The 57,259-nt window shown below is 56.4% G+C and carries 54 protein-coding genes and 1 riboswitch (2 of these 55 running past the window's edge); of the genes, 36 read left to right on the top strand and 18 right to left on the bottom strand.

Going from position 1 to position 57,259, the window contains the following annotated elements; translation table 11 throughout:
• A protein-coding gene (locus F3J38_RS22445) for a glutathione S-transferase family protein (protein WP_084938256.1) crosses the window boundary here: on the top strand, positions 1-612 show its 3' portion. 12 nt of this gene lie to the left of the window's left edge; 612 of the gene's 624 nt are visible here — the last part of the coding sequence; its start codon lies beyond the left edge, outside the window; its stop codon occupies positions 610-612.
• Here the strand turns inward: F3J38_RS22445 and F3J38_RS22440 are convergent.
• Positions 579-2,069 (bottom strand): aminotransferase-like domain-containing protein, encoded by a 1,491-nt coding sequence (locus F3J38_RS22440; protein ID WP_034819992.1) that lies wholly within the window; start codon positions 2,067-2,069, stop codon positions 579-581. The genes F3J38_RS22445 and F3J38_RS22440 overlap by 34 nt on opposite strands.
• Positions 2,070-2,204: 135 nt before the next feature.
• On the opposite strand from F3J38_RS22440, the gene F3J38_RS22435 reads away from it, so the two are divergent.
• Positions 2,205-2,792 (top strand): LysE family translocator, encoded by a 588-nt coding sequence (locus F3J38_RS22435; RefSeq protein WP_167142251.1) that lies wholly within the window; start codon positions 2,205-2,207, stop codon positions 2,790-2,792.
• A 95-nt stretch (positions 2,793-2,887) separates the two neighbouring features.
• Here the strand turns inward: F3J38_RS22435 and mqo are convergent, their stop codons facing one another.
• Entirely contained in the window at positions 2,888-4,498 is a 1,611-nt protein-coding gene (gene mqo / locus F3J38_RS22430) for a malate dehydrogenase (quinone) (protein WP_167142248.1), read from the bottom strand.
• A 533-nt stretch (positions 4,499-5,031) separates the two neighbouring features.
• Complete coding sequence (locus F3J38_RS22425) at positions 5,032-5,274, bottom strand: DUF1158 domain-containing protein (protein ID WP_167142245.1); 243 nt, start codon at positions 5,272-5,274, stop codon at positions 5,032-5,034.
• A 283-nt stretch (positions 5,275-5,557) separates the two neighbouring features.
• Here F3J38_RS22425 and mntP point away from each other — a divergent pair, with 283 nt between their 5' ends.
• The 11 genes from mntP to F3J38_RS22375 all read left to right on the top strand — a co-directional run bounded on the left by mntP (position 5,558) and on the right by F3J38_RS22375 (position 16,956).
• Entirely contained in the window at positions 5,558-6,130 is a 573-nt protein-coding gene (gene mntP / locus F3J38_RS22420) for a manganese efflux pump MntP (protein ID WP_167142242.1), read from the top strand.
• A gap of 61 nt (positions 6,131-6,191) precedes the next feature.
• Complete coding sequence (locus F3J38_RS28520) at positions 6,192-6,326, top strand: hypothetical protein (RefSeq protein WP_505538584.1); 135 nt, start codon at positions 6,192-6,194, stop codon at positions 6,324-6,326.
• 247 nt (positions 6,327-6,573) lie between these two features.
• Positions 6,574-7,581 carry an N-acetyltransferase DgcN gene (gene dgcN, locus F3J38_RS22415; protein ID WP_167142238.1) on the top strand — a complete coding sequence of 336 codons (1,008 nt, stop codon included), beginning with the start codon at positions 6,574-6,576 and terminating at the stop codon, positions 7,579-7,581.
• A gap of 1 nt (position 7,582) precedes the next feature.
• A complete protein-coding gene (dgcA, locus tag F3J38_RS22410) occupies positions 7,583-8,548 on the top strand; it encodes an N-acetyl-D-Glu racemase DgcA (protein WP_167142235.1) in 966 nt (321 codons plus the stop codon).
• 15 nt (positions 8,549-8,563) lie between these two features.
• Complete coding sequence (locus F3J38_RS22405) at positions 8,564-10,432, top strand: ABC transporter ATP-binding protein (protein ID WP_167142232.1); 1,869 nt, start codon at positions 8,564-8,566, stop codon at positions 10,430-10,432.
• 21 nt (positions 10,433-10,453) lie between these two features.
• Positions 10,454-11,995: a glutathione ABC transporter substrate-binding protein gene (locus F3J38_RS22400; protein ID WP_167142229.1), complete on the top strand. Its 1,542-nt coding sequence runs from the start codon at positions 10,454-10,456 to the stop codon at positions 11,993-11,995.
• A 106-nt stretch (positions 11,996-12,101) separates the two neighbouring features.
• Positions 12,102-13,031: an ABC transporter permease gene (locus F3J38_RS22395; RefSeq protein WP_084938246.1), complete on the top strand. Its 930-nt coding sequence runs from the start codon at positions 12,102-12,104 to the stop codon at positions 13,029-13,031.
• A complete protein-coding gene (locus tag F3J38_RS22390; protein ID WP_167142226.1) occupies positions 13,031-13,915 on the top strand; it encodes an ABC transporter permease subunit in 885 nt (294 codons plus the stop codon). The genes F3J38_RS22395 and F3J38_RS22390 overlap by 1 nt, the downstream gene beginning before the upstream one ends.
• Positions 13,916-13,917: 2 nt before the next feature.
• Positions 13,918-14,964 carry a DmpA family aminopeptidase gene (locus tag F3J38_RS22385; protein WP_167142223.1) on the top strand — a complete coding sequence of 349 codons (1,047 nt, stop codon included), beginning with the start codon at positions 13,918-13,920 and terminating at the stop codon, positions 14,962-14,964.
• Between the two features lie 160 nt (positions 14,965-15,124).
• Positions 15,125-15,946 (top strand): M55 family metallopeptidase, encoded by an 822-nt coding sequence (locus F3J38_RS22380; RefSeq protein WP_167142221.1) that lies wholly within the window; start codon positions 15,125-15,127, stop codon positions 15,944-15,946.
• Between the two features lie 173 nt (positions 15,947-16,119).
• Positions 16,120-16,956 carry a fumarylacetoacetate hydrolase family protein gene (locus F3J38_RS22375; RefSeq protein WP_167142218.1) on the top strand — a complete coding sequence of 279 codons (837 nt, stop codon included), beginning with the start codon at positions 16,120-16,122 and terminating at the stop codon, positions 16,954-16,956.
• A gap of 125 nt (positions 16,957-17,081) precedes the next feature.
• Here F3J38_RS22375 and F3J38_RS22370 read toward each other — a convergent pair whose 3' ends face one another.
• The 6 genes from F3J38_RS22370 to F3J38_RS22345 are packed head-to-tail and all read right to left on the bottom strand — an operon-like array spanning position 17,082 to position 23,663.
• A complete protein-coding gene (locus F3J38_RS22370) occupies positions 17,082-18,593 on the bottom strand; it encodes a serine hydrolase domain-containing protein (protein WP_167142215.1) in 1,512 nt (503 codons plus the stop codon).
• Positions 18,590-19,330 carry an ABC transporter ATP-binding protein gene (locus F3J38_RS22365; RefSeq protein ID WP_167142212.1) on the bottom strand — a complete coding sequence of 247 codons (741 nt, stop codon included), beginning with the start codon at positions 19,328-19,330 and terminating at the stop codon, positions 18,590-18,592. Before F3J38_RS22365 ends, F3J38_RS22370 begins: the two co-directional genes overlap by 4 nt.
• A 3-nt stretch (positions 19,331-19,333) precedes the next feature.
• A complete protein-coding gene (locus F3J38_RS22360; RefSeq protein WP_045814145.1) occupies positions 19,334-20,161 on the bottom strand; it encodes an ABC transporter ATP-binding protein in 828 nt (275 codons plus the stop codon).
• Positions 20,162-21,061: an ABC transporter permease gene (locus F3J38_RS22355; RefSeq protein WP_034819942.1), complete on the bottom strand. Its 900-nt coding sequence runs from the start codon at positions 21,059-21,061 to the stop codon at positions 20,162-20,164.
• The gene (locus F3J38_RS22350; RefSeq protein ID WP_167142308.1) at positions 21,058-22,068 is read right to left on the bottom strand and encodes an ABC transporter permease; all 1,011 of its coding nucleotides are present in this window, start codon (positions 22,066-22,068) and stop codon (positions 21,058-21,060) included. The genes F3J38_RS22355 and F3J38_RS22350 overlap by 4 nt, the downstream gene beginning before the upstream one ends.
• Positions 22,068-23,663 (bottom strand): ABC transporter substrate-binding protein, encoded by a 1,596-nt coding sequence (locus tag F3J38_RS22345; protein WP_167142209.1) that lies wholly within the window; start codon positions 23,661-23,663, stop codon positions 22,068-22,070. Before F3J38_RS22345 ends, F3J38_RS22350 begins: the two co-directional genes overlap by 1 nt.
• Before the next feature lie 199 nt (positions 23,664-23,862).
• Between F3J38_RS22345 and F3J38_RS22340 the strand changes: the two genes are divergently transcribed.
• Together F3J38_RS22340 and F3J38_RS22335 are read left to right on the top strand one after the other, a co-directional pair.
• Entirely contained in the window at positions 23,863-24,912 is a 1,050-nt protein-coding gene (locus F3J38_RS22340; protein ID WP_167142206.1) for a dipeptidase, read from the top strand.
• Positions 24,913-24,914: 2 nt separating this feature from the next.
• Positions 24,915-25,829 carry a LysR family transcriptional regulator gene (locus F3J38_RS22335; RefSeq protein ID WP_167142203.1) on the top strand — a complete coding sequence of 305 codons (915 nt, stop codon included), beginning with the start codon at positions 24,915-24,917 and terminating at the stop codon, positions 25,827-25,829.
• Between the two features lie 211 nt (positions 25,830-26,040).
• Here F3J38_RS22335 and F3J38_RS22330 read toward each other — a convergent pair whose 3' ends face one another.
• Complete coding sequence (locus F3J38_RS22330; protein WP_167142200.1) at positions 26,041-27,393, bottom strand: MFS transporter; 1,353 nt, start codon at positions 27,391-27,393, stop codon at positions 26,041-26,043.
• A 173-nt stretch (positions 27,394-27,566) separates the two neighbouring features.
• Complete coding sequence (locus F3J38_RS22325) at positions 27,567-28,469, bottom strand: GntR family transcriptional regulator (RefSeq protein ID WP_167142198.1); 903 nt, start codon at positions 28,467-28,469, stop codon at positions 27,567-27,569.
• Positions 28,470-28,604: 135 nt separating this feature from the next.
• Between F3J38_RS22325 and F3J38_RS22320 the strand changes: the two genes are divergently transcribed.
• The gene (locus F3J38_RS22320) at positions 28,605-29,633 is read left to right on the top strand and encodes a zinc-binding alcohol dehydrogenase family protein (protein ID WP_167142195.1); all 1,029 of its coding nucleotides are present in this window, start codon (positions 28,605-28,607) and stop codon (positions 29,631-29,633) included.
• Between the two features lie 460 nt (positions 29,634-30,093).
• On the opposite strand, the gene F3J38_RS22315 is transcribed toward F3J38_RS22320, so the two are convergent.
• Positions 30,094-31,011, bottom strand: a complete 918-nt coding sequence (locus tag F3J38_RS22315) for a nucleoside hydrolase (RefSeq protein WP_167142192.1) — start codon at positions 31,009-31,011, stop codon at positions 30,094-30,096.
• A 90-nt stretch (positions 31,012-31,101) separates the two neighbouring features.
• Here F3J38_RS22315 and F3J38_RS22310 point away from each other — a divergent pair, with 90 nt between their 5' ends.
• The 3 genes from F3J38_RS22310 to F3J38_RS22300 all read left to right on the top strand — a co-directional run bounded on the left by F3J38_RS22310 (position 31,102) and on the right by F3J38_RS22300 (position 32,773).
• On the top strand, positions 31,102-31,272 hold the full coding sequence (locus F3J38_RS22310) for a hypothetical protein (RefSeq protein WP_167142014.1): 171 nt from the start codon (positions 31,102-31,104) through the stop codon (positions 31,270-31,272).
• A 41-nt stretch (positions 31,273-31,313) separates the two neighbouring features.
• Positions 31,314-31,389, top strand: a riboswitch (Fluoride riboswitch).
• Positions 31,390-31,479: 90 nt separating this feature from the next.
• Positions 31,480-31,857 carry a fluoride efflux transporter CrcB gene (gene crcB / locus F3J38_RS22305; protein ID WP_034819910.1) on the top strand — a complete coding sequence of 126 codons (378 nt, stop codon included), beginning with the start codon at positions 31,480-31,482 and terminating at the stop codon, positions 31,855-31,857.
• Positions 31,858-31,975: 118 nt separating this feature from the next.
• Positions 31,976-32,773: a sugar phosphate isomerase/epimerase family protein gene (locus F3J38_RS22300; protein WP_167142189.1), complete on the top strand. Its 798-nt coding sequence runs from the start codon at positions 31,976-31,978 to the stop codon at positions 32,771-32,773.
• On the opposite strand, the gene F3J38_RS22295 is transcribed toward F3J38_RS22300, so the two are convergent.
• The 3 genes from F3J38_RS22295 to F3J38_RS22285 form a co-directional block, all read right to left on the bottom strand.
• Positions 32,770-33,375, bottom strand: a complete 606-nt coding sequence (locus tag F3J38_RS22295) for an alpha/beta hydrolase (protein WP_167142305.1) — start codon at positions 33,373-33,375, stop codon at positions 32,770-32,772. The genes F3J38_RS22300 and F3J38_RS22295 overlap by 4 nt on opposite strands.
• A gap of 11 nt (positions 33,376-33,386) precedes the next feature.
• Complete coding sequence (locus F3J38_RS22290; protein ID WP_167142187.1) at positions 33,387-34,328, bottom strand: glutathione S-transferase family protein; 942 nt, start codon at positions 34,326-34,328, stop codon at positions 33,387-33,389.
• Between the two features lie 98 nt (positions 34,329-34,426).
• On the bottom strand, positions 34,427-35,326 hold the full coding sequence (locus tag F3J38_RS22285; protein ID WP_167142184.1) for a LysR family transcriptional regulator: 900 nt from the start codon (positions 35,324-35,326) through the stop codon (positions 34,427-34,429).
• A 189-nt stretch (positions 35,327-35,515) separates the two neighbouring features.
• On the opposite strand from F3J38_RS22285, the gene F3J38_RS22280 reads away from it, so the two are divergent.
• The 3 genes from F3J38_RS22280 to F3J38_RS22270 all read left to right on the top strand — a co-directional run bounded on the left by F3J38_RS22280 (position 35,516) and on the right by F3J38_RS22270 (position 37,327).
• Positions 35,516-35,752, top strand: a complete 237-nt coding sequence (locus F3J38_RS22280; protein ID WP_084936699.1) for a ParD-like family protein — start codon at positions 35,516-35,518, stop codon at positions 35,750-35,752.
• On the top strand, positions 35,721-36,050 hold the full coding sequence (locus F3J38_RS22275; protein WP_167142181.1) for a type II toxin-antitoxin system RelE/ParE family toxin: 330 nt from the start codon (positions 35,721-35,723) through the stop codon (positions 36,048-36,050). The genes F3J38_RS22280 and F3J38_RS22275 overlap by 32 nt, the downstream gene beginning before the upstream one ends.
• 152 nt (positions 36,051-36,202) lie before the next feature.
• Positions 36,203-37,327 (top strand): GNAT family N-acetyltransferase, encoded by a 1,125-nt coding sequence (locus F3J38_RS22270; protein ID WP_167142178.1) that lies wholly within the window; start codon positions 36,203-36,205, stop codon positions 37,325-37,327.
• Here the strand turns inward: F3J38_RS22270 and F3J38_RS22265 are convergent.
• Positions 37,324-39,156, bottom strand: coding sequence for an ABC transporter ATP-binding protein (locus F3J38_RS22265; RefSeq protein ID WP_167142175.1), 1,833 nt, complete (start codon positions 39,154-39,156; stop codon positions 37,324-37,326). The two genes, F3J38_RS22270 and F3J38_RS22265, sit on opposite strands and share 4 nt — an antisense overlap.
• A 62-nt stretch (positions 39,157-39,218) precedes the next feature.
• On the opposite strand from F3J38_RS22265, the gene F3J38_RS22260 reads away from it, so the two are divergent.
• Positions 39,219-39,713, top strand: coding sequence for a GNAT family N-acetyltransferase (locus F3J38_RS22260; protein WP_167142172.1), 495 nt, complete (start codon positions 39,219-39,221; stop codon positions 39,711-39,713).
• Between the two features lie 55 nt (positions 39,714-39,768).
• Here F3J38_RS22260 and F3J38_RS22255 read toward each other — a convergent pair whose 3' ends face one another.
• A complete protein-coding gene (locus F3J38_RS22255) occupies positions 39,769-40,683 on the bottom strand; it encodes a sugar ABC transporter substrate-binding protein (protein WP_167142169.1) in 915 nt (304 codons plus the stop codon).
• Positions 40,684-41,117: 434 nt separating this feature from the next.
• Between F3J38_RS22255 and F3J38_RS22250 the strand changes: the two genes are divergently transcribed.
• The 10 genes from F3J38_RS22250 (at position 41,118) to F3J38_RS22205 (ending at position 53,132) form a co-directional block, all read left to right on the top strand.
• The gene (locus tag F3J38_RS22250) at positions 41,118-42,512 is read left to right on the top strand and encodes an MFS transporter (RefSeq protein WP_167142166.1); all 1,395 of its coding nucleotides are present in this window, start codon (positions 41,118-41,120) and stop codon (positions 42,510-42,512) included.
• On the top strand, positions 42,493-43,452 hold the full coding sequence (locus tag F3J38_RS22245) for a 2-hydroxyacid dehydrogenase (RefSeq protein ID WP_167142302.1): 960 nt from the start codon (positions 42,493-42,495) through the stop codon (positions 43,450-43,452). The genes F3J38_RS22250 and F3J38_RS22245 overlap by 20 nt, the downstream gene beginning before the upstream one ends.
• A gap of 130 nt (positions 43,453-43,582) precedes the next feature.
• Positions 43,583-43,915, top strand: a complete 333-nt coding sequence (locus F3J38_RS22240) for a HigA family addiction module antitoxin (protein ID WP_167142163.1) — start codon at positions 43,583-43,585, stop codon at positions 43,913-43,915.
• 187 nt (positions 43,916-44,102) lie between these two features.
• The gene (locus F3J38_RS22235; RefSeq protein WP_167142160.1) at positions 44,103-45,266 is read left to right on the top strand and encodes an HD-GYP domain-containing protein; all 1,164 of its coding nucleotides are present in this window, start codon (positions 44,103-44,105) and stop codon (positions 45,264-45,266) included.
• A gap of 108 nt (positions 45,267-45,374) precedes the next feature.
• On the top strand, positions 45,375-45,464 hold the full coding sequence (gene kdpF / locus F3J38_RS22230; protein ID WP_100701897.1) for a K(+)-transporting ATPase subunit F: 90 nt from the start codon (positions 45,375-45,377) through the stop codon (positions 45,462-45,464).
• Positions 45,464-47,143 (top strand): potassium-transporting ATPase subunit KdpA, encoded by a 1,680-nt coding sequence (gene kdpA, locus F3J38_RS22225; protein WP_167142157.1) that lies wholly within the window; start codon positions 45,464-45,466, stop codon positions 47,141-47,143. Before kdpF ends, kdpA begins: the two co-directional genes overlap by 1 nt.
• Positions 47,144-47,150: 7 nt before the next feature.
• Positions 47,151-49,199, top strand: a complete 2,049-nt coding sequence (gene kdpB, locus F3J38_RS22220) for a potassium-transporting ATPase subunit KdpB (protein ID WP_167142154.1) — start codon at positions 47,151-47,153, stop codon at positions 49,197-49,199.
• A gap of 11 nt (positions 49,200-49,210) precedes the next feature.
• Positions 49,211-49,783, top strand: coding sequence for a potassium-transporting ATPase subunit KdpC (gene kdpC / locus F3J38_RS22215; protein ID WP_167142151.1), 573 nt, complete (start codon positions 49,211-49,213; stop codon positions 49,781-49,783).
• Positions 49,784-49,904: 121 nt separating this feature from the next.
• Positions 49,905-52,580, top strand: coding sequence for a two-component system sensor histidine kinase KdpD (kdpD, locus tag F3J38_RS22210; RefSeq protein WP_167142147.1), 2,676 nt, complete (start codon positions 49,905-49,907; stop codon positions 52,578-52,580).
• Positions 52,581-52,634: 54 nt separating this feature from the next.
• Positions 52,635-53,132, top strand: a complete 498-nt coding sequence (locus F3J38_RS22205; protein ID WP_045832201.1) for a TIGR00645 family protein — start codon at positions 52,635-52,637, stop codon at positions 53,130-53,132.
• Positions 53,133-53,296: 164 nt separating this feature from the next.
• On the opposite strand, the gene F3J38_RS22200 is transcribed toward F3J38_RS22205, so the two are convergent.
• Positions 53,297-54,226: a LysR family transcriptional regulator gene (locus F3J38_RS22200; RefSeq protein ID WP_167142144.1), complete on the bottom strand. Its 930-nt coding sequence runs from the start codon at positions 54,224-54,226 to the stop codon at positions 53,297-53,299.
• A 92-nt stretch (positions 54,227-54,318) separates the two neighbouring features.
• On the opposite strand from F3J38_RS22200, the gene F3J38_RS22195 reads away from it, so the two are divergent.
• The 3 genes in view from F3J38_RS22195 to F3J38_RS22185 are tightly spaced (at most 53 nt apart) and all read left to right on the top strand, a layout consistent with a single transcriptional unit that may run on beyond the window.
• Positions 54,319-55,527: an MFS transporter gene (locus F3J38_RS22195; RefSeq protein WP_167142141.1), complete on the top strand. Its 1,209-nt coding sequence runs from the start codon at positions 54,319-54,321 to the stop codon at positions 55,525-55,527.
• Between the two features lie 53 nt (positions 55,528-55,580).
• Positions 55,581-56,930: a cation:proton antiporter gene (locus F3J38_RS22190; protein WP_167142138.1), complete on the top strand. Its 1,350-nt coding sequence runs from the start codon at positions 55,581-55,583 to the stop codon at positions 56,928-56,930.
• A gap of 26 nt (positions 56,931-56,956) precedes the next feature.
• Positions 56,957-57,259 carry the 5' portion of a YaeQ family protein gene (locus F3J38_RS22185; RefSeq protein WP_167142136.1) on the top strand. The gene runs 45 nt beyond the window's last position, so 303 of the gene's 348 nt are visible here — the first part of the coding sequence; it begins with the start codon at positions 56,957-56,959; its stop codon lies beyond the right edge, outside the window.

Here is a 57,259-nt window from a genome sequence, read left to right as displayed (position 1 = left end):
CTTGGCCGTACTTCTTCAATCAACGTGCGCAAAGTTCTGTGGTTGTGTTCAGAGCTGGATCTCGCGTATGAGCACGAACCCTGGGGTGAAGATCCGCAATCGCTACACTCGGCAGAATTTATGGCGCTTAACCCCAACGCCATGATTCCGGTCATCATCGAAGATGACTTTGTGATGTGGGAATCCAACGCCATTCTGCGCTATCTCGCCAACAGCAATGGCGGCGACTGGCTCTATCCTGAAAACCCACGTGCGCGTGCACCGGTAGATCAGTGGATGGACTGGCAGGCCACCGAACTCAATACTTCCTGGCGCTATGCCTTTATGTCACTGGTGCGCAACTCGCCCGCTCATCAGGATCCGCGCTTGCTGGCCGCTGCCATCAAAGGTTGGACGCATACGATGAACATTCTCGACCAGCATCTGCAAAAAACCGGGCGCTACGTCGCAGGCCGTAACTTCTCGTTGGCCGATATCCCGGTGGGGCTTGCGGTCAATCGCTGGTTTGAAACCCCGTTGGAACACCCTGACTTCCCGGCCGTGCAACTCTATTACGAGCGCCTGACCGAACGTGAGGGCTACACCACCTGGGGCCGCAACGGCAAGCCTTGATCCTGTCCCGGTGCCAGGCCTGTGATTTCGCAGGCCAGTGCCCCGGTGCGTTTTAAAGCCCACGTGTAACGCTCATCAAACGGATAGCAGCAGGAGAGGCGCAGCGCGTGCTTATAGCGATCGCTCAGCGTGTAGAGCGCGCCCGGCGTGACGCAGATCTGCTCCTGCAATAACCGATGGAACATCTCCACGGTGTCGACTTTACCCGGCAACTCCACCCAAAACACAAAACCACCTTTTGGCAGCGTCGCGCGGGTCCCCTGCGGAAAATGGCGCGCCATGATGCCGCGCGCTGCATCGAGATTGGCGGCATAGCGGCGGCGCAGCGAGCGCAGATGATGATCGTATCCGCCGCTGGCGAGGAATTCGGCGAGGGTTTCACATAGCAACCGCGATTCAGACATCGAAGAGACAGCTTTCAAACGGGCGATGGTCTGATGGAAACGACCGGCCGCGGTCCAGCCCACGCGGAAATCCGGCGCCACGGTTTTGGTAAAACTGGTGCAGTAAATCACCCAGCCATCGCTATCAAAGGCTTTCACCGGCGGCGAGAGTGGCCAGTCAAACTGCAACTCGTCGTACAGCCCGTCTTCGAGCATCGGAACGTGGTAAGTATTCACTAACTTTGCCAGCCGCTTCTTATTCTCCAGTGGCATCACATAGCCGAGAGGATTCTGCGCGCCGGGCATGGCAATCAGCGCCTGAATACGCTTCTCCTGTAACAACATCTCCAGCGCATCCAGCGACAATCCTTGCTGAGGATCAGTGGGTATCTCCAGTGCTTTCAGGCCCAGAGACGCCAGCAGGGGAAACAGGAAGAAGTAAGTGGGAGATTCCAGCCCAATGCAATCGCCAGGCTTGGTCACCGCCCGCAGCGCCAGCTGTAACGCTTCCATGCAGCCGTGGGTGAGGGTGATCTCTTGCGCGGTCAGATTGATACCGGTGTGCAGACTGCGACGTGCAATCTCCTCCCGTAAGCGCTCACTACCCGGCGGAAGCGCATAGCGCCCGATGATATCGGGGTTGTGCCGTAAAATGCCTGAGGTGATTCGACCTAAGCGCGCTGCCGGGTAAAAGGTGCCATCCTGCGGGCAGGCCAGAGAGATATTGGTGTAATCAGCGTTATTCTGCGCGGCAAACACCTGCTCAATCAGTTCCAGCTTCTGCGTGCTGGGGTCGTTGATTTTCGCGGGCAGCGGTTTGACCGGACGCGTCACGGCTGGCATCACGCCACGAACGTAATAGCCCGATTGCGGACGCGCTTCGATCAGGCCGCGATCTTCAAGGATTTGCCAGGCATTGAGCACAGTATTGACGCTAACCTGATGCGATTGTGCCACGCGGCGGATGGCGGGTAGTCGTTTTCCCGGCTTCAGCGTGCCTTGATGAATCGACTCGGCAAAGCTGTCTGCCAGCTGCTGATACAGCGTTTGACCGGATGAAAGGGGAAGGGACACAAAAGCCTCCGCGTGCGATGGGTACAATCTAAATTAATGTTAACTGTATCCATTACAATAGTGGTTTTGTGTCTCTGTTTCCATCCCCTTATACGCACTAGCATGATGTATCACTGATTCATCAAGGAATGCACCATGCTCGATCCCTCATTCTTCAGCTACGTCACCGTTATGTCGATCACGCCCGGCCCGAACAATCTATTACTGGCAACTTCTGGGGTGAATTTCGGCTTCAAGCGCACACTGCCCATGTTGTTCGGTATTCTGGTGGGGTGTGCGGTACAGATGTTGCTGGCAAGCATGGCGTTGGATGTGTTGCTGAATTGGATGGCATCCATTCGTTTACCGTTAACGGTTGTGGGGTGCAGTTACTTGTTGTGGCTGTCATGGAAAATCTTCAGGGCCGCTGCACCAGAAGCGCGTGAGCGCCCACGTCCGATGACGCTGGTGGGCGGTATCTGTTTTCAGGCTGTGAATCCGAAAGCGTGGTTGATGGTGACGAACGTGGCGCTGATGTACGCCAACAGCAACGGCGTCATCACTGTGTTGCTGGGGTTTGCTGCATTGAATCTGCCCTGCATCTTGATCTGGGCCGCAATGGGCGATCGTCTGCGCAGTCATCTGCAGGTGGCGTGGAAACGCCAGGCATTTAACAGCCTGATGGCGCTGTCGCTGGTGGCCACCACAGGTTGGATGTTGTATGACGCGGTACTGTTATCCTAAGAGCATTTAGCTGGCGGTGAATGCCCCGGTTTTCAAAATAAAAAAGGCCGCTTGCACGGCCTCATCATTATTGACGGGCAATCAGGATTGCCTGATTACTTCCCCACCACGTGCGCCGTCTCGCGGGCTTCGTCGTTCGCCGCGTCTGGCGTAACGATCGGTGCGTAATCGAGTTGCAGTACGCGGCTGGTTTCCGCCAGAATCTTCTCGGTCAGTGTCACATCACCGTTCATCTTACGGCCCCAGGTTGGGATCACCGCACGGATCTTGGTCTGCCATTCCGGTGAACGCATCTGCTCTGGGAAGGCTTTCGCCATCAGCTCCAGCATAATCGGCGCCGCAGTAGACGCACCCGGTGATGCGCCGAGCAGGGCAGAAATCGAACCATCTTCAGAGGTCACGACTTCCGTGCCTAAGCGCAGCACGCCGCCCTCTTTCTCATCGTTCTTGATGATCTGCACGCGCTGGCCAGCAGTGACTAAACGCCAATCTTCCTGTTTCGCCTGCGGCACATAAGCACGCAGCGCTTCCATGCGATCGTCATCGCTTTGCAGCACCTGATCGACCAGGTATTTCACCAGGTCAAAACTCTTCAGGCCAACCTGCATCATCGGCAACAGGTTGCTGCCGTTCATCGCGCCGAACATATCCAGCAGCGAACCCTGTTTCAGGAATTTGGTCGAGAAGGTGGCGAACGGGCCAAACAGCAGAACCTGCTTGCCATCCAGCACGCGAGTATCGACGTGCGGTACCGACATCGGCGGCGCGCCAACGCTGGCTTTACCGTACACCTTCGCCATGTGCTGCTGTACCACTTCTGGATTCTCGGTCACGAGGAAGGAACCGCCCACCGGGAAACCGGCGTAGCCTTTCACTTCCGGGATGCCGGATTTTTGCAGCAGTGGCAACGCCGCACCGCCCGCACCGATAAACAGATGGCGTGTCGTCAGCAGGCGATTTTCACCGCTGGCCAGATTGTGCAGCGTCACCTGCCAGCGGCCATCGCTCAGGCGCTTGATATCACGCACTTCCTGACGCAGACGCAGGCGAAAATTGGCTTTCTTCTGTAAAGAGGCAATCAGTTGACGCGTCACTTCACCGAAGTTGACGTCGGTGCCCATTTCGGTCCAGGTGGCCGCCACTTTCTGTTTGCTGTCACGGCCATTCATCACCAGCGGAATCCACTGGGTGATCTGGTCGCGATCTTCTGAATAGTTCATGCCACGGAACAGGGTACTTTTTTGCAGCGCCTGGAAACGTTTGCGCAGGAATTCAACGTTATCGTCGCCCCAGACGAAGCTCATGTGCGGCGTACTGTGGATAAAGCTTTTTGGATTGCGCAGGTTGCCTTTCTGAACGTGGTACGCCCAGAACTGACGAGAAATCTGGAACGATTCGTTGATCGCCACCGCTTTTGCAATGTCGATGCTGCCATCCGCCTTCTGCGGCGTATAGTTCAGCTCGGCCAACGCAGCGTGGCCGGTACCGGCATTGTTCCAGCCATTGGAGGATTCCACCGCGACATCGTCGAGGCGTTCCACCATCTCAATCGACCAGTCCGGCTCCAGATCCTGCAGCCATGCGCCAAGGGTGGCACTCATCACGCCTGCGCCGATCAGCAGTACGTCGACATCCTTTCGTTCCTGAAGGTTTGCGCTATCCATACCAGCGGCGGCGAGCGCCAGGTTTACCGCAGTAGTACTCATGAGGCGACATCTCCTCTCTCTGTTGACCTGAAGTTCAACAGGTTCGCAGGCGAAACAGCCACGCTTCTTTCGAGCGCGTCGCGCTATTTCTCAAAGGTTAAGACTCAGGTTTAAGTCATAGGGACGATAACGATTAACTGCACGTTATGCATATGCATTCGAATATAACATTCTCGTATCGGAATTAAACGTTTGTTTATTTTTTAAAGGCGGAAATGATTCAGCATAAGAATTAATCAGCTCAACCCCGCAGCCATAAGGGATTTTTATCCCCAAATCAGAAGGTTATAGTAACGCACTTGTTGCAGGGTTGTGAGGGTGTTGAGTGGGTTAAATATGGGGTGGTGAGCCAGATCACAACATAACACTATGATAATTATGATTTTGTTAAAAATTGATTTTTGATGCGGTTTTTCTGTTGCGCAATGTTTCGCCAATCCGTGTAAAAATAATGTTACATTTTTGGGGTATGTTAAATGATCAGCCGCACTGAGCTTAAGTCAGAAGAAAAATGCATCGCGCAGTAGGAAATTTCACGCTTTTGACCAGCGACGCCAGATAAAGCGGATGACGAAATATTCAATCGTGCCAAGAATCAGGAACCACAAGCAGAAGACAATGGTGTAAAGCTGATTCAGGTCCTGCAAATGCAACTGCGCCTGGATCTGTTTGGATAATTCAAGGCCAAACTGAGGGGCAGGCAACAGTAGCGCAGAGAGGAATCCCAGCAGCAAGATGCCTCCAGGGATAATCAGCGTTTCGAGTGGGTTTTTCATCGCAGTTTTCCTATCAATTAGCGCGGGCATTAGCGCACAAAACGGCGGCGCAGTGCAATCCCCATGCCGATCAGGCTTAAGAAAATTCTTCTATTCCATTCACTTAGCGTCATAAATAGCGCAAGTTAAGAGTTATAGCCTTTGCTATACTTAAATCCATGATTTTACTGTCTTTTTTTTGGCGTTTTTGCGTGCTAGACTGCGCGCACTTTTTCATTACTGAACAATAGATGCGGAAAATCGCCAGTTTGAATGCTTTTTCCGCGGCATTGATTGAAAACCCATGACATTTATCGCAACTCTGATTCTGGCTTTTGGTATGTCGATGGACGCCTTCGCCGCAGCACTGGGCAAAGGCGCTTCCTTACATCGCCCGAATTTCAAAGAAGCGCTGCGCACCGGCCTGATTTTTGGTGTCATTGAGATGCTGACTCCACTGATTGGCTGGGCAATTGGCTTGGCTGCCAGCCGTTACATCATGGCGTGGGATCACTGGGTGGCCTTTGGCCTGTTAACCGTGCTGGGTGGCCGTATGATGATGGAAGGCTTCCGTCAGACTGCCGACGAACCTTGTGAAGCACCGCAACGCCACGGTTTTATGGTGCTTGCTCTGACTGCGGTGGCGACCAGCCTTGACGCGCTGGCTGTGGGTGTGGGTCTGGCATTCCTGCAAGTGAATATCATTCTGACAGCGGTAACCATTGGCGCAGCGACCACGGTGATGGCGACGACCGGTGTGATGGTGGGTCGTTTTATTGGCCCGGTGATGGGTAAATGGGCAGAGGTATTAGGCGGCGTGGTGCTGATTAGCATCGGTTGTACCATTCTTTTCGAACATCTTGGTTGGTTCAGCTAAGGCTGTTTTCGGCAATAAATCCTCAATTTTGTGATCTGGCTCAAAAATATTTGCGTGAAAAATGCTCGTTAGTTATACTTTTCGCGTGTTTCTTCAACTATTTTTGAGCCAGGTAACCATGAAACGTTTTTTCCGCTACGTGTTCCGCACTTACGTTGAGACCTTCAAACACGTACCGCCGGGCGCATTACACTAAGCGCCGCAGATACCCTCGATAATCGCGGTCAAGGATCGACCGGTGGTTATCAATGATTTTCTTATCTTTCCCACCGTTTTATTTCACACTTTTTCTCATCTATCCCTGTTTTGGGCCCGCTATCATCGGTTTTTGATCTGACTATAGCCTGACGTTATACCCCGCCACCAAACAAGCATTCGTCACCCTTTTCTCCACATGAAATAGTCGATTCAGACCCTCTAACCCGTCTGAAACGAGAAACATCATGCTGATCCCACAACCCTATTTATTGTTCCTTGGCGATGTCACCGACCCACTGGCTGCTAAAACCGCCCGCGGCATTCACGTCTGGCGCCCAGAGCAATGCGTTGGTGAAATTAAACTGCCGGGCTGCACCGTTAGCTTAGGTCTGGACGTGCTAGATATCGCCACGGCGAAAGAGCGTGGCGCGAAAACCTTGGTGCTCGGCACCGCTAACGCCGGTGGTTATCTGCCGGAGCACTGGCTCGATACTGTTAAAGGTGCGATCAAAGCTGGGATGAACGTGGCGAGCGGCTTACACCATCGCCTGGTGGACGAGCCTGAGCTGGTGGCGTTAGCGCAGGAGTTTGGCGTTGAGCTGTTTGACCTGCGCCATATGCGACCAAAACTGAATGTCGGCAGCGGCAAGAAACGAACGGGTAAGCGTGTACTCACTGTCGGCACAGACTGTTCTGTGGGCAAGATGTACACCTCACTGGCGCTCGAAGCGGCAATGCGTGAACGTGGGATGAAAGCCGATTTTCGTGCTACAGGTCAAACCGGAATTCTGGTGGCGGGTGAAGGCATTGCCATTGATGCCGTGATTGCCGACTTCATCGCCGGCGCGGCTGAAGCCTTGTCACCGGCTAATGATGCCGATCACTGGGATATTGTTGAAGGCCAGGGTTCCCTGTTCCACCCTTCGTATGCCGGCGTCAGCATGGGCTTGATTCACGGTGCTCAGCCGCACTGGTTGGTGATGTGCCATGAAATGGGCCGCCCACATATGCGCCACTTGCCGCATCAACCGATGGTCAGCTTGAAAGATTGCGTGGAAGCCAACCTCCGTGCGGCGCACGTCACCAGCGATCATGTACAGCTGGCGGGTTTCGCCATCAACACCTCTAACTACAGTGAAGAGGAAGCACGCGCCTATTGTGCCGAAATCACGGCGGAGTTTGGCGTGCCTGCCACCGATCCGGTGCGTTTTGGTATCGCGGATATCGCCGCCCTGCTGCAGGAGCGTGGCTAAGATGCGGCGCATGCAGATTGAAGTGCTGGAGCTGCCGCTGGCGCGTCCTTTCGCTATTTCGCGTGGCACGCGTACCGCCGTCACTGTCATTCGCGTCACGCTGGAGCAGAACGGCTTTATTGGTCGTGGCGAGTGCACGCCAACACCGCGTTACGATGAAACACCAGATAGCGTCGAGGCGCAGCTGGAAGCGATGCGTAAGGATGTCGAAGCGGGCTTAAGCCGAATCGATCTGCAAAGCCGTTTATCTGCCGGTTCAGCGCGTAATGCGCTGGACTGTGCGCTGTGGCGCCTTGATGCCGCGCTGGCGAAGCAGACACTGTGGCAGCAGTGCGAACGCACTGCACCGCCTTCGGTGATCACGGCGGAGACCTTAAGCCTCGACTCCATCGAAAACATGGCAGCTGCGGCGGCTGATGCCGTATCGCGTGGTGCCATCCTGCTGAAAATCAAACTGAATCGTGAAGAGATTTTAGAGAAGGTGGCGGCCATCAGAAAGGCTGCGCCACGTGCCACCTTGATCATTGACGCCAATGAAGCCTGGTCGGGCGTCGATCTGCAAAGCCTGCTTACCGCGCTGCAAGCGTACAACATCGCTATGGTTGAACAGCCGCTGCCTGCCGGACAAGACCAGGATCTGCAACGGTTTAACCATCCGATCCCAGTGTGCGCCGATGAGAGTTGCCACACGCGTGAAGACATCGCCGAGCTGCGTAATCGTTACGAGATGATCAACATCAAACTGGATAAGTGCGGCGGCCTGACCGAAGCCTTAGCGATGGTCGAAGAAGCGCAAAAGCTGGATATGCGTCTGATGGTCGGTTGCATGCTGGGCTCCTCATTAGCGATGGAAGCCGCGCTGCCGGTGGCGATTGCCGCAGAACATATCGATCTCGATGGCCCAATTTGGTTGGCGGCTGACAGTTCACCCTTCCTTTCCTACGCTCAAGGCCACATTTGGCTGTAACCGCAAGAGGCAACGATGACGGACACTTTATTTACCCCCAACGCCGCCAGCGTTGCCGGTCCCGCGCCGGTACTCGCGATACAAGATCTTAGCGTCTCGTTTCGTGGCCGCAGCGGCGAAAATCAGGCGCTGAAAGGCATCAGTTTTGCCATTTATCCCGGTGAAGTCGTCGCCGTGGTCGGTGAAAGCGGCTCGGGCAAATCGGTCACTTCGCTGGCGGTGATGGGCTTGCTGGCGGCTTCAGGCCGTATCGACCGCGGCAGCATGAAGTTCCGCGATCGTCAGGGTAAAGCCCACGCGCTGGAAACGCTGGATGAAACCCAGCGCCGCACCTTGCGCGGGCGTGAAATGGCGATGATTTTTCAGGAGCCGATGACCTCGCTCAATCCGGTTCTGCGGGTGGGCGATCAGTTGACGGAAGCGCTGCGTGACCATCAGATGTGCGACAAAGCTGCTGCGGATGCGCGTGCGCGGGCACTGTTGCGCCAGGTACGCATCGCCGATGTCGATCGCGTGATGAAAAGCTACCCACACTCGCTGTCGGGCGGCATGCGCCAGCGCGTGATGATTGCGCAGGCGCTGGCGTGCGATCCGCAATTGCTAATTGCCGATGAACCCACTACCGCGCTGGACGTTACCGTGCAGGCGCGCATTCTGCACATCCTGCGGGACCTGCAACGCGAGAAGCAGATGGCGGTGCTGTTTATCACCCATGACATGGGCGTCGTGGCGGAGATTGCCGACCGCGTGGTGGTGATGCTGCGCGGCGAAGTCGTGGAACAGGGTACGGTCGCGGACATCTTCAACGCGCCGCAGCATCCTTACACCAAAGCGCTACTGGCCGCCGTGCCGAAGCTGGGCGACATGCGCGAACAACGCTGGCCGCAGCGCTTCCCACTGTTGGGCGCCACTCAGCCCGCCGATAGCGGTGAACAGCGCACCGCCCGTTATGACGAAACGCCATTGCTGGATGTGCGCGGTTTAAAAGTCTATTACCCGATTCGCAGCGGCATCTTTTCGGCCTTGACCCATCAGGTGCACGCGGTGGAGCAGATCGACTTCAGCCTGTGGCCGGGCGAAACGCTGGCCATTGTCGGTGAAAGTGGCTGTGGCAAATCCACAACTGGACGTGCGCTGATGCGCCTGATTAAAAGCCAGGCCGACAGCATTCATTTCCAGGGCAATGAAATCGCCAATCTGAAAGAAGCGGAGTTTCAACCGCTGCGCCGCGAAATCCAGATGGTATTTCAGGATCCCTATGCCTCTTTAAACCCGCGTCTGACCGTGGGCTTCACCATTGCCGAGCCGCTGCTGCTGCACGGTCTGGTGAAATCGTTGGAAGAAGCCACACCGCAGGTCGATGCCTTGCTGAAAAGTGTTGGCCTGTTGCCCGAACATGCCACACGTTATCCCCATGAGTTTTCCGGCGGCCAGCGCCAGCGTATTGCGATTGCCCGCGCCATGGCCTTGAAACCGAAAGTCATCATCGCCGATGAGGCCGTCTCGGCACTGGATGTCTCGATCCAGGCGCAGGTGGTGAACCTGATGATGGACCTGCAAAAGCAGACCGGCGTGGCGTGGATTTTCATCTCGCATGACATGGCGGTGGTGGAGCGTATCGCTAACCGCGTGGCGGTGATGTATCTCGGCCAGATTGTCGAGCTCGGTCCGCGTCAGTCGGTGTTCAATCAGCCGCAACATCCCTATACCCAACGTCTGCTGGCCTCGGTGCCGGTGGCCGATCCACAGAACCGTCAGACCCGTACTTTCGAAGACAGCGAAATTCCTTCGCCGCTACGCAAGTTGGGCGAAACGGTCACCAAACCCCGTTATCGCCAGGTTGCGCCGCAACACTGGGTCGCTGACGACATTGCATCGCGCTAACGCTCAATACCAGGAGATTTCATGAAGACACTTTTTCGCCGTTCGTCACTGGCTTTTGGCTTGACCCTCGCGCTGGCCGCCGCCGCGCAGGCGCAGGATCTGCGCATTTCGATGTATGCCGATATCACCGGACTGGATCCGCACGATACGTCGGATAACGTCAGCTATTCGGTGCAGAGCGGCATCTTTGAGCGCCTGTTCCAGTTCGATGCGCAGATGAAGCTGCAACCCTGGCTGGCGACCGGTTATACCAATAATGACAACGCCACCGAATTTACCCTGACGCTGCGCAAAGGCGTGACTTTCCAGGACGGCACGCCGTTTGATGCTGAAGCGGTCAAGGCCAACCTCGATCGCCTCGCCGATCAGACCAAAGGCCTGAAGCGCAACAGCCTGTATAAGATGATTGCCAAAGTCACGGTGCTGGCACCGGATCAGGTAAAAATCGACCTCAACCAATCCTTTGGTGCTTTCATCAACACCCTGGCACACCCGTCAGCAGTAATGTGGAGCCCGGCGATCCTCAAACAGTACCCGGAAGAAGCACAGCTGCGCCTGCACCCGGTCGGCACCGGTCCGTTCAAATTTGTTGACTGGCAGCCGGGCAAAGCCGTTTCACTGGTGAAGTACGATGGCTACTGGCAGAAAGGCTGGCCGAAGGTGGATAAAGTGACCTTCTCGCCAAGCCCGGAAGATGCCACACGCGTTGCCGCATTGAAATCAGGACAGGTGGATGCGATCTGGCCGCTGCCGTCGGATCTGATCGCGACTGTGCAGAGCGACAGCAAATTAGCGATCCAACGCGATCCGAGTATTTATCTCTATTACATGGCGATCAACACCCAGCACAAACCATTGGCGGATGTGCGCGTGCGTCAGGCGATCAACTACGCCATCGACCGCAATCTGTGGCTAAAAGTAGCGTTTGCTGGCATGGGTAAACCCGCTTCGTCCGCGATGCCGGAAGGGGTGCAGTTCTATCAGAAGCAGAGCGAACCGAATTATCACTACGCCCCGGATGAAGCCAAAGCCTTGTTGAAAGCCGCCGGCTATCCGAACGGTCTGGATCTGAAACTGTGGACCACCAACACCACCGCCAGCGTGCGCGCGGCGCAGGTGCTGAAAGCCCAGCTATCGACCGTCGGCATTCGTGCCACGGTGACGCCAATGGATTCCGGTACGCGCAACGCCAAGCTGTGGGGCGTGAAGGATCCTAAAGCAGCCGAATTCGACCTCTATTACGGCGGCTGGTCAACCTCGACCGGTGATGCGGACTGGGCGCTGCGCCCGCTGTATGCCACCGAATCCTGGGTACCAACGTCCTATAACGTCTCCTACTTCAGCAATCCGGATGTGGATAAGGCGATTGCTGGTGGACTCGCCACTGCCGATCCCGCCAAGCGTGGTGAAGCTTATGCCGAAGCCCAAAAACTGCTGTGGAAAGATGCGCCAGTTGCCTTTCTCGGTACGCCAGACAACTTGGTGGGCAAACGCAGCAACCTGAGCGGCGTATCCATGCTGCCAGATGGCAACTTCCTCTACACCCAGGCGGCCTTTAAGTAAGGACTTGTCGTGATGGGTCGTCATAAATGACGGCCCTGCGGCTAATCAGCACATTGACTTGGGGTGCGCAATTATGCGCACCTGGTCGCCATCCAAAAGGAACTGCATGTTCGCATATATTATTCGCCGACTGCTGGAGATGATCCCGGTCTTGCTGGTGGTCTCGCTATTGGTCTTCGGCTTTATCAAGCTGTTACCAGGCGATCCCGCGCGTATTTACGCCGGGCCAGACGCACCGATTGAAGCCGTCGAAGCCGCGCGTCAGCATCTCGGTCTCAACGATCCGCTGCCGCAGCAGTACGTTAACTGGATTGGCGGACTCTTGCGTGGCGACCTCGGCGTCACTTACCGCACCCAACAACCGGTGCTGGACGTCATCAAGCAGGGCTTTATGCCGACGCTGTGGCTGGCACTGGCAGGCTTCGCCTGGTCGGTGATCCTCGGCCTGTTTCTTGGTGTGCTGGCGGCCTTAAAGCGCGGAAAGTGGCAGGACTGGACGCTGATGAGTGTCGCGGTAGGGGGGATTTCAATGCCCACTTTCTGGCTGGGCCTGCTGCTGATCCAGTTTGTCGCCATGCCCTTTGGCCTGTTCTCAGTGAGTGGCTTCAATAAAGCCAGCGACATCATTCTGCCCGCCATCACCCTGGGTTCTTCCGTTGCCGCGGTGATGGCGCGTTTCACCCGTTCCGCTTTCCTCGAAGTAGCGCAGGAAGATTATGTGCGCACCGCCAAGGCCAAAGGGCTGCGTAATCGGCTGGTGACCTGGAAACACGTGATGCGTAACGCGCTGATCCCGGTGATCACCATGCTTGGCCTGCAGTTCGGTTTTCTGCTCGGTGGATCGATCGTGGTGGAGAGCGTCTTCAATTGGCCCGGTTTGGGCTGGCTGTTGATCGAGTCGATCAAAGCGCAGGATCAGCCAGTAATTCAAGCGTTAGTGATGCTGTTCGTATTTGAATTTATTGTGATTAACCTGCTGGTCGATCTGCTCTACGCCGTGGTTAATCCCGCCATTCGCCTGCGTCAGGAGTCGTGATGAGTACACAATCTCTGTCTGCTGCATCGTCACAGACTATTCGCTCCCCGTGGCGCGATTTTTGGCACGCCTTTATGCGCAACCCGCTGGCGCTGGTGTCGGGTGGTTTTGTTTTGCTGCTGGTGTTGGTGGCGGTTTTTGCACCCTGGCTGGCACCCTTTGATCCGATGGTGCCAGACTGGATGGCGCTGTCATCCCCGCCGTCTGCGGCGCACTGGATGGGCACCGATGAATTGGGGCGCGATTTGTTGAGCCGCATCATTTATGGCGCGCGCATTTCGCTGTACGTCGGCGTGCTTTCCGTGACGCTGGGCATGGTGGTGGGCGTGCTGCTCGGCTTGCTGGCGGGCTACTACGGTCGCTGGATCGATATGCTGATCATGCGTGGTTCCGACGTGCTGTTTGCTTTCCCCGGCATGCTGCTGGCGATTGCGGTGGTGGCGATTCTCGGACCTGGGCTGAATAACGTGATTATCGCCGTCGCGGTGTTCAGTGTGCCGGTATTTGCGCGCATTGTGCGTGCATCTACCTTATCACTGAAGCAGGCGGCCTATGTGGAAGCGGTGCGCTGCGCCGGTGCGCCCGATCGCGTGATCCTGCTGCGCCACATTCTGCCCGGCACGCTCTCCAATGTGATTGTCTATTTCACCATGCGTATCGGCACCAGTATTCTAACGGCAGCGGGCCTCAGCTTTATTGGTCTGGGCCCGGAACCGGATGTGCCGGAGTGGGGAAATATCCTGGCGATGAGCCGCAGCATGATGATGGGCGGTTTATGGCACGTCAGCGTGTTCCCCGGCCTGGCAATTTTCCTTACTGTGCTGGCGTTTAACCTGCTGGGTGATGCGCTGCGCGACACGCTCGATCCCAAACTGAAGAGCTAAACATGGATTTTCAACAACTGCAGCGTGATCTGCTGCTGCAACGCTGGCGCACTGAACGCCAGCTCGGGCAACCGCGCAGTGCTTGCGGTGCCACTAATCGCATTAGCGATGTGCCCGGCGTGCGCGTCGGCCATCACACGTTGGCCGATGGCGAGATGCAAACCGGCGTGACGGCGATTGTCCCGCCGGGCGATAACCTGTTTCTCAATCCGTTACCGTGCGGCGCGGCGGTCTTTAATGGCTTTGCCAAGCCGGTCGGGTTGGTGCAAATCGAAGAGTTAGGCGTGCTGCAAACGCCGATCTTACTCAGCAACACGCTGGCCGTCGGCACGCTGTTTACCACGCTGGTGCGTGACGCCATCAGCCGTAACCCGGAGCTGGGTCGCAGTTTGCCTACGGTGAATCCACTGGCGCTGGAGTGCAACGATGGCTGGCTGAATGACATTCAGGCACTGGCCGTCACCGAAGCCATGGCACAGGATGCGCTCGATTCTGCACAGGCCGATTTCGCCCGTGGCAGCGTCGGTGCCGGGCGCGGCATGAGCTGCTTCAGTTTGAAGGGCGGGATTGGCAGCGCATCGCGGTTAATACCTTCATTGAATGCCACGTTGGGCGTGCTGGTGCTGGCTAACTTTGGTGCACTCAATGCGTTAACGCTGGATGGTGTGCGACTCGGCGAGATGATTGGGCCGCTGCTGCCAGAGCTGACGCCGCAGCGCGATGCCGGTTCCATCATCATTATCATGGCCACCGATGCACCGCTGGATGCGCGCCAGCTCAAGCGTATTGCTAAACGCGCCGGTGCCGGATTAGGCCGTTTAGGCAGCTATTGGGGACATGGATCAGGCGATATTGCCGTGGCCTTCTCCACACAAACGCAGCCAAACCCGCCGGACGATGCGGCACTGGAACCGCTGCTTGCCGCCGCTGCTGATGCCACTGAACACGCGGTGCTGGATGCGCTATTAAGCGCTGAAGCGGTCACCGGTTTTCGCGGCCATCATCGTCCGTCACTGACGCAGGTGCTGGATGAATTGACCAAACCGTAGGGCCACCATCGGTTTTACTGCCCATGACAGGATTGCCACTTATGGTACCTCTTTCATCAGCGTCTGAGGTCAGCTTAACAGCGGCCTTTGACGCACTGTTCCCCTTAGGGTCGCCATTTATGGCGACCCTGTTCCAACCCGCATGGAATTTGCCTGACTTATGAAAATATTCATCTCTGCTGACATTGAAGGTATCGCGGGCGTGATGCGCCCAGAACAGTGCTCACCCGGCCATGCGGAACACCAGCTGGCACGCGGGCTGATGGAACAGGAAGTGAACGCCGCCATCGACGGTGCTTTCGCTGGCGGAGCCACCGAAGTGGTGGTGGCCGACAGCCATGCGCAAATGACCAATCTGCGCGCGGAAAATATCGATCCCCGTGCGCGCATGGTTCAGGGCAAACCGCGCGGTTTATCGATGGTGGAAGGCATTGAACAGCAGCCGTTTGATGGCCTGTTCTTTATCGGCTATCACAGTGCGGCGGGTGAGCCGGGCGTGTTGGCGCACACCATTAATGGTCGCGCGTTCTGGCGTATTCACATCAACGGCAAAGTGATGGGTGAAAGCGATATTTACGCTGCCGCCGCCGCCGAACAAGGCACGCCGCTGTGGCTGGTGAGCGGTGACGACCAGCTACAAGGCTGGATCGGCGAACATTATCCGTCAGTGGATTACGTCTGCGTGAAACGTGCGATTTCCCACACCTGCGCTGAGTCCATCAGCCCGCAGGCCGCACAAAAAGCCATTCGTGCCGCCGCCACGGCAGCGGTACAGCGCGCGCGCCAGGTCAGCACCACGCGTTTGACCGCGCCGTATGAGATGCAGTTGCAGGCCAGCAAACCCGTTTTGGCGGATTTGTTCAGTCTGATTCCTGGTGTGACGCGCATTGATGCGGTGACCGTAGGCTATCGTGCCGATCAGATGGGAACCTTGATCAGCCTGCTGAGTGCGTTCTCCTATCTGGCCAGCACCCAGTCGTAATGTTGGTGCGCATGACAGCGCACCCTACAGATGCTCGCAGGGTTGCCATGGATGGCAATGAGTAGATCAGCAATCACGTATCAACGCTTAGGCACATTATTGGCAGGTCGTACCGCATTTCCTGCTGGCTTTTGGTAACCTGCGCGCAATTTATATATAACAACGAGGCAGTCATGCAGCTCTGCAGTTTTTATCTTATTGACCAAGAAAGAAAAAGTTACGGAATCGTGCGGGAAGAGGGCGTGATTGACGTCGGTTCGCGCCTCGGCGCGGAGTGCCCGGACCTGAAATCTTTGTTACAACGCGGCGCGCTCAGCGACCTGGATGCCTTTTGCTCACTGCCTGCGGATCACCCGTACAGCGCTATTCGCTTCCTGCCGGTAGTGGAAAATCCTGGAAAAGTGTTCTGTGTTGGCATGAACTACGCGGACAAGCGCAAAGAGTTTGCCGAGACTATCGAAGCGCCGACGCTGTTTGTGCGTTTCGCGGATTCCCTGGCAGGGCATGAGCAGCCACTGCTGAAACCGGCCACCACCCAGGAATTCGATTACGAAGGCGAGCTGGCGGTGATCATCGGTAAGCCGGCCTATCAGGTTAAAGCGGCCGATGCGCTGCAACACGTTGCCGGTTACAGCTGCTTTATGGATGCCACCGTACGTGACATGCAGTTCACCTGGTTTACCGCCGGGAAAAACTGGCAGCAGACCGGGGGCTTTGGTCCGTGGATGACCACGGCGGATGAGATCCCCGATCCGCAGCAGTTGGCGATCAAAACCTGGCTGAATCAGCGTGAAGTACAGAACGACACCACCGCCAGCATGGTGCATCCGGTGGCGAAAATCATCGAATACATTTCGGCGTTCAGCCCACTGTCAGCAGGCGATGTGATCATCACTGGGTCACCGGGCGGCGTTGGAAAAAAACGCACGCCACCGCTGTTTATGTTCCCCGGCGATGTGATTGAAGTGGAAATTGAGAAGATTGGCCGTTTGCGTCATCGCATAGCTTAGCGCCCGTCATACTTCGAGCCGCAACTGCGTTGGCTGCGCGTGCTCACCCCAGTCACTTACTGATGTAAGCTCCTGGGGATTCACCTGCTTGCCGCCTTGCTGCTGCTCAAATTATTTAGGGCGTTCTATCTGTAAAATCTCACCACGCGGCTGCGATTGAGCAGCAGCCGCACCTTGTCACCTTCACGCGCCATCACAAAACGTTTTTCCCATGGCCCATCCTGTGCAGTGGCGAGCACGCGATCGCCGCCCAGCGATTGCAACGTGGCATGAATTGCCGCTGGGCCAATGCCCATGATCAGCCGGTCACCCTCAATCACCATTTCGCTGCGCCAGGCATGCGCGAACCAGCGGCCTTGCAGATGCTCAAGGCTGGCGCTGTCCGCCTGCACCGGGACAAAACGGCGCGGTGCATGACCAATCTCACCGACAATCGCTGCACCTTCATGGCGCAGCTTGATCGGGAAGGTGCTGGAGAGCGACACCGCATCACCGTGGGGATCGGCACGCCACAGCGTTTCACCCGCGCCAAGCCAGGTCGCCGTGACACCTTTGATCTCCAGCCAGTCGGCGGCGTTTTCTGCCACGTATAAGCCCGGCGTCAAATCATGCCCTTTCTCCGGCAGGGTGCGATTTAGCAGCGCCGCCATCACCCGTAGGGCGCTTTCAGACGTCGTCACATCTTCGCGGTTGGCAACAATCGCCACGCCCAGTTTCAGCTCCGGATGCAGCAGGAAGTAGCTCTTGTAACCCGCGTGCGAACCGCCGTGACCAAACAGCGTTTGGCTGCCCAGCGTGGAGCTGGTGATGCCCAGCCCGTAGCCGCTGGTGCGCCCATCATTGAGGTTGCGCGGTGCGGTCAGGCGCTGCAGTACGCCTGCGCCGGGTCCGCTGTCCGCCAGCAGACTTTGCAGCCAGCGCGTCAGATGATTAATGCTCCCTGTAACACTGCCCGAGGCGGAAAGGTGTAATCCGGCGCTGGAGAGCTGCCACTGCGCGCCATTATGCCAGTAACCCGGCACCAGTCCCGGCACGATATCGAACCAGGTTTCCGGCGCGATTAAACTGATATCCAGCGGCTCGCAGATATATTGCTGCAACAGATCGTTGAACAGCACACCTTTGGCTTTCAGCGCCTCTTCCACCAGGCGGTAGCCGGTGTTGGTGTAAGAGATCTCGCTGCCCGGCGGATAGCTGAGATCGCCTTCCTGTGCGACAAAATCCAGCAGGTCGGCGGCGCTGGTGGCGTTGTACACCGATAATCCCAGCAGCGACAGGGTCTCGCGCACATCAGGTAGGCCACTGCTCATATCCAGCGCCTGGCCGACAGTGATCTGGCCGTTAGCGCCCGTAAGCTGCGGCAGATGCTGCACCAGCTTATCGTCCAGTTGCAGGTAACGGCGTCCCGGTCCAGTGACCAGTGCGGCAAACAGATGCTTAGTAATCGAGGCAAAACGCACCACGCTGTCGGCGCTAAACGGCGTTTGTTGCGCCAAATCGGCCAGTCCGGCGCAGTGTGTCGAATGAATCTGATGGGCATCAAACAGCACTATCGCACCACCCGGTGCGCCGGGCTGCTGCCAGCCCAGGGTAATCTGCTGCGCCACCTCGGCGGCCTGTTGCCAGTTCGCGGTCATGCCGGTTCCTCCAGCGTCATGCTGAGATCAAACAGTTGAGCGGTATGCGGATGCTGGATGCGCCGCGCACGTAAATCCTCCGCGCTCAACTGCTCCACCATCTCACCCTGCTGCATCACCCCAATGCGCTGACACAGATGCGTCACCACCGCGAGGTTATGCGTCACCATAATGTAGGTGAGTTTGCGCTCAGTGCGTAGATCGCTGAGTAAATTCAGGATTTCCGCCTGCACCGACACATCCAGCGCCGAAGTGGGCTCATCCAGCAGCAGCACTTCCGGCTCGGCAATCAACGCGCGGGCAATCGCCACGCGCTGACGCTGACCGCCGGAAAGCTGATGCGGATAGCGGAAACGTACGGCGGCCGGTAAGCCGACCTCGCTCAGCGCCTGGCTGATACGCTGTTCCGCGCGATCGAGCTGATGCACCAGCAGCGGCTCATGCAGGATGCGGTCGATGGTTTGACGCGGATGCAGCGAACCAAACGGATCCTGAAACACCATCTGCACCTGGCGATAGAACGCGCGGCTGCGTTTGGCGCCCAGTTCCATGCCGCCAAATTTCATGCTGCCTTGCCAATCGGCATTGAGTCCGGCGAGGGCGCGCAGAATGGTGGATTTGCCCGAACCACTTTCGCCGACCATGCCAAAGCTTTCGCCGTTGGCGACCGCGAAGCTGACGCCTTTCACTACCTGATGCGCACCAAAGGCGATGCGCAGGTTATCGATTTCAATCATAAATTATTCCCGCCACGCCGCATCGCGCTGTAATACCGGTAAACGCTCGCGCGGATGTTTTAATGAGGGCAAACAGGCCAGCAATCCACGGGTATAAGGGTGTTGCGCCTGCTGCAATTGTCCCGCTTCCAGCAGTTCGACAATGCGTCCGGCGTACATCACCGCCACGCGATCGCAAAAGTGCGACACCAAAGGCAGATCGTGACTGATCAGGATCAACCCCATGCCGCGCGCGGAAACCAGATCGTCAATCAGCTTAAGGATCTCTGCCTGTACCGTGGCATCCAGCGCGCTGGTGGGCTCATCGGCGATCAGCAGTTCTGGATCCGGTGCCAGCATCATGGCAATCATCACGCGCTGGCCCATCCCGCCGGAAACTTCATGCGGATAGCGCTTCGCCACCGCGGCGGCATCACGAATTTTCACCTGCTCCAGCAGATCAATCGCCGCCAGCATCGCGGCTTTACGGCTGCCGCCTTTGTGCTCTCGCCAGGCTTCAGCGATCTGCTGCCCAATGGTCATGACCGGATTGAGCGAATATTTCGGGTCCTGCAGGATGAAGCCCACCCGTTTGCCGCGAATCTGACGCAGCACTTTTTCGCTGGCGCCGCGCAGATCGATACCGTCAAAACGCAATACGTCGGCGGTCACCTCAGCATTGCCCGGCAATAGCTGCATCAAACAGCGTGCGGTCAGCGACTTGCCCGATCCGCTCTCGCCAACAATGGCAAACTTCTCGCGGCCCACGCTAAAACTGACGCCGCGTACTGCTTCAAAGGTCTCTGTGCGACTGCGAAAGGCAATACGCAGGTTTTCAATTTCCACCAGCATTTAGCGCTCCTTAGGATCCAGCACGTCGCGCAGACCGTCGCCGAGAAAGTTAAACGCCAGCGAGGTCAGGAAAATGGCGATACACGGCATCAGCGGCACCCACCATTCGCTGAACAGGAAGCGGCGCGCGGTGGCAATCATGGTGCCCCATTCGGGCGACGGCGGCTGCGCGCCCATGCCCAGGAAACCGAGGCTGGCGGCGGTGATGATGATGGAACTCATATCCAGCGTGACGCGCACAATCAGGCTCGGCACGCACAGCGGCATGATGTGGCGCAGGATAATACGTAACGGCGAGGCACCGGTGAGTCGGCTGGCGGCGATAAAATCGCTGTGGCGGAACTGCATGGTTTCGGCACGTGCCAGACGCGCATACGGCGGCCAGGCGGTTAAGGCAATCGCCAGAATCGCGCTCTCCACGCCGGGTTTCAGTGCGGCCACAAACGCCAGCGCCAGAATCAAACGTGGGAAAGCGAGGAAGATGTCAGTAATACGCATCAGCGTCTTGTCCACAATCCCACCGGCGTAGCCCGCGATACAGCCAATCAGCAGGCCGAGCGGGGCGGTGAGCAGCACCACGGCAATCACCATACCGAGCGTGGTGCGTCCGCCATAGATAATGCGCGTCCAGACATCGCGGCCCAACTCATCGGTGCCGAGCCAGTGTGCAACAGAGGGAGCGGCCAGACGGTTTTCCAAATGCTGTGTGCCAGGATCAAACGGCGTCAGCCACGGGGCAAACAGCGCCAGTAACAGCATGACGGCGATGACCGCTAATCCTGCCATCGCCAGCGGGTTGCTGCGCAGGCTGAGCCACAAACGATAGCGTCGGCCCCACACCGCCTGACGGCGATTGGCTGGCGTATCGTCCAGCAGCCAGTCACGAGAGAAGAAGATCATTTTACGCGTGGGTCCCAAAGTCGATAGAGAAGGTCAGCCAGCAGATTCAGCAGCACATATACGGTGCCGACCAGCAGCGTGGCACCGACCACCGGGTTCATGTCGGCGTTCATCAGCGAGGTGGTGAGATACTGGCCGAGGCCGGGCCATGAGAAGACGTTTTCGGTGACGACCGCGCCCTCCAGCAATCCGGCGTAGGTTAGCGCCAGCACCGTCACCAGCTGCACCGCCACGGTAGGGAAGGCATGCCGCCAGATCACCCGGCGCGATGACAGCCCTTTCGCACGCGCGGTGATCACGAACTCGCCGCTCAACGCATTGAGCATAAAGGTGCGCGTCATGCGCGTGATGTAGGCCATGCTGAAGTAGGCAAGGATCAAGACCGGCTGCGCCATGTGTGCCAGCGCATCCCAGAAGGCATCCGTTTCACTGGCGAGCAATGAGTCGATGGTGAGAAAGCCGGTGACCTGCGGCACCATATCCTGCCAGATGATATCTTGCCGCCCTGGCCCCGGCGCAATGCCGAGCACGGCGTAGAACACCAGCAGGCTCAGCAGCGCCAGCACAAACACCGGCAGTGAGTGTCCAGCGAGGCACACCACGCGAATGGTCTGATCGACCCAGGTGCTTTGGCGCACTGCGGCCCAGACGCCCAGCGGAATACCGACCAGCGCAGCGATAATAATCGCTGCGGTCGCCAGTTCCATGGTCGCCGGGAAGAAACGCGCAATATCGGTGGTCACCGGGTTTGAGGTGAGAATCGATTTACCCAAATCGCCATGGAGTAATTGGTTGAGATAGTGGCCAAACTGAATGTAGAGGGGCTGATCCAGCCCCATTTCCAGGCGCACGCGATCCACCACGGACTGCGGTGCGTTATCGCCCACCGCCGCCAGCACCGGATCGGTAGGCATCACCCGGCCGATAAAGAAGGTCAGTACAGACAGACCAAACAGCGTCAGCACCAGGCTTCCCAGAGTGCTGACGATTTTCTTCAGTAATGGCATCAGGCTTTTTTCACCTGATCGTATGGCCATTGTTCCAACACCGTCATGTGCACATCCGAGATGTTTTTGCCGCACGCGACATTTTTGGTCTTCTGCATCATGTAGATGAACGGACTTTTCTCGCGGCCCAGCTGCTGAATCTGCTGATAGAGCGCAATACGCTTCGCCGGATCGGGTTCGTGCAGCGCCTGCTCGGTCAGCTTGTTGAACTCTTCATCTGACCAGCTGCAGCGCCATGCCAGCGTGCGGCTGCGGGCATTTTCGCTGTTGTCGGTATTCACACAGAAGGCTTCGGTGTTGGAGTTAGGATCGAAATAGTCCGCGCCCCACACGGTCAGCGCCAGTTGATGCTGGCGCGCACGCATCTTGGTCAACACCTGGCGGTTTTCGGCGGCAATCAATGACACTTTGATACCAATGGCTCCCAGTTGGGTCTGGATCGCCTGAGCGATATCGGGATACGGCTGCATCGAGTAGTGGTCGAGGGTGATCTCAAATCCATTGGGATAACCCGCTTCCGCCAGCAGTGACTTAGCTTTCGCCACGTCTTTGTGGAAAGGCGTGTCGTCCAGCGCTGCCGGGAAGCCGCTTGGCAGGAAGCTTTGATGGGTAATAAAGCTCATCGACAGAATGTTCTTCTGGATGCTGTCGTAGTCAAGCGCCCACTTCAGGGCTTGCCACACCTGCGGCTTTTTCAGGTATTCATTATTGGTGTTGCATGACATCAGCATGATGGCTGACAGCGACTGATTCACCAACGACACGTTGCTGTCATTCTTCACCTGCAACAACTGCTCGGTGGTGAGATCGTAGGCCGCATCGACATCCCCTTTCTTCACCATCAACGCCTGGGCTGCCGGGTCAGTGATGTGCTTCAGGATCACGCGCTTAATCTTGCTCTGTGCAGCATATTGCGGGCTCAGTTCCAGAATCACCGTTTCGCTGGCTTTCCAGGTGCGCAGGGTGAAGGCGCCCGAGCCGGCGCTGTGCTGTTTCAGCCACGCATTACCGAAGTCGTTGTTCTGCTGGTTGGCTTCACAGGCTTTCTTCGACACGATGCTGCCGACGGTGGCGGAGAGGCAATACAGCAGGAAGGTTTCGGCTGCTGGCGCACCCAGTTTCATCTCCAGGGTATGCGCATCTTTCGCGGTGACCAACTGCGTCACATTGTCTTTGGTGAAGCCAAACTGGTTGATGATAAAGGCCGGGCTTTTATCCAGCTTGACGATACGTTCAATCGAATAGGCGACATCTTCCGCGGTGAGCGCTGTGCCATCGGCGAATTTCGCTGCCGGGTCGAGGTGGAAGGTATAGGTGCTGTTATCACTGCTGACATCCCAGCTTTTTGCCAGTTGGCCGATCACCTTGTCGGCTTTTTGTGGATCGGGCGTGACCAGACGCTGGTACATGTTGCCGCAGATCTGGCCGCCGGTGGCTTCAAAGCTTTCGTGTGGGTCGAGGCTGGTGATGTTGTCCAACTGCATCGCCATCACGAACATACTCGGTGGCGTATCAGCGAAGGCGGTATTGAGACTCAGATAGGAAAAAGCAGGGACGGCGGCGCATCCTGCGAGAAAACGTCTTCTGGTTACCATGATAACTCCAAGTTATTGATTATTAAAATTAAATTTATTTATTTTGCTGTTTTTTGTCTTGACTTTCCCGCGATGCGAGAGGATTAATAATGGGATTAAGCCATTTGTTTCATGCGTTAAGACTTGCCTCTTTTTGGTGCAAGTTGCCCCGCCAGCTGGCAGCGCTTGCGCTTTCTCCCGAATATGGAACCGATAAAACATGTCTGACATCTTCAACATTCCGGTCTTTGACGGTCACAACGATGTGCTCAATAAACTCTGGCAGCACCATCAACCCAACGCGGTGCAGGCCTTCCTGCAGGGCACTGGACGCGGTCAGATGGACCTGCCGCGTATCCGTCAAGGAAATATGGTAGGTGGGATATTTGCCACCTGGGTGCCGTCTCACCCTCTGATTGCAAGAAGTGCGCCAGACCTCTCAGATTTTCCTCAGGAAATTATTGGCGCTGCGCGTGATGCCACTTTTTCGATGCTGGCGCTGCTGCTGCGGATTGAGCAGGCCTCTGAAGGGCAAGTGAAAATTTGTCGCAGCGTGCGCGATATTCGTGACTGCATGGCAAAGGGCGTACTGGCGGTGGTGATGCACGTGGAAGGGGCGGAAGCGCTGGATACCAACGGCGAGCTACTGGATATCCTGTATGCCAGCGGTCTTCGTACGCTGGGGCCGCTGTGGAGTCGCCCGAATCAATTTGGTGAGGGTGTACCGTTCCTGTATCCCTCATCGCCGGATGTCGGCAACGGTTTAACCGCAGCGGGTAAACAGCTGGTGCGTGACTGCAATCAGCGCCGCATCATGGTTGACCTGTCGCACATGGATGAGAAGGGCTTCTGGCACACGGCCGAGATCAGCGATGCACCGCTGGTGGCCAGCCACTCCAATGCTCATGTGATTAGCGCCCAGTCGCGCAATCTCACCGATCGCCAACTGGCGGCCATCAAGGAAACCCACGGCTTTGTCGGCGTGAATTTCGCCGTGCCGTTCCTGCGTGAAGATGGCGATCGACATGCGCCCACCACCGTGGATGCCATCGTGCAGCACGTGGAATACCTGCTGGAAAAAGTGGGGGAAGATGGCGTGGGCTTTGGCTCGGATCTGGATGGTGCCACCATGCCAGGTGACATGAAAGACGTGGCCGGTTTCCCGCTGGTGGTTAACGCGCTGGCGGCGCGTGGTTATTCGCGCGAACTGCTGGAAAAAATTTGCCACGGCAACTGGCTGCGCGTGCTTGAAGCGACCTGGGGCGAGTAATTATGCGATTGCGACACATTGAAGTTTTTCAGGCGATAGTGCAGACCGGCAGCATCAGTGCGGCGGCGCGATTGCTCAATGTGTCGCAGCCGAATGTCAGCCGTGTATTAACGCATGCCGAGCAGCAGCTGGGTTTTGCCCTGTTTGAGCGTCGTGCGCAGGGCATGGTGGTCACCGCAGAAGGTCGGCGTTTACTGCCCGAAGTAGAAGATCTCTACCAGCGTTTACACTCCATCACCCAACTTACCGAGCAGTTGCGGCGCGGCGAGGGGCAAACGGTGCGTGTGGGTGCTGCCCATGCTTTTGGTCAGATGGTGCTGGCACCCGCACTGGTGAACTGGCGACAGCAGGCGGCATCGGTGAGTGTGGAGCTGGTCACCGAGCACTTCAGCACGCTGTGCCAGATGATCATGGACAACCAGCTCGATTTCGCGCTGGTGTTTGGTCAGCAGGTGGATGCCGATCTGCTGGCGGAACCGCTGTTTCAATCCTCAATGGTGGCACTGTTGCCGCAGTATCACACCCATAACGAACCCGCCACACTGGAGTGGCTGTGTGCCAATAACCTGTTGATGATGCAGAACAAAGACCCACTTGGGCGCGTGCTGCACCGTGCGCTGCGTGACAAAGGGCTGGACCCGGCGGTATCGCTGTCGATCAAAACCTATTCAGTGATTGCCGATATGGTGCTGGCGGGGGGCGGTGTGGGCGTGGTGGATCTGTTTACCGCCTGCCGCTATGCCGACCAGCTGAAGTTGTTGCCGGTGGCACAGCCGCTGCCGTTCGAAGTGATGCTGATCAGCCGCCGCGACCAGCCGCAATCGCAGTCAACGTTGCAGCTAAAACAGGTGATCCGTAATAAGCTGTGGGAGATTGCGCGACAGTGTGAAACGCGGTTTTTTACCCGGTCGGCATAAATGCCGACCCTACGAAACCACATTGGACCTCTACAGGGTGCAGTTCGTTAATGCCGACCCTACGAAACCACGTTGGACCTCTACAGGGTGCAGTTCATCAATGCCGACCCTACGAAACCACGTTGGACCTCTACAGGGTGCAGTTCATCAATGCCGATCCTACGAAACCATGTTGATCCTGCGTAGGGTGCGCATTAATGCGCACCTGGAATTACACCCCATCCGTAATCGGTTTACGCACCAGCACCAAATAGGCCAGCGCGCCCACCACGGCCACGCCTGCACAAATCATCAGCGCAAGGCTAAACGATTTGGTGGTGTCCAGTACCCAACCGGTGATCACCGGCGCGAATGAGGCGAAGACAAAGCTGGCGAAGTTCTGGATGCTGCCCACGGAAGCGGTCATACGCGCAGTGACGTTAGCGTGAATCAAGCCCCAGCAAGATGTCCCAGCAAAGTGAATGCAGAACAGCGCCATGCCAATCAGCGTCACTGCACTGGTGGTGTCTGTTGCACGGGTGACGAAAGTGGTGAAGGCGGCAGACAGCAGCATGCCGCTGACAATGGATACCTTACGCACTTTCACGGCATCCATTCCACGGCGCACCAGCGCATCCACCACATAGCCGTTTAACAGCATGCCCGCGGCACCAAACAGGAACGGAATCGCTGCCAGCAAACCGGTGCTTTTCAGGTCAAGATGATAGGTCGATTGCAGATAACCCGGCAGCCAGGCGATGTAGAGCCACGCAGTGTAGTTGATGCCACTGAAGCCAATCATCATGCCCCACATCGTACGCTGCTTGAACAGACCGCGCCACTCGGCAAAACTCAGCGGCTCTTTGCGTGACGCCACGCTGCCGGCTTGCAGATAGTGAATCTCTTCGCCGCTCAGCTTGCTGTTATCGCGATTGCGATACATCAAATACCAGCCAATGGCGAGGAACATCCCGAGCACGCCGATGGTGACGAACATGCCGCGCCAGCCCATCACCAGCATCATCGCCGCCAGAATCGGCGGGGCAATGGATAAACCAATCATCGAGGCGGCGTTAAACATACCCATCGGCATGCCGCGATCTTTGATGTTGAACCAGTCGTTGATCACCTTAACGCCGCAAGGGTTCATCGGCGCTTCACCGATGCCCAATCCGATGCGCACCAACACAAACTGGGTGAAGTTATGAACCAGACCTGCCGCTGCCTGGAACAGTGACCAGACAAACATACCCAGTGCCAGCATGATGCGTGGCCCTTTACGGTCCAATAGCGCGCCGCAAGGCAACTGTGCCAGGCCGTAAGCCAGCGAGAACGCCGACAGCAGCACACCAATTTCAGTGGCGGATAAACCCAGCTCTCCACGAATGGTCATGTTGGCCACTGACAGCGAGCTACGATCGAGATAGTTGATGATGGCGGCAAACAGCAGCAGCAACATGGCGGTAAGCTGAATCTTCTTAATGCGCGGTGAGCGCACCACATCGCCGCGTGCTGGGACAAAATCTTGTCCCTCGGCAGCCGTTGTTGGCGCGGTATCACGACCACGTGCGGATGTATTTTCCATTGCGACCTCCCAGGTATGGGGTACTTATCGTTATTAGGTGTAGGGATCCTGCGGCAGCGAAACGGTGCTGCCACAATGGATTGCTTTGGAGACTAGAAGTAAACCGGTCGGGATGTTGCGAGGATGTTTCAGATTCGTGCGGGCGCTTATGCTTTGTGGTTTTTAATCGGTTTTTAATTGTACTGACGAATGCAGCGGATCATGGATGACTTCGCTGTACCAAGGTGACTGTGCAGTGCGCACAAGGCTTCCACATCCTGACGGCTGATTAACGCCGTTAAGATCGCCATATGCTCCTCCAACGCCACGATGTTACGCTGCTTCAAATCCGCCTCATCCCATTGATAATGCGAATGAAAAATCACAGAGATGATTTCAAGCGATTGATTGAAAAAAGGATTGTTGGCGGCGGAGAGAATCAGTGTATGCATCTCCTTATCCAGTGCGGCAAAGTGGCGGTAATTACTCGCAATGGTGTCACGCATCGCCCGATGACGATCCAGCAGGTCACGCGCCTGAATCCAACGTTCATCCTGTGAGGGGAGATTCAAAAACCGAGTAAGTGCATGAGTTTCCAGCATTTCACGTAGCTCAAACAAGTTCTCTGCATATTGCTGGTCAAATTTCTTCATGCGCCAGTGGCCGCGTTTAATCGGCTCCAACAAGTCATAGCGCATAAACCGCAGCAAAAACTCACGTACCACCACCGGGCTGGCTTTCACTTGTTGGGCTAATTGCAGTTCACTAAAGCTGTCACCTGGCATCAGTTGACGCTGATTGATCAAGTTAAAAAAGGTTTGTTCAAATTGGATAGCCTGTTGATCAATGGGTGGGGCCAATGCGTTAAAACCATCATCTTCGCCGGGATCACGCGCGATAACGTAGGTATCTTCCACTTTATCCAGTACGCCACGCTCATGCAGGTGCTGCAGCGTGTGACGCACGGTGGTACGGCTAATGTTGAACATTTCAGCCAGTGCCGCCTGGGGCGGCAACGGAGAACGGATGTGTCGTTTGGCAATGCCTTCCAGCATTTGATTAATCACGTTCTGACGTAAATTCTGGCTTCGGCTCATCGGGTTCTCCGGTTTTTTATTCATTAAAAACCATTCAAAGCCCAAAAAAATTGGTTTGCCTCACAGTTCGGGATGTGCAAAAAGCGGTTATCAGCGATTTTCGCCATAACTGCGACATCAGCACAGGAGAAGCCCATGACAACGATGAAAACCCTGGTGGTCGCCGAACCACGCAATATGGTGTGGCAGCAGCGAGAGAAGCCTACGCCCGCCGCACACGAGGTTCTGATTAAACCGATTACCGCTGGAATTTGCGGCACGGATATTCACGCTTGGGCGGGTAATCAGCCTTTCTTCAGCTATCCGCGGGTGTTGGGCCATGAACTCTGTGGTGAAGTGGTGGAGCCGGGGCGTGGCGTCAGCGACTTTAGGGTTGGTCAACGTGTGGCGCTGATTCCCTATGTGTCATGTCAGCAATGCGATGCGTGCCTGAGTGGGAAGACCAACTGCTGCGAAAATATTTCAGTAATTGGTGTGCACCAGGACGGTGGTTTCTGCGAGTTTCTCAGCGTGCCTGCGAGCAACCTGCTGGCGGTAGATGATGTGGCACCAGAAGCGGCGGCACTGATCGAACCTTTTGCGATCAGTGCTCATGCGGTACGTCGTGCGGCAGTGGTGGCCGATGAGCAAGTGCTGGTGGTGGGCGCGGGGCCGATTGGATTAGGCGTAGCCGCGATTGCTGCGGCAGCGGGTGCGCAGGTGGTGGTGGCCGACACCAGTGAACCGCGACGTGCGCATGTTGCCGAAAAGCTCGGGCTCGCGACCATCAACCCGCTGGCCGAGGATTTCGAAACCACGCTACGTGCGGAGTTTGGTGGGCGCTTGGCGGCGAAAGTGATTGATGCCACCGGCAGCCCGGCGGCGATGAACGGTGCGGTGAAGCTGATTCGCCATGGCGGCACCATTGTATTTGTCGGCTTGCATAAAGGCGATTTGGTGATTCCTGACATTGAGTTCCACAAACGTGAAACAACGCTGATGGGCAGTCGCAATGCCACGCACGAAGATTTCGCAAAAGTCGGCGAATTAATGGCTTCGGGTCAGCTTCGTGCCGACATCATGCTGAATCGGCATTATGATTTTTCTACTTTGGCGGAGACCTTTGAGCCAGAGGTGATTAACAATCGTGAGCTGATTAAAGGTGTGATTCATTTTGCGAGGTAGCCGGTGCGTATCACTGCGCGCGAATGCGGGCCCGAGCACCTCTGCTGCTGCCGGGCCGTACTCGCGTCTCACTGCGCGCGCATGCGGGCCTGAGCACCTCTGCTGCTGCCAGGCCGTCCTCGCGCCGCTGACGCGGTGCCTTCGGCTTCCACGTCGTGCCTACGGACCGTTCGGGTAAGGCCGTCCTGGCCAACCCGAACTGCCAGTCGCATCCCTGCGCCTGGCTCCTGGCCCAACGTAAAAGCCTCAGCGCTGCGGTTAGCCCTTGCAGCAGCAGAGGCGCTCTGGCCTCAGCCATCGTGCCGTTTTTAACAGCATGCACTGAAGCTGAAGAGCGTGCTGGGGCTGTTCAGGGGAAGAGGCGCGCTCTGGCCTCAACCATAGTGTCCTTTTAAAAAGACTGCGTGATCACCCGGCGCTTAACTGGCAAGCATTACGCCATTGATAGCGACCACCGATCTCATGCCCGCAGTGCGGCAAAAAAGTGTTCCCTGACCGCTTCGGCATCCACGCCGAGGCACAAGCGCTGTGTGCGTAATCCGGCAAACGGATCTTCACGTGAGGCGAGGGCGCTGAGACGTCTGACTGTCTGACCAAGACTGATGCCCTCCGTTATCACGCGCACTGGTGCTTCGGTCACGGTAAACGCCTGTGGCAAAGCCAGCCAGGAGAGCGTCAACGTGTCATGCAGTGCCATGCCATCAAATCCTTCTTTTTGCAGACTGTAGGCCAGATAAGGGCGGCATATCGCGCTCAACACCGGCTGATTCAACTGCCGCACTTCATCGCCCGTGATCAGAACTTTGTGTGTCACATCGAGCGGCAATACCACCACCGGTAACGCCGAGGCCAGCACTTGATCGGCGGCATGCGGATCTTTCCAGATATTAAACTCGGCAAACGGCGACACGTTGCCAGAATGGCCGTCGGTGCCGAATGCGCCGCCCATAATCACCAGCTCTTTCACCAGAGGAATGATATCCGGTGCCTGATTGATGGCGCTGGCAATATTGGTCAGCGGTCCAATCGCCACGATGGTGATGGCATGGGGCTGCGCGCGCACGCTATCAATAATGAACTGCACCGCGTTGGGCGCATCTTCACTGTATGTATTCTCGAAGGCATCACCTAACCCATCCAGGCCGTGCAGCGTGGCCGGCGCAGAAGGCGCCAATGCCAGTGGCCGCGAGCAACCGCGATACACCGGTGCCTCAATCCCCATTTTCTCGCAGAACAGCCGGGCATTTTTCACCGCCTGCCCGACCGCCACATTGCCAAACACCGTGGTAATGCCCAGCAACCGCTGCGTCCGCGCCGCATACGCCAGCGCAAAAGCATCATCCACGCCGATATCAGTGTCAAAAATTAGGGTACGCATCGGGATCTCCAATTTTGTATAAATGGAAGTGAAGCAAAAATATCAAGATGATGAATGTGCTATAAACGCGAAAATTAATCAGGAGTATGCATGATAATTAAATCGCTGATATTCATTGCGCCATCTGGTCAAGGCCAGCGTTATCAAGAACTCTGTGCTTTACTCACCTTACTTGCTCTTTCAGAGAAAGATAAAGCAGCAAATACGGGAATGACGCGAGAAGAGTTGTTGAAAGACCTTATCCAAGTCACGACGGATTAGCCCTCCGATATTGTCACCCTCTCTGCACCAGCGTATTATCATGCCGCTAAGGTGATGGCGTGCCACCTTCCCCAACCGCCGTTCTGGAAACAGACGGCTGATGACGCCTGACAACACTCGTATCCCTGCGCGGGAGACGGCGGTGTGTCAGGTGTTTTCTGTCCTGCCGCGGCCCTGCGCGTAACTCATTTCAGGAGCTCCAAAAGTATGTTGAAGTCGTTACTGGCTGTGATGCTCGGTGGTGCCGTGGGCTGCTCGCTACGCTGGCTCATTTCCCTGCGGTTTAACGCGTTGTTTCCTAATCTGCCGCCGGGCACCTTAATGGTGAATTTGGTTGGCGGTTTTATCATCGGTGCAGCCTTGGCGTTTTTTGTCCGCAATCCTCATATTGACCCTTTCTGGAAGCTGCTGATTGTCACTGGCCTGTGCGGCGGTTTGACCACCTTCTCAACCTTTTCAGCGGAAATTGTCGGCTTGCTGCAAACCGGTAAATACCTCTGGGCGATGTCGAGCGTGATGGTGCATGTGATTGGTTCATTGCTGATGACCTTCGCCGGTTTTGCAGTGGTCAATTTGCTGGGATAAAAGCCCTGCGCATCACGGGCTTGAAATAACGCCTAAGAGGTAGATACTGGTCGGTGTTCTGTGTGCGTGACACGCAGAACCTGTCACCGATTTATCCGGACGATTAAGGAGCCCGTTGATGCGAAGTAACCCCAAATTCCTTAACCTGGTGTTGTTAAACGGTGAACCTGAGCAGAAGCTGCGCGCGGCCCGTGCCGCGGGTTTCGATCAGGTCGAAATCTGGCGGGATGATGTCGAGACCAACACACCGCAACTGGCACAACAGTTAGATCTCGGCTTTACCAACTTGCAGGTGCTACGCGACTTTACCGGCACCCCTGATCGCGAACGTTTACAGAAACGCGAAGAGTTGCGTCAGTTTATCCACATTGCCCAGTCCATTGGCTGCGATACCATTCAGGCTCCCGCCACCACGCGTGAAGATTGCGTGGCTGAGCGTATCGATGAAGATCTGCGTTGGATGGCTTCGGAAGCCGCGCGCTATAACATGCGCATCATGTACGAACCGATGGCGTGGTGCAGCGTTGATAATACCTTGCCGCTGGCGTGGCAGCGTTTACAACGTCTCGACCAGCCGAATATTGGGCTGGTGGTCGATCTGTTCCATATCTGTGCTTTGGGCGGTGATGCGTCGCAACTGGACGGCATTCCTGCCGATCGTATTTACGAAGTGCAGCTGTGCGATATGGCGGAGATGCCGCCGCAAGAAAAGGGCGCGCTGAGTGATTATGCGCGCCATCAGCGGTTACTGCCCGGCGACGGCATTATCGAGGTGGAGCGATTTGTCGATAAGTTGAAGAGTGGCGGTTATACCGGCCCGGTCGGGATTGAAGTGTTTAACGATGAGTTAAAAGCGCAACCCCCTGAGGTGGCCGCGCAAAAAGCCTGGCAAGCGTTAAATCGCTATTGGCCTTAATCCTGTAAACACTGGGCGATAAACGTCGCTGCCTGCATGGCACCCTGTGAGGAGATGGTGTGCCCGGTGGTGGCTTCATAGCGTGCTTCCACCGTGACCCCTGCCTCCTGCAAACGTTGTGCCGCTGATTCTGTTTCGCTATAGGGGATCACACCATCCACTTTGCCGTGAATCAGCAGTGCTGGCGTGTGCTGCTGCGGCGTTAACGCGCCGTCGAAAGATAAGCGTCCTGAAAACGCCACCACGCCCGCCAGCGGGTAGCGACCCGACGCCAGTGCATCCAGCGCCATGATCGAACCCTGAGAAAAGCCCACCAGAATCAGCTTATCCCACGCGTCAGCCATACCGTTCTGCGCCATCAGTTGCTGCAACGTCTCATCGAAGGCTGCACGCGCTTCACGCACGCGCGACGGGCGGTTTTCTGTGGTGATGCCCGTCAGGCTAAACCACTGATAGCCCATCGCATGTTCAAACGGATAGGGCGCATTCGGTGAGGCAAAAGCCACATCCGGCAGCAGGCTGGCCCAGTGCTGACCGAGCACGGCCAGGTCATCGCCATTACTGCCGACACCGTGTAAGAAAACCACTAACGCTTTTGCCATCATCCTGCTCCTTAAAGTCCGTAATCCGCCATATCTGGGCCAACCGGGACAATGCCGTTGGGATTCAGCGCCTTGATTGAATAATAACCCTGTTTGATATGGTCGATGTTCACTGTCTGACGCACACCCGAAACCGCCAGCATACTCTTCAGATAGCGATCGAGCAGTGGATAGTCGCGTAAGCGGCGCAGGTTACATTTGAACAGGCCATGATAGGCGGCGTCAAAGCGGATCAGCGTGACAAACAGGCGAATATCCGCTTCGGTCAGGCGTTCACCCAACAAGAAGGTGCGGCCATCCTGTAAACGCTGCTCCAGTTCATCCAACTGACTAAACACATCATGGAACGCCTGCTGGTAGCTGACTTGCGTCGTGGCAAAACCCGTGCGATAGACGCCATTGTTCAAGCGTGGATAGATCGACTCATTTAGCGCATCGATCTCCGCACGCAGATCTTCCGGGTAGAGATCGAGGCTGTTATCGGCCAGATCGCCAAACCCGCTGTTCAGCATGCGCAGGATGTCGGAGGATTCGTTATTCACGATGGTTTGCGTCTTTTTATCCCACAGAACGGGCACCGTTGCGCGGCCGGTAAAATCAGCATCGGCACGAGTGTATAACTCGTGAATGTACTCGGCTTTGTTGAGCCAGTCGCGGTCAGATCCGGGATAATCGCCGAAGTGCCAGCCCTGTGCGCCCAACTGCGGCTCCACCACGGACACGCTTATCACTTTTTCCAACCCTTTCAGGCTACGTGCAACCAACGTACGCGAGGCCCATGGGCAGATCAGTGCCACATACAGATGATAGCGATCCGGCTCGGCGGCAAATTCGCTGGAGCCGTCTGCGGTGATCCAGTGGCGAAAACTGGACGTCTGACGGACAAATCCGCCTTGTTTATCGGTGGCTTGAACCGGATGCCACTCTGCGCTCCACTTACCGTTTACCAACATCGCTCTACTCCTCTGTGGTGAGGAGGCCAGCATAGCGCGCTGCTGGTTGGGTGATAATCCGGGCAAAATGGCTTTCATTGATTCCAAAATGGAAGGAATCAACCCGGCGAATGCTGTTGAAAATGATCGGCGAGGAAATCAATCAGCAAGCGGGTTTTCTGCGCCAGATGGCGGGCCGGTGGATAGAGGGCAAACAGCCCCATCGGCGGCGTAGCGAAGTTATCCAGCAGCGAGACGATTTCACCGCGTTGCAATGCCGGTGCGGCAATAAAACCGGGCAGACGGGCGATGCCCAATCCGGCGATCGCCGCCTGCAGGCAGGCCTCCGTGTTGGAAAAACAGAGGCGGCCACGAATCGGCATGCTAACGCTATCGCCACACGGGGTGACAAACGGCCAGTGCCAGGGATCGCGGAAGTTGGTGTCGCTGATGCACTGGTGTGTGGCTAAATCGCGCCAGTGCTGGGGGGTGCCCTGTTGCAACAGATAACCCGGCGAGGCGGCGACGCGAATCGGCACATCTCCCAAACGGCGCGCAATCAGACTGCTGTCATCCAGCTTGCCAATGCGAATTGCCATATCAAAGCCTTCATCGACGATGTTGACTGCACGATCGGAGAAATTCACATCGAGTTCGATAAGCGGATAGTGACGGGCGAAGGCCACCAACACGCTGGCGAGCACCGCGGTGCCGAAGGTGCCAGGCGCACTGATTTTTAGCCGGCCGGTGGGGGTAGTGGCGTTCTCGCGCACCGTGGCGTCCAACGTGTCAAAGGCGTCCAGCAGCGTTTTTACCCGTTCGTAATAGGCGCGGCCAACTTCCGTGGGCGACAAGGCACGCGTGCTGCGTTTGAACAGCTGCACCCCCAGTTCCTGCTCCAACCGTGACACCAGCTTGGACGCCTGCCCGCTGCTGGTGCCAAGGCGCTCCGCGGCACCAGCAAAACTGCCGACTTCCAGCACGGCAACAAACATGCGGTCACAATCGAGACGATCCATGGCGGTTCCTGAGGGGAAAAGGGTGAGTATACACACTCGTTAATGATCAACGATAAATCGCGTTGCTATCATAAATTGCTAAATGCGACAAAATGTCGCACAATCTCATCTGTTGTACGTCAAGTAATGACGTATTGATAGTACACCCTCACCACACCGTCGCGGGTGGCGACAACAAGAGGTTTATATATGGCAACCAGCATTCGCTTAGACGATGATTTCGTTGAAGATGTGAGAACACATGCCGAAGCAATGAGTCGCAGCGTGCCGAAACAGATTGAGCACTGGGCCAAGATTGGTCGCATAGCAGAGGATAATCCCGATCTGACGTTCTCATTCATCAATGAGATCTTACTGGCTAAAGCAGAAATGGATAACGGCAAGGTCAAAAAATATGTGCGCAGAAAAGACCGGACAGGAAGTTGAAGTATATCAAACAGGTCGTTTTGAGAAGGCTTTTAACCGCCTGACGGAACAGGACAAGGAGGGTGTTGATGAAGAGATTGATCGCATCATTGCGAACCCAGAGATAGGCGAACGCAAGAAAGGTGATCTGAGCTATCTCTGGGTGCACAAGTTTTACTTGGGTCAGCAGCAATATCTGTTGGGTTACAGTTGGGTAGATCAGAGATTGGAAATCTATTTGCTGAGTCTCGGCACGCATGAGAATTACTATGATGAGCAGAAACGCCACCGCAAAGGTGACCTGAAACTTATCGGCTAAACGGTCCTGCGCTACAGCTTCCTTAAGTAGTGGAAGCTTTTTTTCATCCTCAAGCCCCTTCCAGTCGATTCACATTCAGTGCGCCGCATCTTTTCCCGCGCAGCAAAACCTGTTGAACTAGTACCTTGCCTTTAGCTGGCCGGGAGCCATGCATGTCTTTGCTTCATCTGTCATCGCTGGCGGAGATTTCCGCCCTCGAATGGGATGCGCTGTTACCTGACGATCAACCGTTTTTACGCCATGCCTTTCTGCTCACGCTGGAAGAGAGCGGCAGCGTGCGGCCGGAAAACGGCTGGCAGCCGGATCACTTGCTGTGGCGTGAAAATGGCGTGCTCAGCGCCGCGCTGCCGGGCTATCGCAAGCGCAATTCGCAAGGTGAATACGTATTCGATCATGCCTGGGCCGATGCCTGTCACCGTGCCGGCATCCAATACTATCCAAAATGGCTCGGTGCAATTCCTTTCAGCCCGGTCACCGGTGCGCGTTTATTGGGTGAGGGAGCCGCTATCAGCCAACTGCTCGCCGCGCTGCCCGACGAACTGATGCAGCATGGCCTGAGCGGCGCACATATCAATTTCACCACGCCATTTGCCAATGATGTGATGGAGCAACAGCCCGACTGGCTGGCGCGTCTCGGCATTCAGTATCACTGGCACAACAAAGGCTACCGCGATTTTCAGGATTTCCTCGATACGCTGATGTCACGCAAGCGTAAACAGCTGCGCAAAGAGCGTGAGCAGGTGCAGAGCAGCGGCTTTGAATTTCATTGGTATCGCGGTGACGAACTCAGTGAAGACCAGTGGGATTTCGTCTACACCTGCTATGCCAACACCTATGCGGTACGTGGTCAGCGTCCTTATCTCACGCGGCAGTTTTTCAGCCTGCTGGCAGAACGTATGCCGCGCTCGATTCGCGTGGTGATTGCCACGTTGCAGGGCCAACCCGCCGCCATGGCGTTCTATTTAGTCGATGGCAATTCGCTGTACGGGCGCTACTGGGGCTGTTTGGCAGAGTTTGATCGTCTGCACTTTGAAACCTGTTTTTACCAGGGCATGGACTTCGCCATGGCTGAAGGTTTGCTACGTTTTGATGCCGGTGCGCAAGGCGAGCACAAACTGGTGCGTGGCTTCGAGCCGCAGATCACCCACTCCTGGCACTACCTTTGCCATCCGGGATTACGTGAAGCCGTTGAAGAATATTTGGTGCAGGAGCGGGCAGGGATCCGCGCCTATGCCATTGAAGCGCGCGAGGCCCTGCCGTACCGACGCGGCGATTAATCCGCGCCGACAAAACCACCAGTCTGATGTTGCCACAAACGCGCATAAAGCCCATTGTGCGCCAGCAGTTCACGGTGGTTACCCATCTCGACGATTTCACCTTTCTCCAGCACCACCAGTCGATCCATCTTGGCGATGGTCGAGAGGCGGTGCGCAATGGCAATCACCGTTTTGCCCTGCATCAGCGTTTCCAGGCTGTCCTGAATCGCGGCCTCCACTTCGGAATCCAGCGCTGAGGTGGCTTCATCCATGATCAGGATCGGTGCATCTTTTAGAAGCACACGAGCGATGGCAATACGCTGACGCTGACCACCCGACAATTTCACGCCACGCTCACCGACATGTGCATCCAACCCGGTGCGACCCTGTGGATCGGACAGCAGCGGAATAAACTCGTCGGCGCGGGCGCGAATAATCGCCGCCTGGAGTTCGTCTTCGGTGGCATCCGGACGCCCATACAGCAGGTTTTCTCGAATTGAACGATGCAGCAGTGAGGTGTCCTGAGTGATCATCCCAATCTGCCCACGCAGGCTCTCTTGCGTCACCTCGGCAATATTTTGATCGTCAATCATGATCCGCCCGCCGTTGATGTCATAAAGGCGCAGCAGCAAATTCACCATGGTGGACTTACCGGCACCTGACGGGCCAATTAAACCGATTTTCTCGCCAGGTTTGATATTGAGATTGAGGCGATTAATCACCTGGCGGCTACCGCCGTAATCAAAGCGCACATCTTCGAAGCGAATCTGGCCGCGCGTCACCTGCATGTTTTTCGCCTTAGGCTCATCCTGCACGCTCAGCGGCTGGGCAATGGTGTTCAAACCGTCCTGTACCATACCGATATTTTCGAAAATGCCGTTCACCACCCACATGATCCAGCCGGACATGTTGACCAGTCGAATCACTAACCCAGTTGCCAGCGCAATCGCGCCGACGCTGATCAGCGACTGGCTCCACAGCCACAATGCCAATGCCGAGGTGCTGACAATCAGCAGGCCATTCAACGTCGACAGCGTGATATCCATGGTGGTCACCATGCGGCTGGCGTGCTGAGTTTTGTCGGTCTGCTCCTGAATGGCTTCGCGTGCGTAGCGTTTCTCCAGATCGTTGTGGGCGAAGAGCTTGATGGTGGCGATATTGGTGTAGCCATCGACAATGGTACCCATCAATTTGGAACGCGCTTCTGAAGAAACCACCGAACGCTGCTTCACGCGCGGCACAAAGAAACTCAACGACACGCTGTAGGCGACGATCCAGATAATCAGCGGAATCATCAAACGCCAGTCGGCTTCAGCGAACAGCACCAGTGAAGTCACGGCGTAAATCACCACGTGCCAGATGGCATCAACCAGCTGCACGGCGGAATCTCGCAGTGAGTTACCGGTCTGCATGATGCGCTGGGCGATACGCCCGGCAAAATCGTTCTGGAAGAAGTTCAGGCTCTGGCGCAGCACGTAGTTGTGATGCTGCCAACGGATCATGCTGGTCATACTGGGGTTAATACTTTGATGCACCAGCATATCGTGCAGCGCGATAATCACCGGCCGCAGAATCAGCGCGACAAAACCCATCCACAGCAGCACCTGCCAGTTGTCGGTAAACAGCGTGGCGGGCGTTGAGTGATTCACTAAATCGATGATGCGGCTGAGATAGCTGAACAGCGCCACTTCAATCAGCGCCTGCGCTAAGCCGACAATCAACAGGGCAACAAAGCTTGGCCACACCTGGCGCAGATAGTAGAGATAAAACGGCCAGACGCTGGTGGGTGGAGAATCGGTTGGTGCATCCTGGAAAATATTGATAAAACGTTCAAAACGACGATACAACATAAAGTCACTCTTTCCGTTTGGTGAGAGTTAACAGCTTAGTGCAAGTGAAAGGGATTACCGACATGGATCTGATCATTCGCGGTCGCGAACCAACCGATGCAGCCGCTTATCAACGCCTTTTCAGCCACCCCGAAGTGTATCGCTGGACCACGCAGCTGCCGTTTCCCAGCGTACAAACCTGGCAGAAAAAATTCGAAAACATGGACGCGGCGGGCTATATCGGTTTCGTGGCCGAGATTGATGGGCAGATGGTGGGCGAGCTGACGCTGTTTGTCGAACAGCGCCCGCGTACGCGTCACAGCATCAGTTTTGGTATTAGCGTCGATCCAGCGTTTGGCGGGCGGGGTATCGGTGAGAAACTGATTCGCAACGCCATCGACTATGCCTTTAACTGGCTCGGTGTGGTGCGTATTGAGCTGGAAGCGTTTCATGACAACGCGCGTGCGATACGGTTGTACCAGCGCCTCGGCTTTGAGCAAGAGGGCGTGAAGCGTAAAGCCTGCCTGCGTGAGGGTGAGTATCACGACATCGTGGTCATGGCGAAACTGCGGGAGTAATACTGGACTGCGCAATACATTGCGCCGTCGCAGGACGGCGCGGTTTTGGCCTTAATTACTGACTCTTCTCCACGTACTTTTGCATATTCTCTTTGGTCACCAGTTCAAACGGGATCCACACGTGGGAATCCACTTTCTCGCCTTTAATCAGCTTCTGCGCCACATCCACCGAGGCTTTGCCTTGGCCTACCGCATCCTGGAACACCGTGACCTGCATCTTGTCCTGCGCCAGTGCTTTCAGACCATCTGGCGTGGCATCAATGCCGCCAACCAAAATCTTCTTGTTGCTTTTCGCCAGTGCCATCGCGGCACCGATTGCCATCTCATCGTTATTGGCTGCGACAATATCAATCGCCTCACCGTTGCCGATCCAGTTCAGCATCAGATCCATGCCTTCGTTACGCGCATAGTTGGCAGGCTGCTTCTGCACCACTTTCATGCCCGGATATTTTGCCACCACCTGCTCCACATCTTTGGTGCGTTGCAGTGCGCCTGCATCGGTCAGGTTGCCGATCATAATGGCCACATTGCCTTTGTAATTGGCCATTTTTGCCAATGCTTCCATCTGCAACGTGCCGGATTCGCGCTCGTCAGAACCGACAAATACGACGCCAGCGGGCAACGTTTTATCGCCTGGCGTGCGGTTCACATACACCAGCGGAATTTTCGCCTGCTGCGCCAGCTTGGTCAGCTGTGGCGTGCTGGCAGAATCCACTGGATCGACGATGATGGCATCCACGCCTGCGCCAATAAAGCTCTGCACCTGATCGGTCTGACGGCCAACATCGCCTCGGGCATCCTCAAACTGCACATCAAGTCCACGCGCTTTGGCTTCTTTATCAATCGACTGGCGAATAATGGTTAAAAAGTTTTGATCGAAATAAGCCATCGATACGCCGATTTTTGCTGCCAAGGCTGTGGCAGAACTGGACAGCAGACCAAGCAACAGTATCGCTTTCAGGATTTTCATCGCGGACTCCAGGGTAAGCTTGTTATTAGAATGAATGTTTCAATGAAAATTAAAATGGATCATTGAAATCATTTTCAGCCTACGAGGCGGCAATGAGCCTGACAATCAACATGTATGGATTTTGCAGCTAAGCGCACACTTTGCTCGCGGGTGCATCACGCTTTGCAGGCTCATAGTGATGTTGCGAAGGTTTTTCTCAGAGCTGGCGCACATTCCGAAGCAAAAGCAGCCAGTTATTTGAGGTTCTGTGCAGCGCCGCACCTCGCTTTGTGGCAGATGCCAAAACTAGCGTGAAATTGCTGCGTGGATTCCTTCATTCGCACAATGACCCACTTGCGTCTTGCTCTCTATAGTTGCTGAACAGTGAAATTTAAGCGGTATTCCTGAATATCATTGCTTCGGAGCAGGAGGCTCCCCCATCGAGGAATTCAGCCATGTTGCAAAGTCAAAACCGCCGAGAGAACAGCCATGTGCGCATTTGGATCCTCTGTCTGATCCTGTTTCTGTCCGTGGTGGCGTATGCCGACCGCTCGATCCTGTCGATCTCCGGATCGGCTATTAAAGAAGAGTTCGGTTTATCAGCGATCCAGCTTGGACTGATCCTGTCGGCTTTCAGTTGGGCTTATGTGATCGGCCAGATCCCCGGCGGTCTGTTTTTGGACCGCTTCGGCACTAAAAAAGTCTATGGCGTGACGTTAGCGCTCTGGTCAGTTTCGACCATTCTGATGGGATTTATCGGCGAGTTTTCCAATGGCATGACCATGGCGCTGGTTCTGATGTTTGGCCTGCGCTTCGCGCTCGGCCTGATCGAAGCGCCGAGTTTTCCGGCTAATGCGCGGGCCGTCATTATGTGGTTCCCAGGGGCTGAGCGTGGTCGGGCGTCTTCGCTGTTTGCCTCAGCACAGTATTTTGCCGTCGCTATCTTCTCACCGCTCTCAGGCTGGCTGGTATCACGTTTTGGCTGGGAGTGGCCGTTCTTTGTGTTGGGCGGCATTGGCGTGCTGGCGGTGTTTATTTGGGGCTGGTATATGCGCAGCCCAAAACAGCATCCGCACGTCTCAGCCAAAGAGCTGCAATACATTGAGGAAGGCGGTGCGCTGGTGGATATTGATTCCGCACAAACGCTGAAGGCGCGCCCACCCCTGAGCAAAGCGATGTTTAAAACCCTGCTCAGCAATCGCATGCTGTGGTGTGCCTACATCGGTCAATATTGCATCATTGCGCTGAGCTACTTCTTTATCACGTGGTTCCCGATCTATCTGGTCCAGGCGCGCGGTATGAATATTATGGAGGCGGGTTTTGCCACCATCGCACCCGCGCTGTTTGGCTTCCTTGGCGGCATCAGCGGTGGCTATATCTCTGACAAATTGCTGGCTAGAGGCTGGAGCCTGTCGTGGGCACGCAAAACGCCGTATATCGTTGGTATGCTGATGGCCGCCTCACTGATTCTGGCAGCGGTGATCCCAACCAATGCCGGCATTATCGCGATTATGTCATTTGCCTTCTTTGGCAAAGGCGTCGCGGCGGGCGCGGGCACCTGGACGATTGTCAGCGATACGGCACCGAAAGAAGCGGTTGGGCTGGCGGGCGCGATCTTCAACGGCATTGGCAATATGGCCGGGTTCATCACGCCACTGCTGTTCGGCATCATCGTCGGTTTGACCGGCAGCTACAGTATTGGTCTGGTATTCGTTGGCGCGCACTGTATCGTCGCGGCGCTGCTGTTCTTGTTGGTGATGGGCCCGATTGAACGTGTCGGTGACGAGCAAGATTCGTCTGCAACATCCTATAAAACACAGGGGAAACATGATGGTATCAAAGCCGTTTAACGTATTGCTGAAAGGCCCGATGTTGCCGCAGCGGCTGCAGGATAATCTCGACGCGCATTTCACCACCTCGCGTCTGTGGCAGCAGGAAGATCAGGCGGCCTGGCTGGCGCAGCACGGTGCCAGTATCGATGCGCTGGTGACCAGCGGCAATGTGCTGATGGGCGCCAATGCGGAGTTACTGGCACAGTTGCCCAATCTGAAAGTGATTTGCAGTAACGGTGTGGGCTATGACGCGATAGACATTGCCGCCGCCGAAGCACGTGGCATCGTGGTGACCAACACGCCGGGCGTGCTCAACAGCTGCGTGGCCGATACTGGCATGGCGCTCCTGCTGGATGTGGCCCGTCGCATCAGTGCTTCCGACCGTTATGTTCGTGCAGGGCACTGGCAAACTCAGGGACGTTATCCACTGACAACGAAAGTCGGTGGGAAAGTGTGCGGGATTGTTGGGCTAGGCGGTATTGGTAAAGAACTGGCAAAACGTGCGCAGGCATTCGATATGGACGTGCATTTCTACAATCCACGCTCACGTCCGGATGTGCCTTTCAGGCGCCATGATTCACTGTTATCACTGGCAAAGCAGGCTGATTTCCTGGTGTTGACGCTTCCGGGTGGCGCATCGACGCAACACCTGGTCAATGCCGAGGTGTTGCGTGCGCTGGGGCCACAAGGGTTTTTGATTAACATTGCGCGCGGCAGCGTAGTGGATGAGCAGGCGTTGATTGCGGCGCTAGAAGCCGGTGAGATTGCGGGTGCCGGTTTGGATGTGTTCGAGCATGAGCCGGCGGTTCCCGCAGCGTTGCTTAATCGTGATGATGTGGTGATCACTCCACACCTTGCCAGCAGCACCCATGAAACCATGGCGGCAATGGCGGACCTGGTGTTTGAAAACCTGCTGGCGTTTTCGCAGGGTGAAGCGGTGTTAACGCGGGTGGTGTAGTTTCTGTCGCATGATAAATCGCGCCGATATAGTTAATTTCATTTTCAGATTGAGGTTTAAATCAAAATCCCTTTAAAATGTTAATTAATGCACTCCATATGAGTGCATTAAATCGAATTAAAGGGATATTATGAATCAGGCAAAACGTAAGCCCACCAGTGTTGGTGATGTGCTGCAGTATGAGTTCCTCGAACCCCTGCATCTCAAAGTGAATGATTTAGCTGAGATGCTGAATGTACACAGAAATACCGCCAGTGCGATGGTCAATAACAATCGCAAACTGTCCACGGAAATGGCGTACCGTTTAGCGGTTGTTTTTGATACTTCCGTGGATTTCTGGCTAAACCTGCAGCGTTATCTAGACCAATGGGAAGTGGAAAATGATGCCCGCACGCAAGAAGAGTTAAGCCGTGTCATCCCGCTAAGCACTTTTATGGCACAGCGCGGTATTCAGGTTGCCTGAAGAGTTCTGGCAATAATGCGATGCACCGTTCCGCGATAAAGCTGCACAGTTAGGCGTCAGCGGTGCGAATTTATTACGCTAATCCAAATCTCTCCCCCCTCACAGATCGCACAAATCACTCCTGAAGAATATTTGCTCAGCTGCCGATACCTCTCCTTACCACCCACTGATATTAAGGAGCGATATCGTGATAAAGCTGATTACCGTTGACGAATTGCGGCAGGGAATGTTTATCCACAAACTCGAGGTTTGGTGGATCAAGGACAAGCGCATTCGCAACCAGATGCTGATCACCGATAAGCGCCAGATCGCGATGATCCGTAATGAGGGGATCCAGCAGTTGTGGATCGATCTCAACCAATCGGTGCAGGCGCCTGCCAAGGCTACCGCCAAAAAAGCGATCCCTCAAACCACGTTTTTCAAAGAGCTGGACCAGGCGCAAGCCATCTTTCATCAGGGTAAACCGCAAGTCCTGGCGATGTTCAACGAAGCGCGTATGGGGCAAGGGCTGGACCTCGACTATACGCTGGACCTGGTGGATGAGATTGCCGGGTCAATCACCCGTGAACCCACTGCGCTGCTCAGCGTCGCGCGGCTAAAAAACCATGATGACTACACCTATCTGCACTCCATGGCGGTATGTGGATTGATGATTTCCCTCGGTAAGAAATTGGGTCTGGACGAGCACCAGCAACGACGCTTGGGAATGGGTGGATTACTGCATGATGTCGGTAAATCCGCCGTGCCGCTGGAGATCCTCAACAAGCCCGGCAAGCTCACTGACGAAGAATTTACCATCATGCGTGAGCACCCCATCGCGGGGGCGCAGATGCTGATGGAAGCGGATGCCGGCGAAGATTTGCTGGATATCGCTTTGCATCACCATGAGAAAGTCGACGGCAGTGGATATCCACATAAATTGAAAGGTGAGGAGATCTCACTCTTTTCGCGCATCGCAGCGGTATGTGATGTCTACGATGCGGTGACCTCCGACCGTCCTTACCGTAAAGGCTGGACGCCCGCCGAGGCGATGCACAAAATGTTGAGCTGGCGCGGACACTTCGATACTGCGCTGCTCCATGCCTTTGTGCGTACTATCGGTATTTACCCTGTGGGATCGCTGGTGCGGCTCGCGTCTGGTCGCGTGGCGCTGGTGGTGCAGGCTGGAGAAAAATCGCTGCTTAAACCCAAAGTACATGTTTTCTGGTCGCTGCACGCTCAACGTGAAGTGAAGCCAGAGGAGCTGGATCTGGGGGACTCATTCTGCACCGACAGCATAACCGGCTCGGAAGAGAGCGGCTTATGGCATAACGTCGACCTCAATCGCATCTGGGCACTGGAAACCGCCTAATTCGACAGCATTTTTATACTTTCTTTACGCCGCATTCCTGCCTTTTTACCCCTTCTTTATGCCGCGCCGCGCATGCTTGCAGCACTACCAAATCCTCTGGAGGTTGCTGTGAGCGTGGGCGTGATAGCCGGCATCGTGCTGGTATTTATATTGTTGGGCTACCTGATTTATGCCCTGCTTAATGCGGAGGCATTCTGATGGCTGCGAATGCGTTTTTACTGATTGCGGTGTTCCTGCTGGTGCTGATGGTGCTGGCACAACCGCTGGGGCGTTTTCTTGCGGTGCTAGTGGCCGATAAGCCACTGTTACCTCGCACAGAACAGGCGCTGTGGCGGCTGGCGGGCGTAGAAAACGGCGCGATGCGCTGGCCGCACTATCTGCTGGCCATTCTGCTGTTTAACCTGCTGGGTTTTATCCTGCTGCTGGCGATTCTGATGTTGCAGGGCGCACTGCCGCTTAATCCGCAACATCTGCCCAATCTGAGCTGGGATTTGGCGCTCAACACCGCAGTGAGCTTTGTCACTAACACCAACTGGCAAGCCTACGCTGGCGAAAGCACAGTGAGCTACTTTAGCCAGATGGCGGGCCTCACGGTGCAAAACTTCCTGTCGGCGGCGACCGGTATTGCGGTGGCATTCGCGCTGATCCGTGGTTTTGCCAATCGTTCACTGGCTACGCTGGGTAACGCCTGGCGTGACCTGACGCGCATCACCGTCTATGTGTTAATGCCGATTAGCCTGTTGATGGCGCTGTTCTTCGTTTATCAGGGCAGCATCCAGACTTTTGAGCCATACCACGCGCTCACCACGCTGGAAGGGGCACAGCAAACGCTGCCGCTCGGTCCGGTGGCCTCGCAGGAAGCGATTAAAATGCTGGGCACTAACGGCGGGGGGTTCTTCAACGTTAACTCGGCCCATCCATTTGAGAACCCGACCGCGCTGACCAACTTTGTGCAGATGCTGAGTATCTTCCTGATCCCCGCAGCGCTGTGCTTCACCTTTGGTCAGCATCTGGGCGACCGTCGTCAGGGCCACATGCTGCTGTGGGCGATGACCATCATGTTTGTGCTGGCAGTGGTGACCGTGATGTGGGCGGAGCTGCGCGGTAACCCGCACTTCCTGACGTTGGGGGCGGACAGCGCCATCAACATGGAAGGCAAAGAGACGCGCTTTGGCATCCTCAACTCCAGCCTGTTTGCGGTAATCACCACCGCTGCGTCGTGTGGTGCGGTGAATGCCATGCATGATTCCTTCACCGCGCTCGGCGGAATGGTGCCGATGTGGCTGATGCAGCTGGGTGAAGTGGTGTTCGGCGGCGTCGGTGCCGGGTTGTACGGCATGCTGCTGTTTGTGCTGCTCGGCGTATTTATTGCCGGTCTGATGATTGGTCGTACGCCGGAATACATGGGTAAAAAAATCGATGTGTGGGAGATGAAAATGACCGCACTGGCGATTTTGGTGACGCCTACCCTGGTGCTGCTGGGGACCGCACTGGCAATGATGACCGATGCAGGCCGCGCCGGTATGGCTAACCCCGGCATTCACGGCTTCAGTGAAGTGCTGTATGCCGTCTCATCGGCGGCGAACAACAACGGCAGTGCCTTTGCCGGCTTAAGCGCTAACACGCCGTTCTGGAACCTGTTACTGGCCTTCTGCATGTTGATCGGGCGCTTCGGCATCATCATCCCGGTGATGGCGATTGCCGGTTCGCTGGCGGTGAAGAAAATCCAGCCGGTGGGCAACGGTACGCTGCCGACCCACGGCCCACTGTTTATCGCGCTGCTGATTGACACCGTGTTGCTGGTGGGGGCACTGACCTTTATCCCCGCGCTGGCACTCGGCCCAGTGGCGGAACATCTGCAATTAATTCAGGGATAACGGAATCATGAGTCGTCAACAACTGGCGCTGTTTGATGCGGCGTTAACGCGCACCGCCATGTTCGATGCGGTGAAAAAACTCGACCCGCGCGTGCAGTTTCGCAATCCGGTGATGTTCCTGGTGTGGCTGGGCAGCGTGCTGACCTCGCTGCTGGCTATCGGGATGCTCACCGGCCATCTGAGCGGCAACGCCGGATTTACCGCTGGGGTTGCCATCTGGCTGTGGTTCACCGTGCTGTTTGCCAACTTCGCCGAAGCGCTGGCGGAAGGGCGCAGCAAAGCGCAGGCCAACAGCCTGAAAGGCATCAGTAAAACCAGTGATGCGAAAAAGCTGGCTGAGCCACGTCATGGCGCGCAATGGCAGCCGGTAGCGGCAGACACCTTGCGTAAAGGCGACGTGGTGCTGGTGGAAGCGGGTGACATCATCCCGTGTGACGGCGAAGTGCTGGAAGGCGGCGCTTCCGTGGATGAGAGTGCGATTACCGGCGAATCGGCGCCGGTGATCCGCGAATCCGGCGGCGATTTTTCGTCGGTAACGGGCGGTACGCGCATTCTTTCTGACTGGCTGGTGATCCAGTGCAGCGTCAATCCGGGCGAAACCTTCCTTGATCGCATGATTGCCATGGTCGAAGGTGCAAAACGCCGCAAAACGCCGAACGAGATCGCGCTGACCATTCTGCTGGTGTCGCTGACCATCGTGTTCCTGCTGGCAACCGCAACCTTGTGGCCGTTCTCCGCTTATGGCGGCACGCCGGTGAGCGTGACGGTACTGGTGGCATTGCTGGTGTGCCTGATTCCGACCACCATCGGCGGCTTGCTGTCGGCGATTGGCGTGGCGGGGATGAGCCGCATGCTCGGTGCTAATGTCATCGCCACCAGCGGTCGTGCGGTGGAAGCAGCGGGCGACGTCGATGTGCTGATGTTGGATAAAACCGGCACCATCACGCTGGGTAACCGCCAGGCGACGCAGTTTATGCCTGCACCTGGCGTCACCGAGCAGCAGTTAGCGGACGCCGCGCAGCTGGCCTCGCTGGCGGATGAAACCCCGGAAGGGCGCAGTATCGTGGTGCTGGCGAAGCAGAAATTTAACCTGCGCGAACGCGATCTCAGCAGCATGGGAGCCAGCTTTATTCCGTTCTCAGCGCAAACGCGCATGAGCGGCGTCAATGTGCAAGACCGCCTAATCCGTAAAGGCGCTGTTGACGCAGTTCGCCGCCATATCGAAGCCAATCATGGTCGTTTCCCGGCTGAAGTGAACGCCAGCGTGGAAGAAGTGGCGCGCGCGGGTGGCACACCGCTGGTGGTGGCTGAAGGGGCGCAGGTGCTGGGCGTAGTGGCGCTGAAAGATATTGTGAAAGGCGGTATCAAAGAGCGCTTCGCTGAACTGCGCAAGATGGGCATCAAAACCGTGATGATCACCGGGGATAACCCACTGACCGCGGCGGCGATTGCGGCAGAAGCAGGCGTGGATGATTTTCTTTCGGAAGCGACACCGGAAGCCAAGCTGGCGTTGATTCGCCAGTATCAGGCAGAAGGGCGCTTGGTAGCGATGACGGGTGACGGCACCAACGATGCGCCCGCGCTGGCACAGGCTGATGTGGCGGTGGCCATGAACTCGGGTACGCAGGCGGCGAAAGAGGCTGGCAACATGGTCGATCTCGACTCCAACCCGACCAAACTGCTGGAAGTGGTGCACATCGGTAAACAGATGCTGATGACGCGCGGTTCGCTGACCACCTTCAGTATTGCCAACGACGTGGCGAAATATTTCGCCATCATTCCGGCCGCCTTTGCCGCGACCTATCCGCAGCTCAATATGCTGAACGTAATGGCGCTGCACTCGCCGAACTCGGCGATTCTGTCGGCGGTGATCTTTAACGCGCTGGTGATTGTGTTCCTGATCCCGCTGGCACTGAAGGGCGTGAGTTATCGCCCGATGAGTGCTGCTGCCCTGTTGCGCCGCAACCTGTGGATTTACGGTGTGGGCGGACTTGTGGTGCCGTTTATTGGTATTAAAGCCATCGACCTGCTGCTGACGCTGTTTGGCCTGGTTTAAGGAGAAGAGAAATGAGTCAGTTACGTCCGGCTATTGTATTGTTAATAATGCTGGCGCTGTTAACCGGCGCGGTTTATCCGTTGCTGACCACGGGGTTGGCGCAGTGGTGGTTCCCGTCTCAGGCCAACGGCTCGTTGATTGAGCAAGATGGCGCGGTGCGCGGCTCCGATCAAATCGGGCAAGCCTTCAGTCAGCCGGGACACTTTTGGGGCCGCCCGTCGGCCACCGGCGATACGCCTTACAACGCGTTGGCTTCCAGCGGTAGTAATCTGGCGGCGAGTAATCCGGCGCTGGATAAAGCTGTGGCGGAACGCGTGGCTGCGCTGCGTGCAGCGAATCCGCAAGCCCCCACAGCGGTGCCGGTCGAGCTGGTGACGGCTTCGGCCAGCGGATTAGACCCGGACATTTCACCCGAAGCGGCGCTGTGGCAGGCACCGCGCGTGGCGGCAGCGCGCAATATGGCGCTGAAGGAAGTGGAAGCGTTGATTGCCCGTAACACTGAGCGTCCGCTGCTGCCGTTTATCGGTGAGGAGACGGTGAACGTGCTGCGACTGAATATGGCGCTAGATGCGTTGCAGGGATAAGGCCAGGTGCGCATAAATGCGCACCCTACAACTGTAGGGGGCGTCATTTATGGCGACCGTTTTGATGAGCGCGCCGATGACGACAACGCGATTTGTCGCACTTTGGTATGACGGATAACGAATGAACGACGAAATCACCCGCCCCGATCCCGATGCGCTGTTGCTCAATCACAGTGACAGCCATCGCGGTAAGCTGAAAATCTACTTCGGTGCCTGTGCGGGCGTGGGCAAAACCTTCGCCATGCTGCAGGAGGCACAGCGTTTACGTGCGCAAGGCCTTGATGTGCTGGCGGGGGTGGTGGAAACCCATGGACGTGAAGAAACCGCTGCGCTACTTAACGGCCTGGCGGTTTTGCCACGTCGCGCCACGGGGCGTTCACGGCACGCTGAATTCGACCTCGATGCGGCACTGGCGCGTCATCCGGCGGTAATTCTGATGGACGAACTGGCGCACACCAACGTACAGGGTTCGCGTCATCCCAAGCGCTGGCAGGACATCGAGGAGTTGCTGGAAGCGGGCATCGACGTGATCACCACCGTCAACGTGCAGCATCTGGAAAGCCTCAACGATGTGGTTGGCGGTGTGACGGGCATCCAGGTGCGCGAAACCGTACCCGATCCCTTTTTCGATAGCGCGGATGAGGTAGTGCTGGTGGATCTGCCGCCGGACGATCTGCGTCAGCGGCTGAAAGAGGGCAAAGTCTACGTCGGCGATCGCGCCGAGCGCGCGATTGAAAACTTCTTCCGCAAAGGCAACCTGTTTGCTCTACGCGAACTGGCGCTGCGCCGCACCGCGGACCGCGTGGACGACCAGATGCGTGCCTGGCGGGATCAGCAGGGCCGCGACAAAGTCTGGCACACACGTGATGCCATTTTACTGTGCATCGGCGACGACACTGGCAGTGAGAAACTGGTGCGCACCGCCGCGCGTTTAGCCGCGCGCCTTGGCAGCGAATGGCACGCGGTGTACGTAGAAACCCCGCGCCTCAATCGCCTACCGGAAGCGCGTCGTCGCGCCATTTTACGCACGCTGCAACTAGCCCAAGAACTCGGCGCGGAAACGGCCACGCTCTCCGATCCCGATGAAGCCCGTGCCGTGCTGCGTTACGCACGTGAGCATAACCTCGGCAAAATTGTCACCGGACGCCAGCCACAGCGACGCTGGCGGCGCGACAGCTTTGCTCAGCGTTTGGGGCAGCTCGGCCCAGACCTCGATTTACTGGTGGTGGCACTGGATGAACCGGTGCGCGACGCGCCACACCCGCTCGGTGGTAAACAGGCCAACAGTGATAAGTGGCGGCTGCATCTGCGCGGCTGCCTGATGGCGATTGCGCTGTGCATTCTGGTGACAACCGTGGGTCGCTGGCTGTTGGTGGAGTTCGATCCGGCCAACGGCGTGATGATTTATCTGTTGGCCGTGGTGTTAGTCGCGCTGCGCTTTGGCCGCTGGCCTTCGGTGTTTGCCACGGTGATCAACATCCTGGCCTTTGACCTGTTCTTTGTCGCCCCCACCGGCACCGTGGCGGTATCGGATTTGCAGTATCTGGTGACCTTCGCGGTGATGCTGGCGGTAGGGGTGATCGTCGGGAACCTGACAGCAGGCGTGCGCTATCAGGCTAAAGTCGCGCGCTATCGTGAACAGCGTGCGCGCCATCTGTATGAGATGGCGAAGTCTCTTGGCAGCGCGCTCACTCCGCAGGATATTGCCGCCACTAGCCAGCGCGTGATTGATGTCACCTTGCAGGCACGCAGCCAGCTGCTGCTGCCGGATGAGCAGGGTGAGTTACAGGCGGTGGGTGAGAGCAGTATTGGCACGCCGCCCGATCTCGGCATCGCCAAATGGAGCTTTAGCAAAGCGCAACCCGCGGGTGCAGGCACCGATACCTTGCCTGCGGTGCCGTATCAAATTCTGCCGTTGAAAAGCGGCAATCACTGCCGGGGTTTATTGGTGGTTGAGCCAGAGAATCTGCGCCAACTGATGATTCCCGAACAGCAGCGTCTGGTGGAAACCTTCACGGTGTTGATCGCCAACGCGCTGGAACGTATGGCGCTGTCGCAGAGTGAAGCGGCCTCACGGCTGGCGGCAGAGCGGGAGCAACTGCGTAATGCCCTGCTATCGGCACTTTCACACGACCTGCGAACCCCGCTGACGGTGCTGTTCGGTCAGGCGGAAATGCTTATGCTGGATTTGGCCGGTGAGGACTCAAAATATGTCGGGCAGGCCAATCAGATCCGCGAGCAAACGTTAAGCACCATTCGACTGGTGAGCAATATGCTGGATATGGCGCGTATTCAGTCCGGCGGTCTTAACCTGCGCGAAGAGTGGGTGGCGCTGGATGAAGTGATTGGCGGGGCGCTGAGCAGTATGGGGCCGTCGCTAAAAGGGCATGATTTTGCGTTGGATCTGCCGCCAGAGTTGGTGCTGATCAAAGGCGACAGCGCGATGTTAGAACGTGTGTTCACCAACCTGATTGAGAACAGCCTCAAATATGCTGGTAACGCCGCGCAGCACGGTATTCGCGCCTGGCGTGACAAAGAGCGGCTGGAGATTGCGGTGTGGGACAACGGTCCGGGCATCGCCGTTGAGAACATGACGCGCATTTTCGACAAGTTTGCGCGCGGTGATAAGGAGTCGGCTGTGCCCGGTGTCGGACTGGGTTTGGCGATCAGCAAAACCATTATTGAATCCCATCGCGGACGTATCTGGGCGGAAAACCGACTGGAAGGGGGCGCAGAGTTTCGCTTGTCACTACCGCTGCCAGCGGCCCCTGAAATTTCTGAAGAACCGCTGAAATAACTTCACACAAGTTCGGTTATAATCGACCACTTGTCTGTTGATTAATGGGAAATTATGGAACGTTTTATCGAGAACCTGATGTATTCATCGCGCTGGTTGCTGGCACCGGTTTACATTGGACTTTCGCTGGGGTTGCTGGCGCTGACCGTTAAATTTTTCCAGGAAATTTTTCACCTGTTGCCCAACATTTTCAGCATCGCCGAGAACGATCTGATTCTGCTGCTGCTGTCGCTGGTGGATATGACACTGGTCGGCGGCTTGCTGGTAATGGTGATGCTCTCCGGCTATGAGAACTTTGTTTCTAAGCTGGATATTGATGAGAATAAAGAGAAGCTGAGCTGGCTGGGCAAGATGGATTCCGGCTCGCTGAAGAACAAAGTCGCGGCCTCGATTGTGGCGATTTCATCGATCCATCTGCTGCGCATCTTTATGGACGCGCGCAACGTCGAGAACAGCAAGCTGATGTGGTACGTGATTATCCACCTGACCTTTGTGCTGTCGGCCTTTGTGATGGGCTGGCTGGATAATATGTCGAAGGTGGAGAAGAAGTAATTTCGTGTTCCAGGTGCGCATGAATGCGCACCCTACGGAAATCAGCACAACGCCTGAAAATCCGCTCAACCTCCCAGGAACTGCGCCTCCTACGAAAATCTGCACCATTTCCCTGAAGGCACCCTTTAACGTGACGTCACCACATTGCTATGGCGGCATTGTCTTCACCGCACCGGCTGTGTGCCCGCCAGCTTCGGCATCACTTCCCTGATCATCGCGAAAAACTGCCTCATCCTGGCGGGATAATAGCTGGCCCATGGATAGGTCAGCCACACCGGCAGCGGCGGGGCTTGCCACTCGGGCACCAGCTGAATCAACTCTCCTTTCGCCAAATCCTCCTGTACTACCCACGACGACACAATCGCCGCACCCATGCCCGCCAGCGCGGCTTTGCGGATGGCGTATAAGCTGTCGCTGGCGAGGCGAGGCGCAATCGGCAGATTCATCGGCTGCCCATCACTCAAGCGCTGTAGTGCAAGCTCATTGCGGTAAAAGCTGGTCAGCGCCAGCCATGGCAGGTCGGTCAGTTGGCTGACATCCTCAATTGGCGCATGCTGTGCCAGCAGTGAAGGTGCGGCCACCACAAAGCGCGGCACTTCGGCCAGCAGAATCGCCACCAGCGAGGGATCGTTCACTGCACCCACCTGAATCGCGCAATCGACGTTTTCGCTGATAAAGTCCGGCGTGCGATCATTGAGCATCCACTCCACCGTCAGACGCGGGTAACGTTGCAGGTAATCCACCAGCGGATCGATTAATTGGTCCTGGCCAAACGCATGGGGCGCACGTACGCGCAGTGTGCCAATCGGATCGTCACTGGAACCCGTTAGTTCATCTTCCAGCGCATGCCAGGTTGCCAGCAACTGCCGCGCTTGCGCATAACAACGCTCGCCGTCATCGGTGAGTTTCAAGGCATGAGTAGTGCGCAGAATCAGCTTCAGTCCTAACCGCTGTTCCAGTGCCTGCAACCGGCGGCTGATGGTGGGTTGTGTGGTGCCCAACTGCGCAGCGGCGGCTGACAGCGATCCACTTTCGACAATACGAATAAAGGTCTGCATCAGTTCAATGCGGTCAATACTGGTTGGATTGCTCATACGCACCGTGCATAACAGTTCTGTGTTTGACGAGTCTACCGCGTATGGCCGCGACGCGCTTTAATAAGCGCACTTTCACGGGGGAATTCACTATGTCAGCCATTTCGCAATCTACTGCATTGCCAGCTGAAAAACTGCCAGCGCCGCTGGTGTTCACGCTTGCTGCAGGTGCCGGGCTTAGCGTGGCATCGATTTACTACAGCCAGCCGATGCTGGATATCATCAGCAAACAATTTAACGTCGGTATCGGCAGTGTTGGTATGGTGCCAATGCTGACCCAGGCGGGATATGCACTCGGTATTCTGCTGCTGGCACCGCTTGGTGACCGCCATGACCGCCGCACCATTATCCTGATTAAAGGCCTGATGCTGGTCGCCGCGCTGTTGCTGTGTGGCTTCTCTGGCGGCATTAACGCGTTACTGATCGCCAGTTTTGTCACCGGCTTAACCGCTACCGTGGCGCAGGACATCGTGCCTGCTTCGGCGGCACTCGCGCCAGAACGCAGCCGCGGTAAAACCGTTGGCACAGTGATGACCGGCTTGCTGGTCGGTATTCTGCTGTCACGCGTGGTGAGCGGCGTGGTGGCGGAATATCTGGGCTGGCGCACCATGTACATGGTGGCGGCGGTTGCCGTGCTGTTGATTAGCCTCGCGCTATGGCGTGTGTTGCCACGCTTCAAACCGGGTACTTCTGTCAGCTATCCGCGTCTGCTGCTGTCGCTGGCGCACCTGTGGCAACATCACCAGACGCTACGTCGTGCCGCACTGGCACAGGGCTTGCTGTCGGTGGGTTTCAGTGCCTTCTGGTCAACGTTGGCGCTAATGCTAAGTGAGCGCTTCCATTTTGATAGTGCGGTAGCAGGGGCGTTTGGTCTGGCGGGTGCAGCGGGTGCGCTGGCTGCGCCGCTGGCGGGAAGCGTGGCTGATCGCATCGGCCCTGCACGTGTCACCCAGTATGGTGCCACGCTGGTGATGGTGTCATTTGCGCTGATGTTCCTGCTGCCACTGTTGCCGGTTCCGGCTCAGATCGGCCTGATCATCATCAGTACCATTGGTTTCGATTTAGGTGTGCAGGCCACGCTGGTGGCGCATCAGACGCTGGTCTACAGTCTGGCACCGGAAGCGCGTAGTCGATTGAATGCACTGATGTTTACCGTGGTGTTCATTGGCATGGCGGCGGGGGCGGCACTTGGCAGCCTGGCGCTGGCGCACTTTGGCTGGACCGGCGTGGTGGCGCTCTCCACACTTGCCGCTGCGCTTGCGTTGATGATTCGTCTGGCGAGTCGTCACTTGAAAAACTGATCGTTAATCCTGTGCCAGGCTTAAGGAAGAATATTATTTAAAAACGGAGCGTTATGAACTTCCTGGCCTGGACTGCCGCCACCGGTGGTCTGCTCCTTCTAATGTCACTGGCTTCCGGTTGGATACACCGTGGACCAGTGACCTCGTTTGGGCTCTACCTGCTTGCGGGCATCTTGTGTGGCCCGTGGGTCTTCAATCTGCTGCAAATCGACATCATAGGGCACGCCAACCTTGCGGCCCACCTCACCGAAATTGCCATGGCAGCCTCGCTGTTTATCACCGGACTCAAGTTACGTCTCCCGCTTAATGCACATGCCTGGCGTGTCGGCGTGCGGTTGGCCTTTCCCGCGATGCTGCTTACCGTAGGCGGCATGACGCTGCTGGTGCACTGGATCACCGGGTTTGACTGGGCGCTGTCACTGGCATTTGGTGCCATCGTGGCACCCACCGATCCGGTGCTGGCCAGCCTGATTTCCGTTAACGATGCGCGTGATGATGACGCGTTGCGTGTGGCGCTCTCCAGCGAAGCGGGAATGAATGATGGTTCGGCGCTGCCGTTGCTAATGTTGGCGCTGCTGTTGCTGGCGCCTGAAAGCATGGATATCAGTCATTGGGGCACATGGGCGTTGAAAGATGTGTTGTGGGCTATTGCGGGCGGGCTGGGTATCGGTTTTTTGCTGGGACGTTTGATCGGACAATTAGCGACCCAGTTGCGCAGCGCCCACGAGGATATTGCCCCCAACGATTTTCTCGCACTGGCCCTGATTGCGCTGAGTTATGCAGCGGCGCAAGCCGTCGATGCTTCTGGCTTCCTCGCCACCTTTGCGGCGGGCGTGGGGCTGCGGCGTGCGGAACTGCGGGTGGTGAAGCACTATCCGCAAGCGGAGTTGTCAGAAGAAGAGCAATACCTGCCCGCAGAAGCGCGGGTCAATCCCAACCAAAGGCTGGCACACGGTGGCAGCGGTATGGTGAAATCAGTGGGTTTGGTGATCGGTGATGCATTGTCATTTGGTGATACTATCGAGCGCTTGCTGGCCGCAGGCATGATGGTGGTGCTGGGTATCACACTGGCGCAGCACTGGAATCTCACCGGTATTGGCTTAGCGCTGCTACTGTTTGTGGTCGTGCGTCCGCTGGCGGTGTGGATCACCACCTGGCGCTGTGAAATTCCCCTGATGCGCCGCCTTTTGATTGGCTGGTTAGGGATTCGCGGCATCGGCAGTATCAACTACATCGCTTACGCTTGGGTACACGGCATGCGTGGCCCGCAGGCAGAGCAAATGGTGGATATGGCGTTGACGTTAGTGGTGTGCAGCATCGTGCTGCATGGCATCACGGTGACGCCGTTATTAAACTGGCGTGCCGCCCGTCAGGCGGCGCGTGCGCAACATAATCAAAAGTGATTTTCTGGAAATTACTGGAGTCTGTTATGAAAGCCATATTGATCGCCCTCGTTGGGCTCTCGCTTTCCGCCCCTGTCTTCGCCGCCGACGGTGATAACACCAGCGAAGAGAATGTGTATGCCAGCCAGCTGTGCCATCTGGTGAGCACGGAAAAAAAGACCAGCGATCTGGATACCTATACCGCGAAGATGAAGTCTCAGCTGGCTGCCAGCCAGTCTTCTTCGGCCGTGGATAAGCCTGAATTCAATGAAGAAACGGCGCAGGAAGTGATCAGCGCCTGGATGGAGCTAGGCGAGGATGAACGTGCGCAGCTGCGCCATAATCAGCAG

The organism is Candidatus Pantoea formicae (genome assembly GCF_011752625.1).
In the GTDB taxonomy this organism is placed as follows: Bacteria; Pseudomonadota; Gammaproteobacteria; order Enterobacterales; family Enterobacteriaceae; genus Pantoea; species Pantoea formicae.
This window is presented reverse-complemented; position numbering and strand designations above follow the sequence as displayed.

Coding starts and splice junctions, on each gene's coding strand:
- F3J38_RS22300 (WP_167142189.1), top strand. CDS start 31,976: ATGCGAAGTAACCCCAAATTCCTTAACCTGGTGTTGTTAAACGGTGAA.
- F3J38_RS22245 (WP_167142302.1), top strand. CDS start 42,493: ATGGTATCAAAGCCGTTTAACGTATTGCTGAAAGGCCCGATGTTGCCG.
- F3J38_RS22325 (WP_167142198.1), bottom strand. CDS start 28,469: ATGAGCCGAAGCCAGAATTTACGTCAGAACGTGATTAATCAAATGCTG.
- F3J38_RS22275 (WP_167142181.1), top strand. CDS start 35,721: ATGTGCGCAGAAAAGACCGGACAGGAAGTTGAAGTATATCAAACAGGT.
- F3J38_RS22385 (WP_167142223.1), top strand. CDS start 13,918: ATGGATTTTCAACAACTGCAGCGTGATCTGCTGCTGCAACGCTGGCGC.
- dgcA (WP_167142235.1), top strand. CDS start 7,583: ATGCGGCGCATGCAGATTGAAGTGCTGGAGCTGCCGCTGGCGCGTCCT.
- F3J38_RS22310 (WP_167142014.1), top strand. CDS start 31,102: ATGATAATTAAATCGCTGATATTCATTGCGCCATCTGGTCAAGGCCAG.
- kdpB (WP_167142154.1), top strand. CDS start 47,151: ATGAGTCGTCAACAACTGGCGCTGTTTGATGCGGCGTTAACGCGCACC.
- F3J38_RS22205 (WP_045832201.1), top strand. CDS start 52,635: ATGGAACGTTTTATCGAGAACCTGATGTATTCATCGCGCTGGTTGCTG.
- F3J38_RS22395 (WP_084938246.1), top strand. CDS start 12,102: ATGTTCGCATATATTATTCGCCGACTGCTGGAGATGATCCCGGTCTTG.
- F3J38_RS22270 (WP_167142178.1), top strand. CDS start 36,203: ATGTCTTTGCTTCATCTGTCATCGCTGGCGGAGATTTCCGCCCTCGAA.
- dgcN (WP_167142238.1), top strand. CDS start 6,574: ATGCTGATCCCACAACCCTATTTATTGTTCCTTGGCGATGTCACCGAC.
- F3J38_RS22240 (WP_167142163.1), top strand. CDS start 43,583: ATGAATCAGGCAAAACGTAAGCCCACCAGTGTTGGTGATGTGCTGCAG.
- crcB (WP_034819910.1), top strand. CDS start 31,480: ATGTTGAAGTCGTTACTGGCTGTGATGCTCGGTGGTGCCGTGGGCTGC.
- F3J38_RS22200 (WP_167142144.1), bottom strand. CDS start 54,226: ATGAGCAATCCAACCAGTATTGACCGCATTGAACTGATGCAGACCTTT.
- F3J38_RS22290 (WP_167142187.1), bottom strand. CDS start 34,328: ATGTTGGTAAACGGTAAGTGGAGCGCAGAGTGGCATCCGGTTCAAGCC.
- mntP (WP_167142242.1), top strand. CDS start 5,558: ATGACATTTATCGCAACTCTGATTCTGGCTTTTGGTATGTCGATGGAC.
- F3J38_RS22320 (WP_167142195.1), top strand. CDS start 28,605: ATGACAACGATGAAAACCCTGGTGGTCGCCGAACCACGCAATATGGTG.
- F3J38_RS22280 (WP_084936699.1), top strand. CDS start 35,516: ATGGCAACCAGCATTCGCTTAGACGATGATTTCGTTGAAGATGTGAGA.
- F3J38_RS22285 (WP_167142184.1), bottom strand. CDS start 35,326: ATGGATCGTCTCGATTGTGACCGCATGTTTGTTGCCGTGCTGGAAGTC.
- F3J38_RS22260 (WP_167142172.1), top strand. CDS start 39,219: ATGGATCTGATCATTCGCGGTCGCGAACCAACCGATGCAGCCGCTTAT.
- kdpA (WP_167142157.1), top strand. CDS start 45,464: ATGGCTGCGAATGCGTTTTTACTGATTGCGGTGTTCCTGCTGGTGCTG.
- F3J38_RS22265 (WP_167142175.1), bottom strand. CDS start 39,156: ATGTTGTATCGTCGTTTTGAACGTTTTATCAATATTTTCCAGGATGCA.
- kdpD (WP_167142147.1), top strand. CDS start 49,905: ATGAACGACGAAATCACCCGCCCCGATCCCGATGCGCTGTTGCTCAAT.
- F3J38_RS22340 (WP_167142206.1), top strand. CDS start 23,863: ATGTCTGACATCTTCAACATTCCGGTCTTTGACGGTCACAACGATGTG.
- F3J38_RS22360 (WP_045814145.1), bottom strand. CDS start 20,161: ATGCTGGTGGAAATTGAAAACCTGCGTATTGCCTTTCGCAGTCGCACA.
- F3J38_RS22195 (WP_167142141.1), top strand. CDS start 54,319: ATGTCAGCCATTTCGCAATCTACTGCATTGCCAGCTGAAAAACTGCCA.
- F3J38_RS22390 (WP_167142226.1), top strand. CDS start 13,031: ATGAGTACACAATCTCTGTCTGCTGCATCGTCACAGACTATTCGCTCC.
- F3J38_RS22400 (WP_167142229.1), top strand. CDS start 10,454: ATGAAGACACTTTTTCGCCGTTCGTCACTGGCTTTTGGCTTGACCCTC.
- kdpC (WP_167142151.1), top strand. CDS start 49,211: ATGAGTCAGTTACGTCCGGCTATTGTATTGTTAATAATGCTGGCGCTG.
- F3J38_RS22405 (WP_167142232.1), top strand. CDS start 8,564: ATGACGGACACTTTATTTACCCCCAACGCCGCCAGCGTTGCCGGTCCC.
- F3J38_RS22315 (WP_167142192.1), bottom strand. CDS start 31,011: ATGCGTACCCTAATTTTTGACACTGATATCGGCGTGGATGATGCTTTT.
- F3J38_RS22250 (WP_167142166.1), top strand. CDS start 41,118: ATGTTGCAAAGTCAAAACCGCCGAGAGAACAGCCATGTGCGCATTTGG.
- F3J38_RS22350 (WP_167142308.1), bottom strand. CDS start 22,068: ATGCCATTACTGAAGAAAATCGTCAGCACTCTGGGAAGCCTGGTGCTG.
- F3J38_RS22330 (WP_167142200.1), bottom strand. CDS start 27,393: ATGGAAAATACATCCGCACGTGGTCGTGATACCGCGCCAACAACGGCT.
- F3J38_RS22365 (WP_167142212.1), bottom strand. CDS start 19,330: ATGATTGAAATCGATAACCTGCGCATCGCCTTTGGTGCGCATCAGGTA.
- F3J38_RS22295 (WP_167142305.1), bottom strand. CDS start 33,375: ATGGCAAAAGCGTTAGTGGTTTTCTTACACGGTGTCGGCAGTAATGGC.
- F3J38_RS22425 (WP_167142245.1), bottom strand. CDS start 5,274: ATGAAAAACCCACTCGAAACGCTGATTATCCCTGGAGGCATCTTGCTG.
- F3J38_RS22345 (WP_167142209.1), bottom strand. CDS start 23,663: ATGGTAACCAGAAGACGTTTTCTCGCAGGATGCGCCGCCGTCCCTGCT.
- mqo (WP_167142248.1), bottom strand. CDS start 4,498: ATGAGTACTACTGCGGTAAACCTGGCGCTCGCCGCCGCTGGTATGGAT.
- F3J38_RS28520 (WP_505538584.1), top strand. CDS start 6,192: ATGCTCGTTAGTTATACTTTTCGCGTGTTTCTTCAACTATTTTTGAGC.
- F3J38_RS22335 (WP_167142203.1), top strand. CDS start 24,915: ATGCGATTGCGACACATTGAAGTTTTTCAGGCGATAGTGCAGACCGGC.
- F3J38_RS22255 (WP_167142169.1), bottom strand. CDS start 40,683: ATGAAAATCCTGAAAGCGATACTGTTGCTTGGTCTGCTGTCCAGTTCT.
- F3J38_RS22380 (WP_167142221.1), top strand. CDS start 15,125: ATGAAAATATTCATCTCTGCTGACATTGAAGGTATCGCGGGCGTGATG.
- F3J38_RS22435 (WP_167142251.1), top strand. CDS start 2,205: ATGCTCGATCCCTCATTCTTCAGCTACGTCACCGTTATGTCGATCACG.
- F3J38_RS22370 (WP_167142215.1), bottom strand. CDS start 18,593: ATGACCGCGAACTGGCAACAGGCCGCCGAGGTGGCGCAGCAGATTACC.
- F3J38_RS22355 (WP_034819942.1), bottom strand. CDS start 21,061: ATGATCTTCTTCTCTCGTGACTGGCTGCTGGACGATACGCCAGCCAAT.
- F3J38_RS22375 (WP_167142218.1), top strand. CDS start 16,120: ATGCAGCTCTGCAGTTTTTATCTTATTGACCAAGAAAGAAAAAGTTAC.
- F3J38_RS22190 (WP_167142138.1), top strand. CDS start 55,581: ATGAACTTCCTGGCCTGGACTGCCGCCACCGGTGGTCTGCTCCTTCTA.